General features: G+C 64.5%; 53 protein-coding genes, 1 tRNA gene and 3 pseudogenes (2 of these 57 running past the window's edge). 21 read left to right on the forward strand and 36 right to left on the reverse strand.

Translation table 11 applies throughout. The features are described 5' to 3' along the window. The 4 genes from P9273_RS17135 to P9273_RS17150 all read left to right on the forward strand — a co-directional run. Positions 1-182, forward strand: partial view of a DUF429 domain-containing protein gene (locus P9273_RS17135; RefSeq protein ID WP_278049969.1) — the final stretch only. Its footprint begins 580 nt before the window's first position; only the last 182 of its 762 coding nucleotides appear in the window; its start codon lies off the left edge, out of view; it ends in the stop codon at positions 180-182. Between the two features lie 145 nt (positions 183-327). Continuing rightward, positions 328-969 carry a carbonic anhydrase gene (locus P9273_RS17140; RefSeq protein WP_040996483.1) on the forward strand — a complete coding sequence of 214 codons (642 nt, stop codon included), beginning with the start codon at positions 328-330 and terminating at the stop codon, positions 967-969. Positions 970-978: 9 nt separating this feature from the next. Continuing rightward, the gene (locus tag P9273_RS17145) at positions 979-1,395 is read left to right on the forward strand and encodes a nuclear transport factor 2 family protein (RefSeq protein WP_278049971.1); all 417 of its coding nucleotides are present in this window, start codon (positions 979-981) and stop codon (positions 1,393-1,395) included. Between the two features lie 85 nt (positions 1,396-1,480). Then, positions 1,481-3,529: a M3 family metallopeptidase gene (locus P9273_RS17150; RefSeq protein ID WP_040996485.1), complete on the forward strand. Its 2,049-nt coding sequence runs from the start codon at positions 1,481-1,483 to the stop codon at positions 3,527-3,529. A gap of 117 nt (positions 3,530-3,646) precedes the next feature. Here P9273_RS17150 and P9273_RS17155 read toward each other — a convergent pair whose 3' ends face one another. From P9273_RS17155 to P9273_RS17170, 4 genes are all read right to left on the reverse strand, one after another. Further along, on the reverse strand, positions 3,647-5,161 hold the full coding sequence (locus P9273_RS17155; protein WP_278049973.1) for a M81 family metallopeptidase: 1,515 nt from the start codon (positions 5,159-5,161) through the stop codon (positions 3,647-3,649). Positions 5,162-5,180: 19 nt separating this feature from the next. Further along, positions 5,181-6,008, reverse strand: a complete 828-nt coding sequence (locus P9273_RS17160) for a carbohydrate ABC transporter permease (protein ID WP_278049974.1) — start codon at positions 6,006-6,008, stop codon at positions 5,181-5,183. Next, positions 6,005-6,874, reverse strand: coding sequence for a carbohydrate ABC transporter permease (locus P9273_RS17165; protein WP_040996488.1), 870 nt, complete (start codon positions 6,872-6,874; stop codon positions 6,005-6,007). The genes P9273_RS17160 and P9273_RS17165 overlap by 4 nt, the downstream gene beginning before the upstream one ends. A gap of 105 nt (positions 6,875-6,979) precedes the next feature. Then, positions 6,980-8,212 carry an ABC transporter substrate-binding protein gene (locus P9273_RS17170; protein ID WP_040996489.1) on the reverse strand — a complete coding sequence of 411 codons (1,233 nt, stop codon included), beginning with the start codon at positions 8,210-8,212 and terminating at the stop codon, positions 6,980-6,982. A 173-nt stretch (positions 8,213-8,385) separates the two neighbouring features. Here P9273_RS17170 and P9273_RS17175 point away from each other — a divergent pair, with 173 nt between their 5' ends. Genes P9273_RS17175 through P9273_RS17185 form a run of 3 tightly spaced genes read left to right on the forward strand, consistent with a single transcriptional unit; the run spans position 8,386 to position 11,115 of the window. Continuing rightward, on the forward strand, positions 8,386-9,156 hold the full coding sequence (locus tag P9273_RS17175) for an SDR family NAD(P)-dependent oxidoreductase (RefSeq protein ID WP_278049976.1): 771 nt from the start codon (positions 8,386-8,388) through the stop codon (positions 9,154-9,156). A gap of 2 nt (positions 9,157-9,158) precedes the next feature. Continuing rightward, entirely contained in the window at positions 9,159-10,226 is a 1,068-nt protein-coding gene (locus tag P9273_RS17180) for an ABC transporter ATP-binding protein (protein ID WP_278049977.1), read from the forward strand. Between the two features lie 7 nt (positions 10,227-10,233). Next, entirely contained in the window at positions 10,234-11,115 is an 882-nt protein-coding gene (locus P9273_RS17185) for a MurR/RpiR family transcriptional regulator (RefSeq protein ID WP_040996492.1), read from the forward strand. A gap of 3 nt (positions 11,116-11,118) precedes the next feature. Here P9273_RS17185 and P9273_RS17190 read toward each other — a convergent pair whose 3' ends face one another. Together P9273_RS17190 and P9273_RS17195 are read right to left on the reverse strand one after the other, a co-directional pair. Beyond that, positions 11,119-11,430, reverse strand: coding sequence for a DUF167 family protein (locus tag P9273_RS17190; protein ID WP_278049978.1), 312 nt, complete (start codon positions 11,428-11,430; stop codon positions 11,119-11,121). Beyond that, positions 11,430-11,729, reverse strand: coding sequence for a YggT family protein (locus tag P9273_RS17195; protein ID WP_040996558.1), 300 nt, complete (start codon positions 11,727-11,729; stop codon positions 11,430-11,432). The genes P9273_RS17190 and P9273_RS17195 overlap by 1 nt, the downstream gene beginning before the upstream one ends. 225 nt (positions 11,730-11,954) lie before the next feature. Here P9273_RS17195 and P9273_RS17200 point away from each other — a divergent pair. Further along, a tRNA-Ala gene (locus P9273_RS17200) sits at positions 11,955-12,030 on the forward strand. A gap of 177 nt (positions 12,031-12,207) precedes the next feature. Then, positions 12,208-12,651: a hypothetical protein gene (locus P9273_RS17205; RefSeq protein ID WP_278049979.1), complete on the forward strand. Its 444-nt coding sequence runs from the start codon at positions 12,208-12,210 to the stop codon at positions 12,649-12,651. 131 nt (positions 12,652-12,782) lie between these two features. Here the strand turns inward: P9273_RS17205 and P9273_RS17210 are convergent, their stop codons facing one another. After that, on the reverse strand, positions 12,783-13,118 hold the full coding sequence (locus tag P9273_RS17210) for a hypothetical protein (RefSeq protein ID WP_278049980.1): 336 nt from the start codon (positions 13,116-13,118) through the stop codon (positions 12,783-12,785). Positions 13,119-13,694: 576 nt separating this feature from the next. Then, complete coding sequence (locus tag P9273_RS17215) at positions 13,695-16,727, reverse strand: AsmA family protein (RefSeq protein ID WP_278049981.1); 3,033 nt, start codon at positions 16,725-16,727, stop codon at positions 13,695-13,697. A 252-nt stretch (positions 16,728-16,979) separates the two neighbouring features. Here P9273_RS17215 and P9273_RS17220 point away from each other — a divergent pair, with 252 nt between their 5' ends. Both P9273_RS17220 and P9273_RS17225 read left to right on the forward strand, forming a co-directional pair. Continuing rightward, the gene (locus tag P9273_RS17220; protein ID WP_278049982.1) at positions 16,980-17,156 is read left to right on the forward strand and encodes a hypothetical protein; all 177 of its coding nucleotides are present in this window, start codon (positions 16,980-16,982) and stop codon (positions 17,154-17,156) included. A 75-nt stretch (positions 17,157-17,231) separates the two neighbouring features. Then, positions 17,232-17,441: a hypothetical protein gene (locus tag P9273_RS17225; RefSeq protein ID WP_278049983.1), complete on the forward strand. Its 210-nt coding sequence runs from the start codon at positions 17,232-17,234 to the stop codon at positions 17,439-17,441. A 22-nt stretch (positions 17,442-17,463) separates the two neighbouring features. On the opposite strand, the gene P9273_RS17230 is transcribed toward P9273_RS17225, so the two are convergent. From P9273_RS17230 to P9273_RS17290, 13 genes and pseudogenes are all read right to left on the reverse strand, one after another. Continuing rightward, entirely contained in the window at positions 17,464-17,958 is a 495-nt protein-coding gene (locus P9273_RS17230) for a hypothetical protein (RefSeq protein WP_278049984.1), read from the reverse strand. A gap of 217 nt (positions 17,959-18,175) precedes the next feature. Continuing rightward, positions 18,176-19,570 (reverse strand): multicopper oxidase family protein, encoded by a 1,395-nt coding sequence (locus P9273_RS17235; protein ID WP_278049985.1) that lies wholly within the window; start codon positions 19,568-19,570, stop codon positions 18,176-18,178. A 90-nt stretch (positions 19,571-19,660) separates the two neighbouring features. Further along, complete coding sequence (locus P9273_RS17240) at positions 19,661-21,481, reverse strand: ABC transporter ATP-binding protein (protein ID WP_278049986.1); 1,821 nt, start codon at positions 21,479-21,481, stop codon at positions 19,661-19,663. Continuing rightward, positions 21,478-22,422, reverse strand: a complete 945-nt coding sequence (locus P9273_RS17245; RefSeq protein WP_040996504.1) for an acetamidase/formamidase family protein — start codon at positions 22,420-22,422, stop codon at positions 21,478-21,480. The genes P9273_RS17240 and P9273_RS17245 overlap by 4 nt, the downstream gene beginning before the upstream one ends. Then, positions 22,412-24,055, reverse strand: coding sequence for an ABC transporter substrate-binding protein (locus P9273_RS17250; protein WP_278049987.1), 1,644 nt, complete (start codon positions 24,053-24,055; stop codon positions 22,412-22,414). The genes P9273_RS17245 and P9273_RS17250 overlap by 11 nt, the downstream gene beginning before the upstream one ends. A gap of 33 nt (positions 24,056-24,088) precedes the next feature. Beyond that, the gene (locus tag P9273_RS17255; protein ID WP_278049988.1) at positions 24,089-25,009 is read right to left on the reverse strand and encodes an ABC transporter permease; all 921 of its coding nucleotides are present in this window, start codon (positions 25,007-25,009) and stop codon (positions 24,089-24,091) included. Positions 25,010-25,022: 13 nt separating this feature from the next. Continuing rightward, positions 25,023-25,889: an ABC transporter permease gene (locus tag P9273_RS17260; RefSeq protein ID WP_278050022.1), complete on the reverse strand. Its 867-nt coding sequence runs from the start codon at positions 25,887-25,889 to the stop codon at positions 25,023-25,025. A 19-nt stretch (positions 25,890-25,908) separates the two neighbouring features. Then, positions 25,909-26,511 (reverse strand): ANTAR domain-containing response regulator, encoded by a 603-nt coding sequence (locus P9273_RS17265; protein WP_278049989.1) that lies wholly within the window; start codon positions 26,509-26,511, stop codon positions 25,909-25,911. Beyond that, positions 26,508-27,602, reverse strand: coding sequence for a transporter substrate-binding protein (locus P9273_RS17270; protein ID WP_278049990.1), 1,095 nt, complete (start codon positions 27,600-27,602; stop codon positions 26,508-26,510). Before P9273_RS17270 ends, P9273_RS17265 begins: the two co-directional genes overlap by 4 nt. Positions 27,603-27,803: 201 nt before the next feature. Further along, a complete protein-coding gene (locus P9273_RS17275; protein ID WP_278049991.1) occupies positions 27,804-28,781 on the reverse strand; it encodes a TonB family protein in 978 nt (325 codons plus the stop codon). Then, positions 28,778-29,272, reverse strand: coding sequence for a TonB system transport protein ExbD (exbD, locus tag P9273_RS17280; RefSeq protein ID WP_278049992.1), 495 nt, complete (start codon positions 29,270-29,272; stop codon positions 28,778-28,780). The genes P9273_RS17275 and exbD overlap by 4 nt, the downstream gene beginning before the upstream one ends. Positions 29,273-29,277: 5 nt before the next feature. Next, entirely contained in the window at positions 29,278-30,255 is a 978-nt protein-coding gene (gene exbB, locus P9273_RS17285; protein WP_278049993.1) for a tonB-system energizer ExbB, read from the reverse strand. Positions 30,256-30,272: 17 nt separating this feature from the next. After that, positions 30,273-31,056, reverse strand: a pseudogene (locus tag P9273_RS17290) (ATP-binding cassette domain-containing protein). Between the two features lie 334 nt (positions 31,057-31,390). On the opposite strand from P9273_RS17290, the gene P9273_RS17295 reads away from it, so the two are divergent. Continuing rightward, positions 31,391-31,999 (forward strand): cysteine hydrolase family protein, encoded by a 609-nt coding sequence (locus tag P9273_RS17295; RefSeq protein ID WP_442920234.1) that lies wholly within the window; start codon positions 31,391-31,393, stop codon positions 31,997-31,999. A gap of 144 nt (positions 32,000-32,143) precedes the next feature. Here P9273_RS17295 and P9273_RS17300 read toward each other — a convergent pair. Further along, positions 32,144-32,624, reverse strand: a pseudogene (locus tag P9273_RS17300) (RidA family protein). Between the two features lie 177 nt (positions 32,625-32,801). Here P9273_RS17300 and P9273_RS17305 point away from each other — a divergent pair. Next, a complete protein-coding gene (locus P9273_RS17305) occupies positions 32,802-33,500 on the forward strand; it encodes a TetR/AcrR family transcriptional regulator (RefSeq protein ID WP_278049995.1) in 699 nt (232 codons plus the stop codon). A 122-nt stretch (positions 33,501-33,622) separates the two neighbouring features. On the opposite strand, the gene P9273_RS17310 is transcribed toward P9273_RS17305, so the two are convergent. After that, a complete protein-coding gene (locus P9273_RS17310; protein ID WP_278049996.1) occupies positions 33,623-33,802 on the reverse strand; it encodes a hypothetical protein in 180 nt (59 codons plus the stop codon). A 272-nt stretch (positions 33,803-34,074) separates the two neighbouring features. On the opposite strand from P9273_RS17310, the gene P9273_RS17315 reads away from it, so the two are divergent. Then, positions 34,075-34,401, forward strand: a complete 327-nt coding sequence (locus P9273_RS17315; protein ID WP_278049997.1) for an antibiotic biosynthesis monooxygenase family protein — start codon at positions 34,075-34,077, stop codon at positions 34,399-34,401. Next, a complete protein-coding gene (locus P9273_RS17320; protein WP_278049998.1) occupies positions 34,398-35,312 on the forward strand; it encodes a sigma-70 family RNA polymerase sigma factor in 915 nt (304 codons plus the stop codon). Before P9273_RS17315 ends, P9273_RS17320 begins: the two co-directional genes overlap by 4 nt. Positions 35,313-35,324: 12 nt before the next feature. Here the strand turns inward: P9273_RS17320 and P9273_RS17325 are convergent, their stop codons facing one another. After that, a complete protein-coding gene (locus P9273_RS17325) occupies positions 35,325-36,263 on the reverse strand; it encodes an LLM class flavin-dependent oxidoreductase (RefSeq protein ID WP_278049999.1) in 939 nt (312 codons plus the stop codon). A gap of 151 nt (positions 36,264-36,414) precedes the next feature. Next, entirely contained in the window at positions 36,415-36,564 is a 150-nt protein-coding gene (locus P9273_RS17330; RefSeq protein ID WP_140544253.1) for a hypothetical protein, read from the reverse strand. 297 nt (positions 36,565-36,861) lie between these two features. Between P9273_RS17330 and P9273_RS17335 the strand changes: the two genes are divergently transcribed. Beyond that, entirely contained in the window at positions 36,862-37,629 is a 768-nt protein-coding gene (locus P9273_RS17335) for an SDR family NAD(P)-dependent oxidoreductase (RefSeq protein WP_278050000.1), read from the forward strand. A 212-nt stretch (positions 37,630-37,841) separates the two neighbouring features. On the opposite strand, the gene P9273_RS17340 is transcribed toward P9273_RS17335, so the two are convergent. From P9273_RS17340 to P9273_RS17370, 7 genes are all read right to left on the reverse strand, one after another. Then, positions 37,842-38,786 (reverse strand): ABC transporter permease, encoded by a 945-nt coding sequence (locus P9273_RS17340; RefSeq protein ID WP_278050001.1) that lies wholly within the window; start codon positions 38,784-38,786, stop codon positions 37,842-37,844. Further along, positions 38,783-39,838, reverse strand: a complete 1,056-nt coding sequence (locus P9273_RS17345) for an ABC transporter permease (protein WP_278050002.1) — start codon at positions 39,836-39,838, stop codon at positions 38,783-38,785. Before P9273_RS17345 ends, P9273_RS17340 begins: the two co-directional genes overlap by 4 nt. Further along, on the reverse strand, positions 39,838-41,358 hold the full coding sequence (locus P9273_RS17350; protein ID WP_278050003.1) for an ABC transporter ATP-binding protein: 1,521 nt from the start codon (positions 41,356-41,358) through the stop codon (positions 39,838-39,840). Before P9273_RS17350 ends, P9273_RS17345 begins: the two co-directional genes overlap by 1 nt. Positions 41,359-41,526: 168 nt before the next feature. Continuing rightward, positions 41,527-42,552, reverse strand: a complete 1,026-nt coding sequence (locus tag P9273_RS17355) for a BMP family protein (protein WP_278050004.1) — start codon at positions 42,550-42,552, stop codon at positions 41,527-41,529. 331 nt (positions 42,553-42,883) lie between these two features. Next, the gene (locus P9273_RS17360; RefSeq protein ID WP_278050005.1) at positions 42,884-44,956 is read right to left on the reverse strand and encodes a 3-hydroxyacyl-CoA dehydrogenase NAD-binding domain-containing protein; all 2,073 of its coding nucleotides are present in this window, start codon (positions 44,954-44,956) and stop codon (positions 42,884-42,886) included. A gap of 102 nt (positions 44,957-45,058) precedes the next feature. Further along, a complete protein-coding gene (locus P9273_RS17365; RefSeq protein WP_278050006.1) occupies positions 45,059-45,649 on the reverse strand; it encodes a hypothetical protein in 591 nt (196 codons plus the stop codon). Between the two features lie 44 nt (positions 45,650-45,693). After that, a complete protein-coding gene (locus P9273_RS17370; RefSeq protein ID WP_041004426.1) occupies positions 45,694-46,302 on the reverse strand; it encodes a TetR/AcrR family transcriptional regulator in 609 nt (202 codons plus the stop codon). A gap of 78 nt (positions 46,303-46,380) precedes the next feature. On the opposite strand from P9273_RS17370, the pseudogene P9273_RS17375 reads away from it, so the two are divergent. Together P9273_RS17375 and P9273_RS17380 are read left to right on the forward strand one after the other, a co-directional pair. Continuing rightward, a pseudogene (locus P9273_RS17375) lies at positions 46,381-47,663 on the forward strand (MFS transporter). A 278-nt stretch (positions 47,664-47,941) separates the two neighbouring features. Continuing rightward, positions 47,942-49,516, forward strand: a complete 1,575-nt coding sequence (locus tag P9273_RS17380; RefSeq protein WP_278050008.1) for an alkaline phosphatase D family protein — start codon at positions 47,942-47,944, stop codon at positions 49,514-49,516. Positions 49,517-49,734: 218 nt separating this feature from the next. Here P9273_RS17380 and P9273_RS17385 read toward each other — a convergent pair whose 3' ends face one another. After that, entirely contained in the window at positions 49,735-50,004 is a 270-nt protein-coding gene (locus tag P9273_RS17385) for a hypothetical protein (RefSeq protein WP_278050009.1), read from the reverse strand. Between the two features lie 214 nt (positions 50,005-50,218). Here P9273_RS17385 and typA point away from each other — a divergent pair, with 214 nt between their 5' ends. Continuing rightward, positions 50,219-52,048 (forward strand): translational GTPase TypA, encoded by a 1,830-nt coding sequence (gene typA / locus P9273_RS17390; RefSeq protein WP_041004432.1) that lies wholly within the window; start codon positions 50,219-50,221, stop codon positions 52,046-52,048. Positions 52,049-52,100: 52 nt separating this feature from the next. Here the strand turns inward: typA and P9273_RS17395 are convergent, their stop codons facing one another. Continuing rightward, positions 52,101-52,724, reverse strand: coding sequence for a DUF1062 domain-containing protein (locus P9273_RS17395; RefSeq protein WP_278050010.1), 624 nt, complete (start codon positions 52,722-52,724; stop codon positions 52,101-52,103). Between the two features lie 614 nt (positions 52,725-53,338). On the opposite strand from P9273_RS17395, the gene P9273_RS17400 reads away from it, so the two are divergent. Continuing rightward, positions 53,339-53,950, forward strand: a complete 612-nt coding sequence (locus P9273_RS17400; protein ID WP_278050011.1) for a LysE family translocator — start codon at positions 53,339-53,341, stop codon at positions 53,948-53,950. Positions 53,951-53,960: 10 nt separating this feature from the next. Here the strand turns inward: P9273_RS17400 and P9273_RS17405 are convergent, their stop codons facing one another. Together P9273_RS17405 and P9273_RS17410 are read right to left on the reverse strand one after the other, a co-directional pair. Further along, complete coding sequence (locus P9273_RS17405) at positions 53,961-54,284, reverse strand: YciI family protein (RefSeq protein ID WP_041004438.1); 324 nt, start codon at positions 54,282-54,284, stop codon at positions 53,961-53,963. 265 nt (positions 54,285-54,549) lie between these two features. Further along, positions 54,550-55,113 (reverse strand): peroxidase-related enzyme, encoded by a 564-nt coding sequence (locus tag P9273_RS17410; RefSeq protein WP_278050012.1) that lies wholly within the window; start codon positions 55,111-55,113, stop codon positions 54,550-54,552. 128 nt (positions 55,114-55,241) lie between these two features. Between P9273_RS17410 and P9273_RS17415 the strand changes: the two genes are divergently transcribed. Then, positions 55,242-56,732, forward strand: partial view of an NAD-glutamate dehydrogenase gene (locus P9273_RS17415; RefSeq protein WP_278050013.1) — the 5' portion only. 3,279 nt of this gene lie beyond the right edge of the window; the window shows 1,491 of its 4,770 coding nt (coding positions 1-1,491); the start codon lies at positions 55,242-55,244; its stop codon lies off the right edge, out of view.

Raw genomic sequence — 56,732 nt, forward strand, 5'->3', positions numbered from 1 at the left:
GATATGGCTACGAGAAGCGCTTCCTCGATCAGGCGCCGCCACGGGGTGCTGCGAGTGACGACTTCCTCGACGCGGCGGCGATGATGCTGATTGCCGGACGTGTCGTCAGGGGCGAAGCGCTGCCTTCGCCCGATCCGCCGCTGGTGGACCGTTTCGGCATCCCGGTCGCCATCTGGGCCTGACATCGATTCATTGTTTTTGCCGCTTGATGCATAGCTTTGTCGCCAGCGCCGACAATTCTGCATTGCTCGCGGCGGGCTTTTGCCGCTACAGGCATTCCGATCGCCACGACCTTGCCGCCTCAAACCCGGAAAGGCTTCCGCCGCCATGCCGCATCTGCCCGAGCATCTGATCACCGGCTACCGCAACTTCATGAACGGCCGCTACCTCACCGAGAGCGGGCGCTACCGCTCGCTGGCGCGCGAGGGCCAAGCGCCCGAGACGATGATCGTCGCTTGCTGCGATTCGCGCTCGGCGCCGGAAGCGATCTTCGATGCCGGTCCCGGCGAGCTCTTCGTGCTGCGCAATGTCGCCAATCTGGTGCCGCCCTACGAGCCGGACGGTGAATACCACTCGACCTCGGCCGCGCTCGAATTTGCGGTGCAGAGCCTGAAGGTCAAGAACATTGTGGTGATGGGCCACGGCCGCTGCGGCGGCATCCGTGCCGCGCTCGACACCAATTCCTCGCCGCTATCGCCCGGCGATTTCATCGGCAAATGGATGAGTCTGATCGCGCCGGCCGCCGAGACCGTGGCCTCCAGCACCATGATGACGGCAACCGAGCGCCAGACGGCCCTGGAGCGTATTTCCGTCCGCTACTCCATCGCCAATCTCAGGACCTTTCCCTGCGTCTCGATCCTCGAGGGCAAGGGCAAGCTCTCGCTCTACGGCGCGTGGTTCGACATCTCGACCGGGGAGCTGTGGGTGATGAACAAGGAAACCGGCGATTTCGAGCGGCCCGAGCTCTAAGGAGGGGTGATGCACCGGAACCGGTGGAGGAGCTTTCTTGCGGCGGCGTTGCTGCTATCGACAACCGTCCGCGCCAGCTCCGATGATGGCGCCATCATCGACCGCTGGTATTCGGCGCTGCTGGTCGCCGACCGCACCGAATTGTCCGACCTGCTTGCCGATGACGTCCGCATGAAGCTCGACGATATCGGCGTCGTTCAGACCAAAGAGGATTTCATCGCCTCGATCGACGAATGGCAGGGCGCGGTCGCAGGCGCGGCGATACGTCATCGCATCGAAAAGAGCGAGAACGGTGAGACCACGGTGCTCGCCTGCTACGATTTTCCGAGCAACGACACGCTGATGCGCGAGACTTTCACCGTCGCCGGCGGCCGCATTATCGCCAGCACGCAAACGGCGGTGGCGCAGGACTGCAGCGCCTATTGAGGCGAGCCTGAGTTGCGCTGCACGCGGCACCGCCCTACATCGGGGCTGCCCTCCGCCTATCGAAACTCCCCGTTGGATCTGCCCCATGTCAAAAACCGTCGACCTCGCCGCCCATCCGCTCACCGTCTGGCAGGGACCGCTCGGCCTGCCGGATTTCTCGCGCATCGGCGACAATGATTTCGGTCCGGTTTTCGACGCGGCGCTTGCGGCGCATCAGGCCGAGATCGACGCGATCGCCGGCAACAGCGAGACGGCGACCATTGAGAACACTCTGGCCGCATTGGAACTCGCCGGCGAGCCGCTCGACCATGTCTCGTCGATCTTCTGGTGCCGCGCCGGCGCCCACACCAACGACACCATCCAGGCGATGGAGCGTGAGGTTTCGCCGAAGATGTCCAGGCATTTCTCGGCGATCTCGATGAACGAGAAGCTGTTTGCCCGCATCGACGACCTCTACCAGCGGCGTGACAGCCTGAAGCTCGATCCCGAAACGCTGCGCGTCCTGGAGAAGACCTGGAAGGGCTTTGTCCGGTCGGGCGCGAAGCTCGACGGCGAAGGCAAGAAGCGGCTTGCGGCCATCAACGAGGAGCTCTCCTCGCTCGGCACCAAATTCGGCCAGAACGTGCTCGCCGACGAGCGCGACTGGGCGCTGTTCCTCGACGAGGCCGATCTTGCCGGCCTGCCCGACTTCCTGAAGAGCGCCATGGCGGAAGCGGCCGAGATGCGCGGCCAGAAAGGCCGCTATGCGGTGACGCTGTCTCGCTCGATCTACGAGCCGTTCTCGACCTTCTCCGAGCGCCGCGACCTGCGCGAGATCGCGTTCAAAGCCTTCATCATGCGCGGCCAGAATGGCGGCGCCTCCGACAACACCGATGTCGTGCGCGACATGCTGAAGCTGCGCGCCGAGAAGGCGAAGCTCCTGGGCTACGATTCCTTCGCAGCGCTGAAGCTCGACGACACGATGGCGAAGACGCCAAAGGCCGTGCACGACCTGCTCGATCCGGTGTGGGAAAAGGCGCTGGAGAAAGCCGCCGCCGACCAGAAAGAACTGGAGCGGCTGGCGGCGGAAGCCGGCAGCAACGAGAAATTCGCGGCCTGGGACTGGCGCTTCTACCAGGAGAAGCTGCGCGCCGAGAAATTCGCTTTCGACGAAGCTGAGCTGAAGCCATATTTGCAGCTCGAGCGTGTCATCGAGGCCTGCTTCGATGTGGCGACACGCCTGTTCGGCATCAGTTTCGAGGAAAAGAAGGGCATTGCCGCCTGGCATCCCGATGCGCGCGTCTTCGTGGTGAAGAATGCCGATGGCAGCGAACGCGGCCTCTTCCTGGCCGACTATTTCGCGCGGCCCTCAAAACGTTCCGGCGCCTGGATGAGCGCACTCAAGTCCGGCTACAAGCTCGGCCAGGGCGCCAAGCCGGTGATCTACAACATCATGAATTTCGCCAAGCCGCCAGCCGGCGAGGCAGCGCTTCTGTCGGTCGACGAGGCGAAGACGCTGTTCCACGAGTTCGGCCACGCGCTGCACGGCATGCTGACCGACGTCACCTGGCCGTCGGTCTCCGGCACGTCGGTCAGCCGCGATTTCGTCGAACTGCCCTCGCAGCTTTACGAGCATTGGCTGACCGTACCGGCGGTGTTGGAAAAGCATGCGCTGCACGTCAAGACCGGCAAGCCGATGCCGAAGGCGCTGCTCGACAAGATGCTCGCCGCCCGCACCTTCGGCGCCGGCTTCGCCACGGTCGAGTTCACCGCCTCGGCGCTGATCGACATGGCTTATCACGCGCGGCCGGACGCGCCTGCCGAGCCGCTTCGCTACGAGGCCGAGACGCTGGAAAGGCTGCATATGCCGGACACGATCGCGATGCGCCACCGCACTCCGCATTTCGGCCATGTCTTCGCCGGCGACGGGTATTCAGCCGGCTATTATTCCTACATGTGGTCGGAAGTGCTCGACGCCGATGCCTTCTCGGCTTTCGAGGAGACGGGCGATGCCTTCAATCCGGAACTCGCCGAGCGGCTGCGCAAGAACATCTATGCCGCGGGCGGGTCGAAGGATCCGGAGGAGCTTTACACCGCCTTCCGCGGCAAGATGCCTTCGCCTGAGGCGATGATGGTGAAGCGGGGGCTGGTTTAGCGCAGCTTCCCCCCTTCTCCCCTGTGGGAGAAGGCGTCGCCGAAGGCGACGGATAAGGGGTGCTCCAGGGAACGCCAGCGTCTCACTCCGCTGGAACACCCCTCATCCGTCTCGGCGCTATCGCGCCGATCCACCTTCTCCCACAAGGGTAGAAGGGGAAGTGCTCCAAGGATCCGCCACCCTCGGCCAGATCGGCCGGTTCAGCTTCCTGTAATCCGTCACCGCCGGGTTGCTCGGATAGGAACTCGGCGCCGCCACATAGATGATCTCGGCGGCGATCGGCGCGAAGCCGGCGTAGAAATGGTTGGTCGACTTGATCAGGAGGACGTCCTTCGACAGCGGATCGATGCCGATGTTGGAGAAGACATCCGGCTCGAAAGTCTGGGTGCGGTTGGTGTTCAAGATGACGTCGACCTCGGTGCCTTCGATCCGCACCACCGCCGATGGGCCTAGCGTCACACGGCTCGGCCCGAAGCTTTGCCAGCCTTCGCTGACCGCTTTCAGCACCGTGACGCGCGCGTCGATCGGTTCGCCGGCCTGAGGGCCGGCCTTGCCGCCGAAGCGCAGGTCGATGACCGCACCTTCGCCGGCGGCGTGGCAGAAGGTGACCGCGATCGGATCCCAGATCGTCGCCACGCCGACCTTCGTCACGCCACGCGCAAGCAGCTCGCGCAGCACGATGGTGCCGTCGCCCGGCACGCCGCCGCCCGGATTGTCCCAGATGTCGGCGATCACCGCCGGCTTGTCCTTGCGCTCCGCGCGCACGGCCAGCGCCCGCTCGATGCCGGCCGAAGCGGAGAGCATCGTCATCGCGGTCTTCTCGCGCAGCGCATAGAGCTCGCGTCCCAGCGTTTCGGCGAGTTGGTCGCCCTTTTCCTTGTCGTTGTCGGTGACGACCAGGATACGGGTGCCCATCTCCGGCACATCGGCGGCCATGAAGCCGTGGATGACCGACACCGACAGCACGCCGTCGTTGCCATGCAGCGCCTTGATCCTGTCGACGAACGAACGCATCGGCTCGCGGCTGGTCGGCAGCACCTGGATCATGCGGCAGTCGAAGGTCGAGATCACCGGTTTGATCTCGCCGCGCGCCGCGGCGAGGCCGAGCTCGACGACATGCTCGCCGCGCTCGTAGAAATCAGTGTGCGGGAATTCGAGGAAATAGGCCATGACATTGCAGGCCGCGACGCGCTTCGGCGTCAGGTGGCTGTGCGGATCGAATTCCGAGGCGATCACGACGTTCGGGCCGACGATGGCGCGGACACGCTCCAGCAGATCGCCTTCGCAGTCGTCATAGCCCTGCGCCACCATGGCGCCATGCAGACCAAGGATCACCGCATCGACCGGCAAGGCGGCCTTGAGCTGGTCGAGAATCTCGTCGCGCAACGCCTCGTAGGTCTGCCGCTGTACCAGGCCGCCGGGCTCCGCCCAGGTGGCGGTGCCTTCGATGACGGTCAGCCCTTCCTTCGCGGCGCGCTTGCGCAGCGCCACGATCGGCGAGGAGCACAGCGTCGGCGTCTCCGGATGTTTTCCCGGACCGGCGTAAAACGCCATCTCGAAGGAAGCCCGGTCGGTCGGGACCGGCGAGAAGGTGTTGGTTTCCGTCGCCAGCGAGGCGGTGAAGATGCGCATGAACTTTTCCTAGGTGATGCTATTTGACGGCCCCGAGCGCCAATCCGCGGACGAGGTAGCGCTGCAGCCAGATGAAGAGGATCGCTACCGGCAGCGTCGCCAGGAGCGTGGCCGCCATGACATGGTGCCATTCGATCGTATAGCGGCCGGCTACCAGTGAGAAAACCTGGATCGGCAGCGTGTAGCTTTCCTGGCTGCGCAGCATGGTGAGCGCGACCACGAACTCATTCCAGGCGTTGATGAAGGTGAAGATCGCCGTCACGGCGATCGCCGGCAGGCAGAGGGGCAGGAAGACCTTGCGCAGCGTCAGCCAGCGGCCGGCGCCCTCCATCCAAGCGGCTTCCTCGAGGTCGCGCGGGATGGTGTCGAAATAGCTCTGCAGCATCCAGACGGTGAAGGCAACGTTGAAGGCCATGTAGATGAAGCCGAGGGCCGTCGTGCTTTCGACCAGCCCCCAGGCGGCCATCAGCCGGAACAGGCCGAGCACCAGCACGATCGGCGAGATCATCTGCGAAATCAGAAGGAACTGGCGGAACGCGCCATAGCCGGCAAAGCGGAAGCGCGACATGGCATAGGCTGCCGGCACCGAAATCAGGATGGCGCCGATCGTCGCCAGCGCCGAGACATAGAGCGAATTGGCAAGCGCCCGGCCGAAACCGGTCGCCACCCACATGTCGGCGAAGTTCGACCAGTGGAACTCGCTCGGCCACCAGGTCGGTGAGAGCACCTCCGGCCGCGGCTTGACCGCGGTGAGGAACATCACCGCGAAGGGAAAGATCGTCACCATGATCAGCGGCAGAAGCAGCAGCCAGGCAATGATTGTGCGTTTCATCTTGCCGTTTCTCATGCGCGCTGCTCTCGCATGGCCAGGCGCACATAAATCATCGTGAAGACGAGCAGGATGGCGAACATCACCAGCGACACGCCGGAAGCCTCGCCCAGTTTGCCGATGCGGAAGGCGAGCTTGTAGAGATGTGTGACCAGAATGTCGGTCGAGTTTGCCGGCCCGCCTTGAGTCATCACCCAGATGATCGGGAAGGAGTTGAAGACATAGATGGTGTTGAGCACGATGGCGATGTTGATGAACGGCTTCAGCAACGGAAAAGTGATCTCGCGGAACTGTTGTAAGAGCGTCGCACCCTCGAGCGCGGCCGCCTCATAGAGATCGTCGGGGATCGAGGACAAGCCGCCGAGGAAGATCGTGGTGGTGAAGGGTACCGTCACCAGGATGCCGATCAGCACCTGCATCGGGAAGGCGGTCTCGGCGCTCGCCAGCCATTGGATGTTCTGGCTGATAAGCCCAAGTTTCATCAGCGCCGAATTCAGCATGCCACTTTCGCCGTTGAGCGCCCAGCGCCAGACCACCGCGGTCATGGTCAGCGACACCGCCCAGGGCAACATGATGATGACGCGGGCGAGGCCGCGTCCGTAGAAATCCATGTTGAGGATCATCGCCACCGGGATAGACAGAAGCAGCGCGCCGCCGACGACCAGCACCGTCCACAGCCCGGTGCGCCAGAGAGCAGCGACGAAATCCGGGTCGGCGGCAAGCGCCGAGAAATTAGCCAGGCCGCTGAATTCGCGAAGCTGGCCAAAGCGATTCACATCATGCGTCGATATCTGGACAAGGTCCCAGACCGGCCAGAAGATCACCACCGCCGCCAGGAGCAGGCTGGGCAGCGTCAGCAGGTAGGGCAGGATCCGGCTTTGCATCGGCTGGATGGCACCGTGTTGCAGTGAAGCTGGCTTTGCACCGGCCGGAAGATGTGGCGCGCCCCGACGAAGTGGAGCGCGCCACGGGCGCAGGGAGATACGCCCTTATTTCTTCTTGAGCACCGCGTTCGCCTTGTCGGCCGCATCCTTCAGGGCCGCTTCCGGCGTGGCGCTGCCGAGATAGATTTTCTGCATGGCGTCCGACGTGATCTGGGCGATCTCTTCCCAGCCCGGGATGACCGGCGCGAAGCGGGCGTTGGGCAACAACGCGGTGAAGGCGGCGAGGTCGGCGTTGTTGACGTAATAGTCCATCTTCGCCTCTTCCTTGTTCACCGGCAGGAAGCCTTCGCCCTGCGTGAACTTGGCGCGCTGCTCCTTGGTGAACAGGAAGTCGAGCAGCTTCCAGGCCTCGTCCTTGTTCTTGGAGTTCTTGAACATAATGATGCTATCGGTCACGCCATAAGTGCCGCGCGCGCCGGTCGGGCCAGCCGGAATGGCGGCGACGCCATATTTCAGCTTCGGCGCTTCTTCCTTGATCTGGTTGGACAGGAAGGGCGCAGTGATCATCATGCCGACCTTGCCTTGCTTGAACAGGTTCTGCACGTCCTCGCGGTTATTGGAGGTGACGCCGGGTTCCGTCAGGCCCTCGTCAATCATCGATTTGTAGAGCTTGGCTGCCTCGAGCGCGCCGGGCGTGCCCAAACCGGACGTGCCATCCTTGTTGAGGATCTCGGTACCGAACGACCACATCGCGTAGTAGTAATAGACGTCGGTCTCGATCTCCTTGCCCTGCAGGCCATAGCCGAAGGCGCCGACCGCCTTTATCTTGCGCGCGTCCTCCTGCAGCTCGGTCCAGGTGGCCGGCGGCTTGGCGATGCCGGCCTTCTCGAATAGCTCCTTGTTGTAATACATGGCGCGCGCCGAGGCGGCGATCGGCAAGCCGTAAGTGTGGCCGTCCATGATCGAGGGCTGCAGGAAGGTGTCGATGAAGCGGTCCTTGAACTCGGGCGTGATATAGCTGTCGAGCGGCTCGGCGACATCCTGCTGCACGAAGTCGATCAGCCAGCGCGTGCCGATGATCGAGAGGTCCGCATTGGTGCCGGCGGTGATGTCGGTGGTGAGTTTCTGCAAGAGCACGTCCCACGGCACCACTTCATATTTGATGGTGATGCCGGGATTGGCCGCTTCGAATTCCTTCTTCACCTCTTCGAAATAGGGGCCGGTCTTGGCGCTGTATTCGGCAACGGTGACGCGCACCTCGCCGGCATCGGCTGGTGCTGCAAAAGCCAGCATGCTCATTCCGGCCAACAGGCCGACAGTCCATTTCGCAAGGCTCATCTGATCTCTCCCATTGATGCCCCGTGGGCGCCTGACTCTTATGTGCGCAGGATTTATGTTACTTTCCTACATTATCCATGATTCCGCGCCATGCAAGCGGATAATTATGTTGCTTAATTACATTTGCTTGGCTAGCTTAGTGGCACAAAATGAGGGGTGGAGGAGCGCGCAGCTTGGGTTCGACAGCCGAGTTCGAGGGCAAGACCGTGGTCGTCACCGGCGCCGGCGGCGGCCTCGGTTCGGCGATCATCGAGCTCATGGCCGGGCGCGGCGCGCGCGTCGTCGGCTGCGACCAGTCGACGGAGGCATTGGCCAGCCCGCATATTGCCTCGCGCCATGTCTTCGACCTGCTCGACCGCGCCTCGATCGAAGCGGCGATCCCGGCCCTGCTCGACAAGGACGGCGTTCCCGACATTCTGATCAACAATGCCGGCTGGACGCGCGCCGAAACCTTGAAGGCGCTGACGGCGGACAGAATAGAGCAGGAGCTCGACCTCAATCTGACCGGCGTGATGACTTTCGCCGATCCGCTGATCAAGGCGATGTCCAAGCGCGGTTCGGGCAGCGTCGTCTTCATCTCCTCGGTCAATGCCATCGCCCATTTCGGCAACCCGGCCTATGCCGCGGCCAAGGCCGGCATCAACGCCTATGCGAAATCGATCGCCGTCGAACTCGGCCGCAGCGGCGTGCGCGCCAATGTCGTCTGCCCGGGCTCGATCCGCACGGCCGCCTGGGATCATCGTCTGGCCAAGGACCCCGGAATCCTCGGCCGGCTGAAGCGACTCTATCCGCTCGGCCGCATCGTCAATGCTTCGGAAGTGGCGGAAGCGGTGGCCTTCCTTGCCTCCGACCGCGCTTCCGGCATAACAGGTGCCGTGGTGCCCGTAGATGCGGGACTGACGGCAGGCTACCTGCCTTTCATCGACGACATATTGGGAGCGTGACCATGACCGACGTCCAGTTCCGCGACCTGTCGAAATCCTTCGGCCAGCACAAAATTCTCGAGGACGTCAACCTGGAAATCAAAAGCGGTGAGTTCGTCGTGCTGGTCGGCCCGTCCGGCTGCGGCAAGTCCACGCTTTTGCGCATGCTGGCGGGGCTGGAGACGATCACCTCCGGCGACCTCGTCATCGGCGGTACGCGCGCCAACGACCTGCCGCCGCAAAAGCGCAACATCGCCATGGTGTTCCAGTCCTATGCGCTGTTCCCGCATTTGAAGGCTTCGGAAAATATCGGCTTCGGCCCGAAGATCCGCGGCGAGACCCGCGACGCCATCGACGACAAGGTGAAGAAGGCTTCGGGCGTGCTCAACCTCTTCTCCTATCTCGACCGCTATCCAGGGCAGTTGTCGGGCGGCCAGCGCCAGCGTGTCGCCATGGGCCGCGCCATCGTGCGCGAGCCGTCGGTGTTCCTGTTCGACGAGCCGCTCTCCAATCTCGACGCGCAATTGCGCGTGCAGATGCGCACCGAGATCAAGGCGCTGCACCAGCGGCTGAAATCGACCATCGTCTATGTCACCCACGATCAGATCGAGGCCATGACCATGGCCGACCGCATCGTGGTGATGGACCGCGGCCGCATTCAGCAGGTCGGGCAGCCGCTGGAGCTCTACGACAGGCCGGCCAACAAGTTCGTCGCCGGCTTCATCGGCTCGCCTTCTATGAGCTTTGTCTCCGGCGCGCTGAAGACCGCCGGAGCCAAGTCCTGGTTCGAGACCAGCGGCGGCGGCCGCTTGGCGCTTTCCGGCACGTCTACTTCCGGCAGCGAGACGGTCGAGGCCGGCATCCGGCCCGAGCATTTCGTCGTCGGCGCCGGCGACGATGCCCTCGCCATCAAGGTCGATGTCGTGGAGCCGACCGGTTCGGAAACCCATGTCTACGGCTCCGTCGGCGACGACACGGTGCGCGCCGTGTTCCGCGATCGGCTGCAGGTGAAGCCGGGCGACCGGCTGCCGGTGAGCGTCGACCCGCGCAACATCCATCTCTTCGACAAGGCGACCGGCCTGCCGCTGTGAGACGACGATGAAGAGCCCGGCCGACATCATCACCCGCCTGCAACTGATGTCGCAGGACGGCACCAAGTCGGACCGCCGGCTGGCCGGATTGGTGCTTTCGGACCTCGATTTCGCCTCCAAGGCGGCGATCTCGGAGATCGCCGCGCGCGTCGGCGTCAGCGAGCCGACGGTCACCCGCTTCTGCCGCAATCTGGGCTGCGAGGGCCTGCGCGATTTCAAGTTCTATTTGGCGCAGGCGATCGCCATCGGCGGGCAATATTTGTCGCCGGAGCCGCTCAGCCGCGACGCGCGCGAGCAGCGCATCGCCTCGGCCATCACTGAAGCGGCGATCGCCGCCATCCAGCGCGCCAGCGAAAACCTCGACATGACGACGCTGATGGATGTCGCCGCGCGCATCGCCGCTTCCGGCAATGTGCTCTGCATTGGCTCCGGCGGCATTTCCTCGATGATGGCGACCGAGATGCAGAACCGGCTCTTCCGGCTGGGTCTCTCGGCGCTCGCCCAGACCGACGGCCAGCTGCAGCGCATGTATGCCGCCGTCGCGACGCCTGAGACGACGCTGCTTGCCTTTTCCGTCTCGGGCTATGCGCGCTCGGTGATCGAAGCCGTCGAGGTCGCCCAGCAATATGGCGCCGCCACCGTCGCCATCACGGCGCCGGACTCGGCCCTGGCCAAGGTCGCCGACACGGTGATCTTTTTGCAGCCGGTCGAGGACGGCAACATCTACAAGCCGACATCGTCGCGCTACGCGCTTCTGGCCATCGTCGACATGATCGCCACCACGGTCGCGGAATCGCGAGGGCCGAAGGTGCTGGAGAACCTGCGCCGCATCAAGCAGAGCGTGAACACGCTGAAGGTGGACGACCCGAAGCTGCCGCTGGGGGATTGAAGGCTACTTGGAAACTGCCTCGACGCTTTTCACCAGCGCGGCCGGCTCACCTATGACCTGGAGCGTTTTCAGCCGCGAGGTGCCGCCGGCGGCCACCGAAACGGCCGACGCGGGCACACCCAGTGCCTTGGCCAGTATTCGCTCCAACGCCGTATTGGCGGCGCCGTTCTCCGGCACGGCGCGCACGTGCGCTTTTAGATGGCTGCGTCCGTCGGCGGCGGTCTCGACGCCGTCGATCCGGTCGACCGCGGCTTTCGGTGTCAGCCGCACGAAGAGGTCGATGCCGTTCTCGCGCAGCCGAAACGGCGAGCCCATCAGCCGCCAGCCACCACCCAGGACCAGACGGTGGTGATCAGGAACTGCCGGATGAAGAAGATGATCAGAAGCAGGATGATCGGTGAAATGTCGATGCCGCCAAGATCGGGCATGAAGCGGCGGATCGGGCGCAGCGCCGGTTCGGTCAGCCGATAGAGCATGTTGCCGACGCTGCCGACGAATTGGTTGCGCGAATTGACGACATTGAAGGCGTAGAGCCAGGAAAAGATCGCCGAGGCGATGATGATCCACCAATAGATATCAAGCGCCATGACGATGGTCTGAATGAGGGCGATCATGCCGGTCTCCAAATTGTCGCCGACATGTAGCCATTGCTTGGCGTGCGGGCAAGGCCCGCAGGGCTTGGCGTGCAGGCAACGCCCGTGGTGTGCGGGCAGGCCCGCGGACGCGGCGAGCAGGCAAGGCCCGTCCGGCCACGGCGCTTGTGGCCGGCCCGGTCTTTCGCCCGGTCTTTCGCCTTGACATGAAACGGCCGCGACCGATACAAGCCCATCCGCTGGAACGGGGCTGTAGCTCAGCTGGGAGAGCGCATCGTTCGCAATGATGAGGTCAGGGGTTCGATCCCCCTCAGCTCCACCAGCCAGCACGAGCATGTGCTCATTGGGTTTTGGCCTCCCCCGCTCGCCATTTCGTGACCGCAGGATTTCGGGCCGCGGGCTTGGAACCAATGGCGGGGCAAGACGGTTCAGCTATAGTTTTGAAGCTGATTTGCCCCGGCCGGCTGGGTAAGCGGCGATGCCCGAGGAGGTTTCGATCATGCAGATTTCATCCAAATTCCGTTCCGGCGCGATCGCGGCAATCGCGGCCGCGGGCGTGAGCATTGCCAGCGCGGCGCATGCCGACAGCGGCACAATCCGCTTTTCCGTCTACAAGGCGGCCTTCTTCATCGGCGGCTCCGGCGGCGAGGGCACGCTGACCTTCCATGGCAAACGCTATCCGATCTCCATCGGCGGCATCTCGGGTGGCCTCGCCTTCGGCGCGTCCAAGACCTATTTCCAGGGCAGGGTGCGGCACATCCGCCGCGCCAGCGATGTGACAGGCGTCTACGGCGCGGCCGGCGGCGGCGGCGCGCTGGGCAGAGGCGCCCAGGTGATCGTCATGACCAACGACAAGGGCGCCCAGCTCGAGCTCACCGGCAGGCAGGTCGGCCTGCAGGTCAATGCCGATCTCAGCGGAATGAGCATTGCGCTGAAGCGGTAGAAGGCGCATCGCCCGCTTAGGATGAGCCGGCAAAAACGCGCTGCCTTTGCGCCGGATGCCGGCCACGTGAGGCAAGAGGCGCGCAAGCAGCCGGCTTGGCACACGAAGGGGCCGGTCTCGGCCTTAGGGGCTCAATCGTCCCAATCATCCCAATTGTCTTCGTCCCGCGGCGGGTAGTCGGGAACGACCCGGATAATCGGCCGCGGACGCTGATAGCGCCGGTAATACTCGTCCGGCGGCTGCGGCTCATAGGTGCGGTAAACGGGCCGGTAGTAGTGGTGGCGCTTCCAGTATTTGTGCTTCTTGTGCGGCCGCACGCAATAGCCATCCTCGGTCAGATAAGCGCATGTGACATGCGCCTCTTGCACCAGGCTATTTCTGGCCGGCACGCCGATCATCGGCGCCGCCTGGACCGCAGGCACTACCGCCAGCATGGTCCCGGCAAGGGCAACAACGGACAATTTCATCGGCCTCTCCTATCTGTGCAGATTAAGGCCGGAAGAACGTCCTGATTGGGGGCGATTTGCGGCGGCCGAGATCACTTTGATTTTCGGCCGCACATATGAGCGTTAGATGGAGTATCGCGCCGGGTCAGCCTGAGGTCACGAGAGCGACCGCTATCTTTCGCACCATCCCGCAAGTGGAGGCCATCCTATAGCGCTAGCGGCACTGCACAGGGATTTTGACCGGTGGCTCTGTTTGCGTTGGCAGGTGGCATGCGTTGGAGATTGGCCGCAACGCCCATCGCGATCGTCATTCTAGGGCGGAGCAGGAGCGAAGCTCCGTCGCGAAGGTCCTAGATTCCATGCCGTTACCTTTGCCAGGGCGTGCAACGGAGCAGAATTCTGCACCGTGGCGGCGCTTCCAAGTCACGGCATGGATTCTATGGTCTGCGCCGCGTCGCTTCGCTCTTTGCTCCCATAGAATGACGAGGTTGGGGCGGCTTCAACCAATCTCCGGCGTTTGCGCTGATTTCACGGAAATCAACGGAAAATCTTGCATCAAGACAAACGGCAACCTTTCAAAATCCCCGTGTCGCGGAACTAATTAGCCAGCTGATCGAGCAGTGTGTCTATTTCCCCCTTCTTGGCCGCTGTGGGCGAAGCAGGAGCGGCTTGCGCGTCGGCGGGAGCGGGTTCGGCCGCCGGCGTGGCGGCCTCGGCTTCGGTCTCGCCGCTGGTGTCCGAACTTGTTGGCGGCGACGCAGCGTTTTCCGCATTGCCATTGTCGGGCGCCACGGCGGGTTCCGGAGCTGCGGGCGGCGCTTTGGGCCGGGGCGCGGCGTTGCGCAGAAGATCGCCGATCAGATCCGCCGCTCCCTTGCCGGAACCGTCGCCGTTCGAGCCGGTTTGGCCCGGGATCAGCTTGTCGAGATTAAGCTTTCCGGTCGGCAGCCCAAAGCGGTTCAACATGTCAAGCGCGCTCTGCGGGTCTTTAGCCAATGCGCTCAGGTCCGGATAGGCGCGTGGCGCGAACAGCGGGCCTTGAACCACGATCGGCACCCCGATGCCCTTCACGGAGACGTCGCCTCCCTGCCCGGCAAGCGAGGCAACGACGCGCGGGTTGAGGCGGATGTCGAGCGTCTGGTCGGCGAAGTCTATCTTGCCCGAGCCGTCCATTCGCACCAGCGGGCCCAGCAGGCTGATGTCCGTCGTCTGCGCGACGCCGTTCGCGATGCCGAATGAGGCGCCGAGCTCGGTGAAGGTCGTCTTCTTGGCCTGATCCTGCTTGAAGCCGCTGGCAAGCAGCCCGACCAGGTTGTTGTAGACCTCCGCTATGTCGATGCCGCGGAAGGCGCCGTCGCTGAATTTTGCCGCCGCCTTGCCGCCGAGGGAACGGGCGAGCGATTTCGTGGTCTTTCCCGAACCTGAAACCGTGACCGTCGCATTGAGCGTTCCTTCGATGCGGTCGAAATCCGCCGCATCATGAAGCAAGGGAGCCGCGACCGCGCCGGCTATCGCCGTGTGCAGTTCCAGGGAAGCGGCGTCGCCGGAGCCGTCGGCTGTCATTTCCGCGGCAATCGTGCCGCCGTAGAAGGGGCTTTGCGGCACCCCGAGGTGAGCCTTCCCATCCGCCACCGTCAGGGCGGTCGCCACCGGCCCGGCGAAGACTTTTCCATAGCCGAGCTTGTCGGCCTGGATATCCACCTTGGCATCAATTCCCTTGAGGAAGGAGAGATCGACCGGCGCGTCGGTGGCGCCGTTCGGCTTCTGCTCACCGCCCGCCCCGGCCTCGCCGCCGCCGGCGAACGCCGCGAAGTCAAGCTTCGCGAATTTGAGCGACGTCCGGATGTTGAGCGGCTCCCCAAGTTTCATCGAGCCCTGGCCCGATGCCTTGACGCCGTTCAAGGCAACAGCGGCTTTCTGAAAGGAAAGCTGCCCTGGCCCGACGTCCACATCGCCTTTGAAGGCAAAATCTTGCAGACCGCGGGAAGCGCCTTGTCCCAGCCATTGCATGAGCTTGTCGACCGAGGCCGATGTGACTGAAATCTGACCCTTGAACGTGCCGCTGCCCCCGGCAACGCCGCTTGCGCTGCCCTCGAGGTATTTGGAGGAAACCGAAAGGCTGATCGGGCCGGATGCGTCGGCAACGGAGCCGCCGGCCAGAAAGGATGCAGGCGCGACCTGGGACTTGAACGTCACGGCCTGTCCCCGCCAGGCGAGCTTGCCCGTCACATCGACCGGTTTGCCGATATCGTGAACCGTCGCGTCAAGATTGACCCCGGTGATGTCGTCGGCCGTTCGGGCATCGGCAAGTGCTGCAAGCGGAAGCTTGCCTTGCCTGATCCCGACCGTTCCCTGCAGATTGACGCTGCTGCGGATGCGCTGCGCCGTGAGTCCGCGAAAAGCGAACCCCATATCGGCGGTCAGCTTGCCGGACAACGGCGCGGATTGTCCGGCCAGCTTCGCTATCGAGCCGATGTCCAGCCCTGAACTCGCAATATTGCCCCGGATGGTCGGAGGTGTTTCACTGACAGTCATCGAGGCTTTCGCTGTGAGGTTTCCAGCGTCGAGGCCAAAGTGCTCCAGCCTTGCCTCGAGATGCCCGTCCCGCAGCGTTGCGGCGAGTTGGACCTCGGAAGCCCTTATCTTGCCGCTGATCAGTTCGTCGATGGCAACGCTGATGTCGGCGTCGAAAGCAGACAGCATGGCAAGATCGGGCTCGCCGGAGCCGGCCGAATCCTTGCCCGCGCTGGAACCACCCTTTCCCATATCGCTCAAGGCGTCGATATCGACGCGCTTCGCCACAAGGTCGGCGAAGAAGCGATGCCGCGCGCCGGGCTGAAAGAGCGCGTCCATCTGGAAGCTCTGGTCGCCGATATCGAACTTTCCGCCCCTGATCTGATAACTGCCGTTCCCGTTGAGCTGGATCTCTCCGCTCGCATGCAGTGAAGAGAATTTGGCAACCGGCGCTGGGTCGAGCCGCGCCTCGATGGCGATCCGGGCCGGCAGCCGTTTCAGGATAGGCCGCAGGGCGGAAAGGCTTCCGCTCATTTCAATGCGACGGCCGTCGCTGGTGCCGGCCAGCGAAAACGAGACCTCCCGGTCGAGGTCCGGAACCCTCAGATCGGCGTCGATCGCCGTCGCTGTGGCGTTGCCGGTCGACGCGCCTGAGGTAAGGGTGCCGTTCGTTATCGTCACTTGGTTGATCGCCAACCGCTCGAGCGTATCGACAATCGCCGCGAAGGGATCAGCCTGAACATCCGTCGGTTCCGCAGGCGCCGCGTTTGCCGAAGCCTTGAGCGCGATTGTCGGATCCGCCAGCGCGACGGACTGTATCTCAAGCTTTTTCGACCATAGCGACGACAGTGTTATCGACGTCGAGAACCGCGGAGCGGATATCGCGATTTCGCCCGTGCCGGTCGAGAGTGAGATATCGTCCGCGACCACCGCCAGCTTGGGCAGCAACGCCAGTTTCACAGGTCCGTCCAGCCGAATTGTCATTCCGGTCGCGGATGACAGTTGCCGGCTCAATTCGGCACGAACCCAGTCGATTGAAACAAGAGCGGGCAGAAGGAAGAGCAGCCCGACGACAAGAACAACAGCTACGGTGAGTGCAGCGACGATTTTTCTCACATCGACCAGCCAAGGGATCTGAAGAATCAGTATTGTTGAACATACATGCTTCCGGCGCCCGACTGAATCCTGCCGAATGACGGGCTTCGCCGCGGGCCCTCATAGCCAAGCCATTCGGATGCAAATGTTTCGAAGCTCCGCGCGTTTGGAAACGATCGGCTCTCCTCCACGCCATTGCCGCGAAACGGACCGGGCGCATTCATTCCGCATTCGACGGCGCAGACGCCGTCTCAACGAACAGGGGAATGCGAAATGTCCATGCTTGGAAACCTCGGCCGCTCAATCATGCGCCAGCATAACGACGCCAAAACCAGAAGCCTTATGAACAGCCTGTCGCCCGAGCTGCAGAAGGATATCGGCTGGGAGGCGGCGCCGGGCACGCGCGAAAAGGCGCGGCTCGCGCAGGTCGTCTTCGCCGGCACGCGTTGAGCGAGCCATGCCCTTCGTTCCAATGCGGCGAGGGGCTTTTGCTGATCCAGATCCGCCACGCAATACGACAGCGACATGTCAGCCATCTCAATGGAGGAAATGCCAATGTCAGTGCTTGGAATCCTACTCCATTTCAGCCGCGCGGTTATCTACGCGCACAACAATGCCAAGGTCAGAAACCTGATGGATGCGCCGCCGCCCGAAACCCGCGGAGATATGGGGCGGTGTGTTTCGCCCGACACCTCCGAAAAGGAACCCGGCGCCATTCACCCCGGAGGACGCTGACACGACCGGAGTCCTGTCCCACTTACCTGGGGACCGCCGTCGCTCTGTGATTGCGTTGGCGCGCATAGGCTACACAGGCGTCCACCGTGCTGACGCAGAGCGCATCGATGCTGTTTGGCAGATTGTTGTCGCCGGCATAGGCAACCTCGGCGACGCGGTCGCCAACCATGCGGATCTGCGTGTTGCAGTAGCCGCCAGGAGCAACGTTGACGGAACCGCCGACAGCGGGGATCGCGCCCACGGCCATTGTCGGCACCGCGACACTGAGGTTGCCGCGCTGCACGGTGCGCTGATAGGTCCAGATCTGGCCGGACGATCCCATATCGGCCGTCGCACTCGGAAAGCCGGCGCACATGCGGACATCGGCCTCGCTGAGACCGACCATCTCCTTGCGGGCGGCGGCGGTGGTAGCGTCGATCTTGGCGATGCTCGACGTGTCGTCGGGGATGACGCAGGACGACAGGATGGAGATGCTTGCCGCGACAAGGGCAAGTTTTCGAATACGCAAGGATGTCATGCCGTCGGTCGGAGTTGTACGCCGCCCCAGCGCCCTCCTGCCTACCTAGGCAATCGTCCAAATGCGTCAACCCGAGATAGACATGGGAATGCCGCGCGTTAACGCGGTTCACCGTTTCACGAAAACGGTGAACCGCTCTATCTCTTTGTTTTTACGCAAATTCCGGACGGAAAACCGCTCACACTTTTCCTGGAATTGCTCTCGTGCGCCAATGCACTCACACCACCCGAAAATAGCTCGTCATGCCGGTCTTCTGGTGCTCGATGATGTGGCAATGCAGCAGCCAGTCGCCGGGATTGTCGGCGACGAAGCCGAGCTGCACCTTCTCGTCGGGCTGGATCAGATAGGTGTCGGAGACGAGCGGCTGCACCGTTCGCGTTGATGACGAGAGCACCTTGAAGCTCATGCCGTGCAAGTGGATCGGGTGCGCGTGCGGGGTCAGGTTCTCCATGTCGATGATGTAGCTCAGGCCGAGCTTCAACTCCGCCAGCGGCGCCGTCGGGTCCGGAGTGTCGCCGGGCCACGGCACCTTGTTGATCGCCCAGAAACTGTAGCCGAGCGAGCCGCAAATGCTGTCGGCCGCGACGTTTTCCGCCGTGGCGCTCAGCGCCAGCGGAATGCGTTTGGCGCTGGCAAGGTCCACCTCCGCCACGGGATTGGCCTCGAGCGGGCCGAGATCGCGCAGATCGTGCTTCAGCGATTTGCCGACCGAACGCAGCGTCGCCAGGATTTTCGGCTTGGTGCCCCAGACATCGCGCAGGCTGACGATCGCGCCCTCCTCGTCGGGCATGCGGATAGCAAGCTCCAGCCGCTGGCCGGGTCCAAGCTGCAAGGCGTCCGGCGCAAATCGCTGTGGCACCGGGTTGCCGTCGAGCGCGATGACCGCCGCCTCGGCGCCGTCGACGCGAAAGGCATAGATGCGGGTTACGTCGGTGATGGCGGCGCGCAGCCGAACCAGCCCGCCGGCCGGCGCGTCATATTGCGGCTGGCTTTGCCAATTGGCGGTGCGCACCGTGCCGAAAGTGCCGGCCTTGGCCGCGTCGCGCGGCTTGAACGGCTCGATGAACTGGCCGTCGTCGCCGAGCCGCCAATCGCGCAGGTTGACGACCATCTCGCCGTCGAAGGCCGGATCGCTCGGGTTCTCGACCACGATCACGCCGGTCAGGCCATGACCCATCTGGATCAGCGTGTTGCAATGCGGATGGTACCAGAAGGTGCCGGCGTCGGGCGGCGTGAAAGCATAGTCGAAATGGTCGCCCTGATAGACATAGGGCTGTACCATGAACGGCACGCCGTCCATCTTGTTGGGAACGCGGATGCCATGCCAGTGGATGGTCGTCGCATCGTCGATGCCGTTGATCAAACGTGCGGCAAACGGCTCGCCCTTCCTCATCCTGACGACCGGCGGCGGACCTGCTTCACCATAGGTCAGCACATTCTTCGTCGGCGCGCCCTCCATCAGTTGCGCCTCGATGCTCGCGGTCTTCAGAATTAGCGATTCGGGCTTCGGCGCCGCCCAGCCGGCAAATTTGCCGGCGGCGGAGAGGCCGATGCCGGCCGCGCCGGCCGCCGCGGCGCCTTGCAGGAGTTTGCGGCGTGTGAGGGCCGGCATTGGATTTCCGAAATAGATGAGTGGCTGCGTCAGGCTTTATCACCATTCGCGCCGTTCCCGAAACGGACAGATCGCCGCTCCGGGTCCCCGTCAATCTGCGACGGCGGCGAGATGTCCGCCGCCGAAATCCTTGAGCAGCAGCTTCGGCACGGTTTCGCCAATCCGCCGGGTCGCGCTCGGAATTTCGCGATCGAGACGGGCAAAGCGGGTGCGGCGCCGTGACGGATCGGGAACCGGCACTGCCTCGATGAGCCGCCGCGTGTAGGGATGGCGGGGGTTGGAAAAGACCTGGTCGCGACTGCCGATCTCCACGATCTGGCCGAGATACATGACGGCGACGCGGTCGGAGATGTTCTCGACCACAGCCATGTCGTGCGAGATGAAGAGATAGGCGACGCCGAACTCGCGCTGCAATTCCTTCAACAGATCGAGCACGCGCGCCTGCACCGACACGTCGAGCGCCGACACGCTCTCGTCGGCGATGATCAGCTTCGGCCTGAGCGCCAGCGCCCGGGCGATGCAGATGCGCTGGCGCTGGCCGCCCGAGAATTCATGCGGATAAAGCTCCATCTGTCCCGGCGACAGGCCGACCCGCTCAAACAAGGCGGCCACGCGCTCGCGGCGTTCCCGCTTCGATCCGATGCCGTGGATGAGCAGCGGCTCGGCCACCAGATCGCCGACGCGCATGCGCGGGTCGAGCGAGGCGTAAGGGTCCTGGAACACCATCTGCACGTCGCGCCGCACCGCTCTGCGCGCGTCGCCGCCAAGCCCGGAAAGCTCGCGGCCGCCGATCGTCACGCCGCCGGTATAGGGCACGAGGCCGGCTAGCGCCTTGGCGGTGGTGGACTTGCCGCAGCCGGATTCGCCGACCAGCGCCAGCGTCTCGTTGGGCGCGATCGAGAAGCTGACGCCCTCGACGGCGTGCACCCGCCGGTTGACGCGGCCGAAGAAGCCGCCGTGCAGGTCGAAGCGGACGTGGAGATCATTCACCACCGCCACCTTTTCCTGCCCGGCCGCGCGCTCGGCCTCGGCCGTGTTTCGCCGCCCCGCGCCCGCGCCGATGCGCGGGACCGCCGCGAGGAGCTCTTGCGTGTAGGCCGCCCGCGGCCTCGCGAAAATATCGGCGGTGGCGCCTTCCTCGACCATGCGGCCATTGCGCATGACGATGACGCGATCGGCCATTTCGGCAACGACGCCCATGTCGTGGGTGATCAGGATGACGCTGGTACCGTGCTGGCGCTGCAGGTCGCGCAGCAGCTCCAGCACCTCGCCCTGCACGGTGACGTCCAGCGCCGTCGTGGGCTCGTCGGCAATCAGCACGTCGGGCTCGAGCGCCAGCGCCATGGCGATCATCACCCGCTGGCGCATGCCGCCCGACAATTCGTGCGGAAATTGTTTCAGCCGGCTTTCGGCTTCGGAAATGCGAACCGCCTTCAGCGCCTCGACCGCGCGCCGTTGCGCCTCGGCATGGGAAAGACCGGTATGCGCCTCGATCGATTCGGTGAGCTGCCGGCCGATCGACAGCACCGGATTGAGGGAGGTCATAGGTTCCTGGAAGATCATGGCGATGCGATCGCCGCGGATGTCGCGCATGCGGCGCTCGTCGAGAGCCGTCAGTTCGACGGCGCCGCGATCTTTGTCAAAGAGCCGGATCGTCCCGGAAACGATGCGGCCGGCCGGCTGCGGCAGCAATTGCATGATCGCCAGCGCCGTCATCGACTTGCCGGAACCGGACTCGCCGGCGATGCACAGCGTCTCGCCGCGTTTGAGCGACAGCGACAGGCCGGACACCACCTCGCGCTCGCCATCCTCGCCGCGCACGCCGACGGAGAGGCCGGTGATTTCGAGCACCGGCCTCAAGGCCACCTCTGCAGCGGCATATGCGGGTTCGTCGACCACGCCTGCACTCATTCAAACACGCAGCGCGGAAAGTAGAACGACACCACCCAGTTCGGCATGTCGACGATCTCGCTGATCCGGAGATCGCCGCAGACCGAGACCAGCATATAGGCATCGACGGGGTCGAGTTTGTAGCGGCCGGCAAGCAGGTCGATCATCTGGCTGACGGCCTCCTTGGCCCCGGTCATCAGGTCGGGTCCGATGCCCGTCGTCACTTCATAGCCCTTGGCATCGAGATGGCGCGTCACCGGGCCGGGCGTGATGAAACGCGGCGTCTTCAGCCGCGCGTCCTTCACCAGGTCGAGTTTCATAACCACGTCCATCGGGCTTTCGATCGCTGTGCCGCACACCTCACCGTCACCCTGCGCGGCATGGGTGTCGCCGACCGAGAACAGCGCTCCCGCCACTTCCACCGGCAGATAGAGCGTGGTGCCGGCGGCGAGGTCGCGGATGTCGAGATTGCCGCCTACGCGTCGTGGCGGCACCACCGAATGGTGTCCCATCTCAGCCGGCGCGTTGCCGATCGTGCCGGCGAACGGCTTCAGCGGCACGCGCCCGTTCTTGCCGAAGAGCGCGGGCTCGAGCGAGGCGGCATCGTATTTCCAGATGTTGAGCGCCGGTTCCTTGAAGTCGTCGGCGAGCAGGCCGAAGCCCGGAATGTTCGCCGTCCAGCCGAAGCCGGACGGTTTGAACATCTCGATCGTCACCTTCAGCGCGTCACCGGGCTCGGCACCTTCGACGAAGATCGGCCCGGTCACCGGGTTGACGGTGGCGAAGTCGAGTTCGGCGACGTTGGCGACCGTGCTGTCGGCTTTCAACTGCCCGCCGGACGAGTCCAGGCACTGGAACTCGATCGTCGAGCCGGGCGCCACCCGTTCGGCCGGGGCGAAGGAATTGTCCCAGCCGAAATGGTGATGGCGCCCGTGGATGGTGTAGTCGCAGTTACTGCACATCTTTCACATACACATTGTCGTAGTTGATCGGGATATGGACCGGGTCGACATAGAGATTGTCGGCGCCGCCCATGCGGGCTGACTTCAGCGTGAAGCGCTGCTCGTTGAAGACCGGCGCCCAGGGCGCGTCCTCCATGATCTTGTCGTAGATCGCGCTCCACATCTTCTCGCGCTCCGCGGACTTGGCCGGATCGACGACGGAGTCGGCCTCGGCCGCCTTGGCGTCGAGGTCCTTGTTGCAATACCACGACCAGTTCCAGCCGCCCGGCACCGCGCCGGCGCAGCCGAGGATCGGACCGTAGAAGTTGGACGGATCCGGGAAGTCGGCGATCCAGGCCATGCCGCCCGACCAGATCATCGGCGCGCCGGCCTTGTCGCCACCGGCGGCAATCACATTGGCCTGGGCGAGCGACTGGATGCTGGCCTTGATGCCGATGGCCGCCAGGTCCTGCTGGATCGCCTGGGCGATGCGCGGATTGGGATCGGTATTCATGGCGAAGAGCTGCGTCTCGAAGCCGTTGGGATGGCCGGCCTCGGCCAGCAGCGCCTTGGCCTTGGCGACGTCATAGGCATAGCCCTTGAACGCCTTGTCATAGCCGGGCATCGAGGGCGGCAGCGGCTGGTTGGCCGGCACCGCGCGGTTGTTGATCATCTGGACGATGCGCTCCTTGTTGATCGCCATGTTGACGGCCTGGCGCACCTTGACGTTGTCGAAGGGCGCCATTGTGGTGTTCATGGTGATGTAGCCGGTGTGCAGCTGCCCGCCCACCACGACGCGCGCCTTCTGTTTCGGGTCGTTCATCACCTCCTGGAACTTGGCCGGGGGAATGCCGTCGCCGGGCACGTCGATCTCGCCCTTCTGCAGGCGCAGCAGGGCCACGATCGGCTCCTGGCCGATCTCGAAGGTGATCTTGTCTAGATGTGGCAGGCCCTTGTGCCAATAGTCGGGATTGCGCTCGAAAACGATGCGCTGGCCGAGTGTCCATTCGGCGAGCTTGAAGGCGCCGGTGCCAACCGGATGCTTGCCGAAGTCGGCGCCGTATTTTTCGACCTCCTCCTTCGGCACGACATGCGAGAAGTTGATCGCCATGACATGCAGGAAGGTGGCATCCGGCCGGGTCAGCTCGAACTTCACCGTATAGGGATCGACCACGGTGACGCCGGAGAGGCTGTCGGCCTTGCCGGCGGCGACATCGTCATAGCCCTTGATCGAGCCGAAGAAGCCGGCGCCCGGGCTCTGCGTCTTCGGATTGGTGACGCGATCGAGCGAGTATTTGACGTCGTCGGCGGTCATCTCGCGGCCATTGTGGAATTTGACGCCGTGGCGCAGCTTGAAGGTGAAGGTCTTGCCGTCCGGCGAGATCTCGTAGCTTTCGGCGAGGTCGGGCTTGAGCTTGGTGGTGCCCGGCTCATAGTCCATCAGCCCGTCGAACAGGCTCTTGATCATCGACCAGTTCTGCCAGTCATAGCCGATCGCCGGATCGAGCGTAGCGACATCGTCCTTGTAGGTGATGGTGATGGCGCCGCCCTGCTTGATGTTCGGGTCGACGGCGTCGTCGGCGCGCGCGCCGGCCATGCCGAGCATCAGCGCAAGCGCCGACGCGGCCACCGTGGATGCAAGAAATCGTCTCATGTCACTGTTCCCTTTCTCTGCTTGTTGTCGTTTTCATCTCAGTTTGATGCGGGGATCGATGAAGGGCGCGATGATGTCGGCCAGAAGGTTACCGAGCACGATGGCGAAGGCCGAGACCAGCGTGACGCCCATGATGATGGGGATGTCGACGCGCTGGATGGCCTGCCAGGCGAGCTGGCCTATGCCGGGCCAGCCGAACACGCTTTCGACCACCACGATGCCGCCCATGAAGACGCCGATGTCGATGCCGATCATGGCGACGACCGGCAGGATGGCGTTGGGCAGCGCGTGGCGAAACAGGATGGCGCCGCGCGCCAGGCCCTTGGCGCGGGCGGTGCGCATATAATCCTGGCGCAGCACGTCGATCATCGACGAGCGCATCATGCGCGCGTACCAGCCGGCCCCGAGTATGCCCATGGTGAGCGAAGGCAGCACGAGGTGGCGCCAACTGCCGTAGCCGCCGATCGGGAACCAGCCGAGCCTGACGGCGAAGACGTAGAGCAGGAGCAGGCCGACGACGAATTGCGGCGCCGAGACGCCGACGAAGGAGGCGACCATCAAGGTCTGGTCGGTGGCGCTGCCACGCCTGACGGCAGCGATCAGTCCCATGGTGAGGCCGATCGTGAGCTCGCACAGGATGGCGCCGACCATCAGAAGCAGGCTCGCCGGCAGCCGCGAGACGATCAGCTCGGTGACTTCCGAGCGCTGGATGTAGGAGCGGCCGAGATCGCCGCCGAGCAGCCTTGTGAGATAATGCCAGTACTGGACGATGAAGGGCTGGTCGAGGCCGAGCTGGCGGCGGATGTTCTCCACCGTTTCGGGCGTGGCGCTGCGCCCGGCGATCTGGCGCACCGGATCGGCCGGCAAAAGATAGAGCAGCGCGAAGGTGATCAGCGAGACGCCGAGCAGGATGAGCAGCGACTGGATGAGCCGGCGGCCGAGATAGGCGATCATGACCGGCCTCCCATTATTCCCGCCCTCTCTGCGTCGGGTCGAGGATGTCGCGCAGCGCGTCGCCGATCAGGTTGAAGGCCAGCGCCAGCGCCAGGATCGCAGCGCCGGGGAAGAACACCAGCCAGGGCGCTGCCTGGAAATAGGTTTGGTTCTCGAAAATGATGTTGCCCCACGAGGCCGTCGGCGGCTGCACACCGATGCCGAGATAGCTGAGCGTGGCTTCGAGCAGCACCGTGGTCGAGATGCCGAGCGTGCCCCAGACGATGATGGTCGGCAGGAGATGCGGCAGGATGTGGCGGATCAGAATCCGCGGCGCGCTCGCGCCTATGGTGCGCTCGGCGTCGATGAACTCGCGCTCGGACAGCGAGGAGGTTTCGGTGTAGATGACGCGCGCGGTCTGCACCCAATTGACCAGCGCGATCACCATGGCGACGATCCAGAGGCTCGGCTCGAACACCGCGGCCAGGCAGATGGCTAGAAGCAGCGCCGGGAAGGCCATCATCAGGTCGGTGAAGCGCATCAGCGCGCTCCCAATCCAGCCGCGGAAATAACCCGCCGTGACGCCGACCAGCGTGCCGATCAGAAGCGCCACGCCATTGGCGACGATGCCGATGATCAGCGAGGTGCGGGCCCCGAACAGGATGCGGGTCAAGAGGTCGCGGCCGAGCAGGTCGGTGCCCAACCAGAATTTGGCGTTCGGCGGCAGGGGCGAGCCTTCGAGCGTCAGGCCGTCGAACATCTGCTCGTTGGGATCGTAGCCGGTCAGCCATGGCGCGAGGATGGCGCCGGCGACGACGATGGCGACGATGAGGAATCCGAGCAGCGCCAGCGGCCGCTTGACCAGCCGGCGCCAGACGCCGGCGCGCGGCTTTGCCGGCATCCGGCCGGCCGCCGGAAGGTCAGGCGCGATGGGATTGGTCATCGCCGTCCTCCGCTTCACTCATCGCCACGATGCGCCGCGCCGCTTCCTCGACGCTGATCTGCCAGCTCATCGCCAGCGACCTGAGCTGCGCGTAGGCGCGGTCGTCGTCGCTGCCTTTCGAGAGGGCCGCGACGGCGCGCACGATGGTCTGGCGCTCGCCGACGCGCTGGCGCAGCGACGCGATCTCGCCGGCGAGCCGCTTTCGCGCCTCGAAACTTTGCCGCGCGATGAGCAGCGCGCTATAGACGCCGGCGGTGCCCACCGGTTTCAGCAATTGCGCGTCGGCGTTGTGCGACAGCGCCCATTCGATGCGGCCCGGCGCTTCCGAGCCGATCAGCGCCACCAGCGGCATCGGTGCCTCGCCGGACTTCCACGGGAACTGCTCGTCGAAGCCGAGATCGGCGTCGAAGAAGACGAAATCCGCCGCCAGCGCCTCCGCCGGCAGATGCGGCCAGCACTCGACCGCCTCGAGGCCGATCGCCGACAATTGCCGAGTGATTGCCTGCACCGTCGTGTGTGGACGATGCAGCACGAAGGCTTTTGCGCCGCCGAGATTGGGGATGCGCGCGGCGCGGCTCACGACACCACCCTGAGGCGCGGATGGCCGAAGGTCTTGGCCGGATCGTAGCGCGAGAGATAAGGATCGGGCGCCACCTCTTCCTCGCGGCTCACCACCTCGAAGAAGCCGTCGGCAATGCGCCCAATGAGCACCGGTAGCGTCGCATGCTGGGTGTTTGGGTCGATGGCGATCGGCCCCAGCCGCGTCGCGAAGCGGCGTTCGGCGAAGGCTTTCGAGAATTCCGCGGGACCGGCATCGGGATCGCCGGAAAGCACATCCGCCATCACTTGCACGGACGCATAGGCAGAGGCCTCGAAGGACGAGGCGAAAGCGGCGGGGCGCGGCGCGAAATAAGGCCCGGCCGACAAATGGCCCTTGCCCGTTTCGCCGATCGCCGGCAGCTCGCCTTCGGTGAGATTGCACGAGATCACCGGGCAGGCGTCAGGCTTGAAGGCCGCATCCTCGCGGCCCAGCTCGCGATATGCGGCCAGGAAGGCATAGGACGAGGTGCCGATCAGGTTGTTGAGGATGAAATTCGGCCGCGTGACGCGGATTTCGTCGATCAGGCGCGACACGTCGGTCTCGCCGATGCGCAGATAGCGTTCGCCGAGCACCTTGCCCCCGGCGTCGGCGATCAGGTCGCGCGCGACGCGGTTCATCTCCCAGCCCCATATGTAGTTCGAGCCGAGCAGGAAGCCGTTGGCGCCGAAGCGGGGCGCGACATGGGCCATCAACGGCACCAGATGCTGGTTCGGACAGGCATGCATGTAGACGACATGCTCGTTGGCCTCGAACCCTTCATACGGGCAGGCATACCAGAGCATGCCGCCCGCCTTCTCCAGCACGGGAATCGTCTCCTTGCGACTCCAGGAGGTGACGCAGCCGATCACATGACGGGCGCTGCTGGTCCGGAAGATGTCCTCGCAGAGCGTCGCATATCGGTCGGCGTTGCTTTGCGGGTCGCGCTCGACCGGAACGAGCTCGATGTCGTATTGGCGGTCGGCATTGATGTCGGCGATCGCCCGCGCGGCGCCCGCGCGGCAGGCATCGGAGATGAGCTGGTAGCTCCCCGACCGCGAATAGAGGACACCGATCTCGATACGCCGTTTCAAACGAAGTCCCAAAACGAAAAAACCCCGCAGCCAGCGCCGGCAGGCGTGGCATACGAGGCATTGTTGCCGCCCGGCAACCAAAGCCGGTATTTTCGCTGGCTACCCTATTCCCTACCGTCCATCAGTCAAGCCCGAAAGTTTGAGCGGTCGTACGCGCCATCTAGGAGCGTTTCGCCGTTCCGCACTCTTCCTGGAACTGCTCTAGTCGTGCAGGCTGAACACGAACGGCGCCGTGCGTGTGACGCGCGCGCCGAGTTCGGCCGGCGGCGCCGGCACCGAAGCGCCCTGCAACGCGCCGAGCGCCGCGCGGTCGAGATCGCTGTCGCCCGAGGAGCGCGCCAGCCTGGCCGAGACCACCCGGCCGGAGGTGTCGACCGTGAAGGTCACGCTCGGCGTGCCCTCGGCCCGCCTGGAGCGCGCCACGCTCGGATAGCGGGTGTGCCGCCTGATCCACGCCGCCAGGCTGGAGTTCCAGCGTGACGGGCTGACGCTCGAACGGGGGGCCGCGTTCGAGGACAGTGGCGCCGCGGCCTTCGCCGCCGCCTTGGCGTCGATGCTAGCGGTGATCGTCGTCTTCGGCAGCGGTGCCTTTTCCTTCTTGATGCGTTCTTTCGGCTTCTCGACCGGTTTCCTCCCGGCCTTTTTCCTGGGTTCGAGGGGCTTTTGGGCCTTCATCGTCGGGTCCACGGGTTTCGGCTGCGGCAGCGGAATGACGACATCGGGCGCGATCGCCTCAACAGGGTCGGGCACGACCTCGTCCAGCGGCGGCTGCTCGCTCAGCGCCGCAACCGCTGCCGGAGGAGCCTCCTCAGCCTCTTGCGTATCGTCGGCATCGGACGGCCGTTCGGTGACGGGCTCTGCCTGCTCCGCCACCGGCGCCGGATCAGTCACCGGTTTTACGTCGACAGGATTTACCGTCTCCTCCGCTGCATCGGGCGGCTCCGGCGTCACCGTGTCCAGCATCGCCGTCTCTTCCGGCACGGCGGGCGCGACGACCAGCGGCGCCATCTCGATCGCCAGCGCCGGCGGCGGACCGCCATCCTGCATGTCGGAGAAACTCAAATTCTGCACCGCATAGGCAACGGCCACATGCGCGGCCAGGATGATCGCGGCCGCGCTCGTCCACAGACCGGCCTCACGCGCGCCGAACCGCGGCTGGGAAAGAGCGGTGACGGTCATGGCGCCGGGCTTCCACCCGGCGCCGGGGCGGTGTTCGCGCCGGTCGCAGCGGTTCCTGGCGTAGCCTGCCCGCCGGCGGTCTCGAGGCCGACCAGCGCGACCTTGAGATAGCCGGCGGCGCGCAAAAGATTCATCACCTCCATCAGCTCGCCATAGCCCACGGTCTTGTCGGCTCGCAGGAAGATGCGCGTCTGCTTGTCCCCCTTGGTGCGGCTGTCAAGCACCCCCGCAAAGGCCGGCCGCGGCACGCTGTCATTGCCGATCGCCAGCGTGAGATCGCCTTTCAGCGTCAGGAACAAAGGTGTCTCGGGGCGCGGCGCCGGCGTCGCCGTCGATCCGGGCAGGTCGACATCGACATCGACGGTGGCGAGCGGCGCGGCGACCATGAAGATGATCAGAAGCACCAGGATGACGTCGATGAACGGCGTGACATTGATGTCGTGGCTTTCCTCGAGATCGTCGCCGGAGGTCTCTCGAATGCGCGCCGCCATCGCCGCTACTCCGCCGCGATCGCCGCTGCCGGCGGCACGGTACGGAAATCGAGGTCGCGGCTCACCAGCCGCTCGACGCCGGCGGAGGCGTCGGCGAGGATCTGCCTGTAGCCGGCTATCGAGCGGGCGAAGACGTTGTAGATGACGACCGCCGGAATGGCCGCGACAAGGCCCATGGCTGTCGCAAGCAGCGCCTCGGCGATGCCCGGCGCCACCACCGCCAGATTGGTGGTCTGCGCCTGCGAGATGCCGATGAAGGCGTTCATAATGCCCCAAACGGTGCCGAACAGGCCGACAAAGGGCGCCGTCGAGCTGATGGTGGCGAGCAGGCCGGTGCCGCGCGACATGCGCCTGGACGCCGCCGCCTCGATCCGCGAAAGCCTGGATGCGACGCGCTCCTTCAGGCCGTCGCCTGAGGCATGGTCGAGCGCGCCGGCCGAAAGCGCCCGTTCTTCCTCCGCTGCCCGCACCAGAAGCGCGCCCGGACCGCCCCTGTGGCCAAGTTCCCGGCCGGCCTGCATCAGCGTCGCGGCATTGCCGATGACATCTGCGGCGCGGCGGGCTCTCAGCTTGCCACCGAAGACCTCCAGCGACTTGGCGAGCCAGATCGTCCAGGTGACCAGGGACGCGAAGGCCAGCCCGACCATGACCGCCTTCACGACGATGTCGGCATTCATGAACATGCCCCAGGGCGACAGGTCATGCGGCAGGGTCAGCGAGATCGAAGGCCCTTCGCTTGTGGCGCCGTTCGGAGCCGGCTGGACGCCTGGCTCCGCCGGCGTGGGAGCGGGCGCCTGCGCCGCCGATGTTTGCGGAACTGGAGCAGCCGGTGCCTGCGCTGCCGGAGCCGGCTCGACCGGGGCCTGCACGGCGGGTGCGGCCGACTGCTGCGCCTGCGTCGCAGGCTGTTCTTGTGCCTTGGCGATGCCGGTGGAAAGAATGAGGAACGCGGCCAGCGCCGCGAAAAGACCGTTCCGGGACAAGGCTCGTCCTCGCTTCATCATTGCACATATCCGATCGGCTGGCCGGTGACGGGATGCTTGAGCACGCCCATCTCGACGCCGAAAATCTCCTTGAGCACCGGCCCTCGCATGATCTCGCCCGGTGTCCCGTGCCTGAGCAGCCGGCCTTGCTTCAGCGCGATCAGCTCGTCGCAATGGCGCGCCGCCATGTTGGGATCGTGCAACACTATGACGACGCACAGGTCGCGCTTGCGGCTGAGTTCCTTCACCAGCGCCAGCACCTCGACCTGATGCGATGTCCAGCGCCGAGATCGGCTCGTCGAGCAGCATGACGCCGGCATCCTGCGCCACCAGCATGGCAAGCCAAGCGCGCTGCCGCTCGCCGCCTGAAAGCTCGTCGACGAGGCGGTCGGCGAAGGCGCTCATGTCGGTCAGCGCCAGAGCCTCCTCGACACGGCTTTTGTCTTGCGCGCCGAAACGGCCGAGCGCGCCGTGCCAGGGATAGCGCCCGAGCGCCGCCAGCTCGCGTACGGTGAGCCCCGTGGCCGCGGGTATCGCCTGCGGCAGATAGGCCAGCGCCCGCGTCAGCTCGCGCGCGCCCCAGCCGGCGAGCGGCCGGTCGGCGAAGCGGATGCCGCCCGAGCTTGCCGGCTGCTGGCGGGCCAAGGGCTTGACCAGGGTGGACTTGCCCGAGCCGTTGTGGCCGACAAGCCCGTAGACGCGGGAACGGCGCAGTTCGAGCGAGACCGGACCGAGCAGCGTGCGCCCGCCGACGGCGAAGCGCACGGCGTCGACATGAAAGGCTGTCACAGCTTCGGCCAACATCCGCCTCCAATGCAGCGGCCGCCATCCGGGCAGGCCAGGCGGCCAATGCCGGTTGACTATGAAACATGATTTTCCGAGTCAACTATAAAGTTGACCGTCACTATCAACAATTTGCAACTGCGTGCCGATGCCCGCTCGGGCAGGGTCTGGACGCCAAGGCCGTTGCTGGGCACGATGCGCCGACAACGACCAAGGTTCTTTTTGCGCAATTCCGGACGGAAAACCGCTAGACACTTTTCCTGGAATTGCTCCATGGCAGGGCGCCCGATGATCAAGGCAATCCTTCGACTTTCCCTATGACGGCAGGCTGGAACCGCAGCGCACGGCGCTGCTGGTGATCGACCTGCAGGAGGATTTCCTGTCGCCGACCGGCTACTTCGCTAGGAAGGGTTACGATCCTTCGCCGCTGCGAGCCATCCTGCCGGCGGTCAACCGGCTGATTGGCGCGGCACGCGCCGCTGGACTCACCATCATCCACACAAGGCAAGGCTACCGCGCCGACATGGCCGACATGACGCCTTATGAAAAATGGCGCCGCAAGCGGGCCGGCCTCGACGGCACCGATATCCTGCTGCGCTCCGGCCCGGGTTTCCAGATCGTTTCGGATATCGAGGTGAAGCCTGAAGACATCATCGTCGACAAGACCTGCAACAGCGCCTTCACCTATACCGATCTGGAGCTCGTCTTGCGGGCGCGCGGCATCACGCATCTGATGTTCACCGGCTGCACGACGGATGTGTGCGTGCACACCACATTGCGCGAGGCATGCGACCGCAACTTCCAGTGCCTGACGATTTCGGACGCCTGCGCCAGCGGCGACCAGTATGCGCATGAAGCCGCGCTGCATATGGTGACGGTCGAGGACGGCGTCTTCGGCGCGCTGGCGGATTCGGCGGCCGTCATCGCCGCGTTGCGGCAGCTCGCGGACGCGGCGCGCTGAAGGTTTTGCAGATCGCCGCGCCCGGGGCAAGTTCCGCCAGCCGAGCGCCAATAGGGCATTTCACCGTTTCACGGAAACGGCGACATGCCCTTTCTCTTTGTTTTACGCAATTCCGGACGGAAAACCGCTTTTCCTGGAATTGCTCTACTCCAGGACGGCGACGGCTTCGACCTCAAAGAGCATCTGGTCGATCGCAAGCTTGGGAACGGGAATTAATGTCTGGGCCGGCAGCGTCTCGCCGAACATTTCCTTCACGTTCTGGGTCAGCACGCCGAGCTTGGACATGTCGTGATCGACCACGAAGACCGTGAGCTTGGCGACCTGATCTGGTCTGGCGCCGATCGCATCGAGCGCGCTGCGCAGATTTGCGTAGCTTTGCCGCACCTGGACGGCGAAATCAGGTGAAAGGCCGCCCGTGCTGTCCTGGCCGCCCTGTCCGGAGATGTACGCCACCCGGGCTCCGGGCGGCGTGATCACGGCCGTGCTGTAGCCGTTGGGGGACGGGTCATAGAGGCTTTTTGGATTGACGATACTGACTGAGATCGCTCGCGCTCGCCGCAGTGGAAAATGCCGTGGTCATGATGATTAGCCCTCTGATGAGCAGATGGTTGATTGCACGCGACATGATTTGGCTCAGCGCTCTGCGAGATCCTCTGGTGATTGAACGCCGCGCCATCGCCCAGCGATCGATTCGTACGATATACGAGTCAGTCGCATGGTACGTCGTACGAGTCAATCGTCGAAGGATCGACATTCCTCGCATTGCCGGCCAAGATCGGTTTGTGAGTTGTGAGGAAGGCGAATGGCAGCCAAAGAGAACGGCGCCCGCAGCAGACGGCCAAAGCGGACGAGGGTGGACTCCCGATCCACCGTTGAGCCGCGCGGCGAGCCGACCCTCACGCTGGAACGCATTGTGGCGGCGGCGGTAGAATTGCTCGACGCCCAGGGGATCGATGGACTGTCGATGCGTCGGCTTGCCGATCGTCTCGGTTCGGGCGTGATGAGCCTATATTGGCACGTCGACAACAAAGAGGGCGTCTTTGATCTGGCGCTCGATTCCGTGCTCGAATATCGCGGCCCGTCGCAAACCGCCGAAGCTCACGACTGGCGTGCAGACATCGCGCATATTCTTGAAGACTGGCGAACCATCATGCTGCGCCATCCCTGGTCGGTGTCTCTGTTGTCGAGCCGGGCGCTTGGCCCGAACATCCTCGGCCGGCTCGAAGCGCTGAGCAGTATTCTTTCCAGGGCCGGCGTGGCGGACGCGGATTTGAACGTCGCGATATGGTCGCTGTGGAACTACGTGATGGGCGCCACCATCACTCGCGCGAGTTTCGACCTGTCGGACACCGACAGGGCTGCCGCACGGCAGCGCCTGACGCATTTGAGCGAACGCTATCCCACGATCGAACGGTCTCGGCTGCTGTTTGACGACGATTGGATCGGCACCTTCAGGAAAGGCCTCGATTTGCTGCTTGTCGGCCTCGCTCGTAAGCAGTGACCTGGAGCGTTTCACCGTTTCACGGAGAACCGCTCCATCTCGTTGTTTTTGCTGGAAATCCTGACGAAAGGCTACGGCGAAGTCACCGAGCCTAACCGCGTCACACCTTTCCTGGAATTGCTCTAGCTGCGCGGACGCGGCGCGCTGAAGGTTTCGGCGTCACCCGGATCGCCGACCTCCGGCCAGCCGATATCCTTGCGGATGTCGAGCGGCAGCAGATAAAGCGTCCGCGCTGCCCGGTAGCGGACACGGGTTGCTGCATATTCGGTCGCGATGCGCCCGATGGATGACAGGATCGACATTTGCTTTCCCCTTGGTTGATGCCGGCGTCGCAAGCCCGGCGCACTCACCAAGACGAAACAGGGATGGCTGTTGGAATGGTGAGGAGAAATTTTTTCTGAATGCACGGGCCGCCCGATAGGTCCATGGCAGCTTCCGGTCGCGACATTTGATCGATTGCCGAAAATTCTTTTTGCATGCACCGTTCCGTTTTCGGTTCCGGCCTCGTCTTGAGGGTCGTAACGGGTGCGAGAGCCGCGACGGCCTCCGCCATCAGGACAAACGGAGCCAAGCCATGTCGACCACAGTGACCTTGATCAACGTCTTCACCGCCAAGCCGGGCAAGCAGCAGGCACTCGCCGAGACGCTCGCCGAGGGAACGAGGAACTTCTTCAGCAAGCAGCCGGGCTCGCTGTCGTCGTCGGTGATCGTCGGCGGCGACGGCAGCAAGGTCGCCAACATCTCGCAATGGCGTTCGGCGGAGGATATCGCGGCCTTCCGCAGCGATCCCCGCTTCGCCGATTACATGAAGAGCGTCGTCGAGCTGGCCGCCGGCGAGAGCATGATGGGCCACACCACCTATTCCCATACGGGCGGCGTAGAGAGCCAGGGGGACGCGTGACCGGTTCGCAGGATCAGTCGATTGCGGCGACCGAAACCAGGCTTCGCGCCTTCGAGCGCGAAGCTGCCGGCCTGAGGGCCAAGCTGCACCGATATGCATCGCGCATGGTCGGATCGGTCATCGATGGCGAAGACATCGTCCAGGAGGCTTTGGCCAAAGGCTTCGTGGCGATCAGGAATGGCGACATGCCCGACAAGACCGAGCCCTGGCTGTTTCGCATCGCGCACAATGCGGCGCTCGATTTCCTGCGCAAGCGCGCCCGTTCGCGGGGGCGCGAAAGCGAGGTCGAGCTCGACACGATCGCCGACGAGAATTCGGCGGTGGATGCGCGCATCGCCGCCGAGGCGAGCCTGGCCGAGCTGATGCAGCTGCCACCGGCGCAACGATGCGCGGTCGTGCTGAAGGATGTGCTCGGAAACAGCCTGGAGGAGATCGGCGAAATCCTCGAAACCTCCGACACAGCGATCAAGGGCGCGCTGCAGCGGGGCCGCGAGAGCCTGCGCAAGCTGGCGGCCGCGCCGCGCATGGCGTCGCCCCGCCCGGCGCTCGACCGGCAGGACATGCGCCGTCTCGGCGACTATGTGGCCGCCTTCAACGCCAGGGACTTCGATGCCTTGCGCGGCCTGTTGGCCGAGGACGTCAAGCTGGAGCTGGTCAACCGCCTGCGCGCCGACGGCAAGGAATATGTCGGCAATTATTTCGGCCGCTATGCCGACGAAACGCATTGGCATTTCACGACCGGACTTGTCGAAGGCCGGCCCGCCATCCTGGTCACCAGGCCCGAACGTCCTGACGGACCGCCGCGCTATTTCATCCTCATCGATTGGGAGAACGGCCGGGTCGCCGGCATCCGCGACTTCCTGTTCGCCGATTACGTGATGGACGGCCTGGATTACTCGTCTCAGCCGTAGGGCTAACCGGGGTCAGCGAAGGTGGATATCGGAGAAGGGCCGGGACGAAAGCATTCCCGGTCGCGGAATCTCGGCCTCGCGGCGCGCCAGCGAATTCGCGACCAGCGCAATCGTCTCGCGCCCGATACGGGCGATCTCGCCCGGGCGGTCGATGCCTCCGATCATGAATTCCTCGATGCCGAGCGCCGCATAGGGCAAAAGCGTCAGAGCGAGCCGCGCCGGCGACCCGGCGATCTCGACCGCCTTGTGATCCGGGGCGCCGGCCCAGCCGTCCGGATGGATGCGAACCGGCAGCGCGAAGCGCAGCCTGCCGGCGCGGCCATGCTCGGCGGCGGCGCGGCGCGCGCGCTCCATCAGTTGCCTCACCTCGCCGGGTGAGCCGGCGGCCAGCTCGAAGACATCGGCGTGTCGGCCGGCGACCTTCAGCGCGGTGCCCGACTGGCCGCCGAGCCGAATGGCCAGATCGGCGCCATGCGGGCCCTTGCGCGGCACGAAGCCGCCCCGGACGCTGTAGAAGGCGCCTTCATGGTCGAAGGGCGTGTCGTTCGACCACAAGCGCTTCAACAGCACCAGATATTCGTCGATGCGCTCCCAGACCACGCCGTGGGCGACCGGCCGCGCCTCGCCATCGCTGTCCTCCAGCGGTTCGCTCAGCATGCGAAGCGAGAGGCGGCCGCCGCCTCGACGGTCGAGCGCCGCGAGCTGCCTTGCCGCTTCGATCGGCTCTATCACGCCGGCCCAATGCGTCAGCACCACCTCGAGCGAGCCCGTGCGGTCGAGCGTCTGCGCGGCGATGTCCATATTGGTGAGCAGGCCGGCCGGATCGTCCACCACCAGCTTGCGGAAACCGGCGTCCTCGATCAGCGACAATTTGGTCGCGGTTTCGGCAAAATCATAGAAGAAGCTGCCATTGGCAGGCTTGCCTGGAACATGCGTGAACTCGATCGGCATTGCCATCTCCTCCATCACGTTGGGCGCCCCTCTCCGAGCCCGAATAGATCCATCTCGCCGGCGCGCGACAGCGCGCCGACCCGTGGCCGGTCTTCAGCTCCAATTACTCAACTCGGATTTTTGGACGGCGGGACCCCTGGCCCCGATCCGGTCAGGGGATGATCCCGAAAACGACGGCACCCGTGAATACGAAGGCAAGCGCAAAGACGAGGTAGGCGAACGTGCCGCCATAGGCGGGCCTCCAGCTCTGGTCGGCGGCAAGCCTCTGACCTTTGCGTTGGGCGTTCTGAATGTAGGACATGGTCGATCCTCCGTCGCAGCCATTAATCTATAAAGATAATAGACTTTGTCGAGTGCTATTTTTCGGTGATTTGTAGAACGGCATTTTCGGAGTTGTGCGAATCGGGGTTTTTCATGCTTGCGATCTGCCGGGCGTCATCGAATCCGAATACACGTGATCTGGAGAAAAGCCGGCGAAATCGTTCATTTTGGCCGTTCACCGACATGAGATCCAATCGCTCGAACGGTCTTGGCCACCTCGCGCATGACGGATAGCATCGCTTGAACCGATATCGGCGGTGCTGGAGGAGAGAAAAGAATGGGTGGAAGACTGGCGGGCAAGGTCGCCATCATCTCGGGCGGCGCCACGGGCATGGGTGGAGCGGCTTCCGAGCTGTTTGCCGCCGAAGGCGCCAAGGTTGCGATCATCGACCGCAATGGCGAAGCGGCCGGCAAGACCGCCGAGGCGATCCGGGCGCGGGGCCATATAGCGGAGCATTTCGTGGCCGACGTCTCGGACGAGGCGCAGGTCGAGGCGGCGGTGAAGGCGGCCACCGCAAAGCTCGGCCCGGTCACGGTGCTGTTCAACCATGCCGGCACGATCGTCATCAAGCCGTTCCTGGAGACGACCTTGCAGGAGTGGGACTGGCTGCATGCCGTCAACGTCCGTTCGATGTTCCTGATGACGCGCGCGGTGCTGCCCGGCATGATTGCCGCCGGCGGCGGCTCGATCGTCTGCACCTCGTCGATCTCGGCCGTGGCGGCGACGCCGAACGAAGTGCTCTACGACACGACCAAGGGCGCCTGCCACATGTTCGCGCGCGCCATTGCGGTGGAGTTCCGCGACCGCAACATCCGCTGCAATGCCGTCTGCCCCGGCTTCATCCGCACGCCGCACGGACTGCGCGAGGTGGCCGATCTCGGCAAGCTCGGCGTGGACGTCTCGGACGCTGCGATGGCCGCGCAGCAGGGCCGCATCGGCGAGCCGGAGGAAGTGGCGAAGGCCGCGCTGTTCCTGGCCAGCGACGAATCGAGCTTCGTCAACGGCGCGCATCTGTTCGTGGACAACGCGTTCACGGCGATCTGAGGCCTGGCATCCTTTCCTCTCCCCCGTCGATCGGGGGAGAGGTGTCGAGCGCAGCTCGACGGAGTGGGGGTCGACCCTTGGCGCGGCGCAGGGAGATTCTCGCGCCGCGGCCCCTTTCGATGTCCGTCGGCGGCGGTTGCCAGGTGGTTCCCCCACTCCGTCGCTGCTTCGCAGCGCCACCTCTCCCCCCTCCGGAGGGAGAGGAAAGAGCACTACCGCTCTTCCCTCCGAAACGGCTTCAGCAGCGCCGAGGGCGCGACCGCGTTGCGCGACATGAAGGCCATGGCGACGATGGTGAAGATGAAGGGCAGCATCAGGAAGGCTTCGTAGGGGATGTGGCCGAGGCCGCTGGCCTGCATCCTGAGCTGCAGCGCGTCGACGAAGGCGAAGAGCAGCGCGGCGCCCGCCGAACGCCAAGGGTCCCAGCGGCCGAACACGACCAGCGCGATCGCCACCCAGCCGCGCCCGGAGACGACGCCGAAGGTGAAGGCGTTGAACTGCGCCATGGTGAGGAAGGCGCCGGCGAGCCCCATCAGCGCACCGCCGAGGATCACCGCCTGGAAGCGCGTGGCGATGACACTGACGCCGGCGGAATCGGCAGCGCGCGGGTTCTCGCCGACCATGCGCACCGAGAGCCCCCAGGGCGTGCGGTAGAGCACGAAGGCGGCGAGCGGGACGGCGATGATGGCCAGATAGACCAGCGTGAACTGGTTGAACACGGCCGGCCCCAGGATCGGAATGTCGGCGAGCAGCGGGATCGGCACGGGCTTGAAGCCGCCGATGCTCGGCGGCACCGATTGCTGGCCGAAGATCAGCCGGTAGAGGAAATAAGCGAGACCCGAGCAGAACAAGGTCACGCCGATGCCGCAGACATGCTGGCTGAGGCCCAGCGCCACGGTGAACAGCGCATGCAGCGCGCCCATGAGGGCGCCGACCAGCACCGCCACCAGCACGCCCAGCCACAGGCTGCCGCTAAGGCTCGCGGCGGTGAACCCGGCCATCGCCGACAACAGCATGATCCCTTCGATGCCGAGATTGAGCACGCCGGCCCGCTCGGAAAACATTTCCCCCAGCGTGGCGAAGGCGAGCGGTGTGGCAATGCGGATGATGGCGGCGAGGAAGCCGACCTGAAAGATCTGTTCGAACACCGCGCTCATGCAGAGGCTCCCACGCGGCGGATGCGGTAGGCTGTGAAGAGCAGCGCCACCAGCATGGCAAGCAGCGCCGTGCCCTGGATGACGTCGCTCAGGAAAGCGGGCACGCCGGTGGCGCGCGACATCGCTTCGGCACCGGTCATGACGGTGGCCAGGAAGATCGCCGCCGGCACCACACCGAGCGGGTTGAGCCTGGCAAGCATCGCGACGACGATGCCGGAATAGCCGTAGCCCGGCGAGATGTCGCTCATCACCTGGAAGTGTACGCCGCCGACCTCGCCGACGCCGGCCAAGCCCGCCAGCGCGCCGGAGAGCAGCGCCGTGGAGATGAGCACGCGCTGCACGTTGATGCCACCATAGCGGGCGGCTTCCGGATTCTCGCCGGTGACGCGGATGCGGAAGCCGAGCGTGGTGCGCGCGATCAGGAACCAGCAGAGCGGCGCCGCGATCAGCGCCACGACGACGCCGAGATGCAGCCTTGTGCCTTCGATCAGCACCGGGAAATTGGCGGAATCCTCGATCGGCGGCGAGATCGGGTAGCCGGAAAAGGTGTCCTTCCACGGCCCTTCGATCAGCGCCATCAGCGCGTAATAGATGACCGAGTTGAGCAGCAGCGAGCTGACCACATCGTCGACCTTGAACTTGACGCGCAATGTCGCCGGAACCAGCGCGACCAGAGCGCCCGCGGCGGCGCCCACCAGCGCCATCAACAGCATGGCGAGGTAGCCCGGCATCGGGATCGCGCCGACGAAGCAGCTCGCCACCGCGCCGGCGAGCAGCTGGCCCTCGGCCCCGATGTTCCAGAACTTGGCGCGGAAGGCGATCGCCACCGCCAGGCCGGTGAAGATCATCGGGGCGGCACGCACCAGCGTCTCGGTGATGGCGTAGCTGTCGCCGAGCGAGGCGGATAGCATGACGCCATAGGCTTCGACGACGCCGGCGCCGGCTACGGCGATCAGTCCACTGCAGAGCACCAGCGTCACCGCGATCGCGATGAGCGGGAGGGCCAGGTTGAACCAGGCGGGCGTCGAGGTGCGGGCTTCGAGGCGAAACATCAGGCCGCCTCCCCGGTGTGCCCGGCGCCGGTCATCATCAGGCCGAGCCTTGCGACGGTGGCGTGGGCGCTGGGAAGCGTGCCGGCGATGCGGCCCTCATACATCACCGCAATGCGATCCGAGAGCATCAGCAATTCCTCAAGGTCCTCGCCTATGACGATGATGCCGCAACCCTTGGCGCGCATGGCCAGGAATTTTTCGTGGATGAAGCGGGCGGCGCCGATGTCGAGACCGCGCGTCGGCTGCGAGACTATCAGCACCTTGGGATCGAAGGCGAGCTCGCGCGCCAGCAGCGCCTTCTGCAGATTGCCGCCGGAGAGCGCGCCGGCGCGCACCATCGGGCCGGGGCAGCGAATGTCATAGGCTTCGATCTGCGCTTCGGCGAAAGCGCGGATCGCTGCCGGGTTGAGCAAGCCCTTGCGGCTGAAGGCCTCGGTGCCGATGCGCGGCAGCACCATGGAATCGGCCAAAGGCAGGTTGGTCACCAGGCCGGTCGTCATCCGGTCTTCCGGGATGCGGCCGAGGCCCAGCGCCTGCAGCTCGCCCGGCGAGAATTGCGCAACCTTTTTGCCGGCTATCGTCATCGTGCCGGTCTTGGGCGCCAGCATGCCGGAAATCACATCGGCCAGCGCCCGCTGGCCGTTGCCGGACACGCCGGCGATGCCGAGGATCTCGCTCGCGCGGACGAAAAGCGAGACGTCGCGCAGCGGCGTGCCGGCGTGACCGGAGGTGGAGATGCCGTCGAGCGTCAGCACGGAAGCGCCGGGCGTCGAAGCTTCCTTGACCGGCGGCACGATCTCGTGGCCGCACATCAGCATGGCCATCTCGGCCGAGGTGGTGCCTGCCGGATGATCGACGCGGCCGGCGACCTTGCCGTGGCGCAAGACGACGCAGCGATGGGTGAGGGCCCTGACTTCGTTCAGCTTATGCGAGATGAAGATGATGCCGAGCCCCTGGGCGGCCATCGAGCGCAGGGCGGCGAACAGGCCGTCGACTTCCGAGGGCGCCAGCACCGCCGTCGGCTCGTCGAGGATCAAAAGCTTCGCGCCGCGAAACAGCGCCTTGATGATCTCCAGCCGCTGCTGTTCGCCGACCGACAGGGCCGACACTGGCAGGTTCGGATCGAGGCTCAACCCGTACTGCCGGCTGATTTCGGTGAGCCGGGCAAGCCCGCGCGCACGGTCGATGCGGCCGGATTTGCCGGGAATGCCGATCAAAAGGTTCTCCAGCACCGTGAGGCGCGGGGCGAGATGAAAATGCTGATGCACCATGCCGATGCCGGCGGCGAGCGCGTCGGCCGAATTGTGGATGGCGACCGGCCTGCCCTCGACCAGGATCTCGCCGGCATCCGGCGCGTAGGCGCCGAACAGCACGTTCATCAGCGTCGTCTTGCCGGCGCCGTTCTCGCCGAGCAGGCCGAGGATTTCGCCGGGGGCCACGCTGAGATCGACAGCCTCGTTCGCCTTGACGGCGCCGAAGCTCTTGGTGATGCCGCGCATTTCGATGAGTGGGGCGGACAAGCGTGAATCCCAGTGAAAATGGCGCGATTCTTTACCCTCTCCCTTGTGGGGAGGGTCGGCTCACGATCGCAGCGAAGCGGAGATTGTGAGACGGGGCGGGGCGGCGTCGAAGGCCTCCACCCCACTCCGCTTCGCGGATCGACCCTCCCCATAAAGGGGAGGGTAAGGTCAATCCGAAACCGGCGTGTTCTCGTCGACGTCGACGCGGAAATTGCCTTCCAGGATCTCGGCCTTCTTCTTCTCGACCAGGTCCTTGACGTCCGCCGGCAGCGTCTTGTCGAATTTATGGTAGGGCGCGAGATAGGAGCCGCCCTTGGCCATGCGCGAGAAATCGCCATAGTCCTGCGCGGTGAAGACGCCGGCCTTGACCAGCTTGATCGCCTGCTCGACCGTCGGATACATGTCCCACACCGGGCCTGTGATGACCGTGTCAGGGCCGAGGCTCGACTGGTCGGACATGTTGGAGATCGCGTAGATCTTCTTCTCGACCGCCGCCTCGATGACGCCGAAGCGCTCGGCATAGATGACGTCGACGCCGGCATCGATCTGCGCCACGGCCGCTTCCTTGGCCTTGGGCGGATCGAAGAAGGAGCCGATGAAGGCGACCTTCTTCTTGACGTTCGGGTTGACCTCCTTGGCGCCGGCAAAGAAAGCGTTGACCAGCCGGTTCACTTCCGGGATGCCCATTGCCGCGACGGCGCCGATCGTGCCGGACTTCGACATCTTGCCGGCGATCATCCCGGAGAGATAGGCGGGCTCGTGGATCCAGTTGTCGAAGACGCCGAAATTGGGTTCGGCCGGGCCGGCGCCAGAGCCGAACAGCCACGCCGTCTTCGGGAACTGCTTGGCCGTGCGGCGCGATTCGCGCTCGGCGGCGAAGGCGTCGCCCAGCACCAGCTGATAGCCCCCTTGAGCATATTCGCGCATCACGCGGCTGAAGTCGGCGGTCTGCACCTTTTCCGACCATTTGTATTCGATGCCCAGTTCCTTCTCGGCCTTCTGCAGGGCGACATGGATCTGGTTGTCCCACGGCTCCTCGATCGGCGTGGCGAAGATCGCCGCCACCTTCAGCTTCTTGTCGTTGGCGAAGGCCGCGCCAGGCAGCACGGTGGCCGCGAGGCCAAGCGCGCCGAGTTCCAGCACGTTGCGCCGCGACAGGCCGGCGCGTTGTGTTTTGCTATGTTGGTTTTCCATTGAAGTGCCCCTCTGTTCGGCAGCCGTGTCGAGCCGGCCGTTCCAAATGTCAGACGCCCAGAACTATGGAACGGCGCCTGAGATTTGTCCACATGGTCAAATTTGGTGGCGACGACGGATGGGCGATCCTTATCTTCGTCATTCTATGGCGGAGCAAGGAGCGAAGCGACGCGCGCAGACCACAGAATCCATGCCGTGACGTCCGAGAGCCGCGACGGTGCAGAACGAGCAGCGGCCACGCCGTCCCTTGTTTCGGACCGTGGCATTCCTTGTCTGATGGAACGGCATGGATTCCAGGGTCTCCGCTTCGCTTCGCCCTGGAATGACGAAATTACCGGGCGCCGGCACCCTCCCATGCCCTCGTCTCAGCAACCCGCCTCAACGCCGGCGCCGGCTCGAAGATCGGCCGTCCCGTTTGCCGGTGCCAATGCTCCAGCCGCTCGACGATCCTGGGCCCGCCCTCAAGCGCTGCCCAGAACATCGGCCCGCCCTTGCCGATCGGGAAGCCGTAGCCGTTGACCCAGACGACATCGATGTCGGACGCGCGCGCGGCGATGCCTTCCTCGAGGATCTTCGCGCCTTCGTTGACCAGGGGATAGAGCGTGCGCTCGATGATCTCGTCGGCGCCGACCTCGCGCTGCCCAATTCCAAGCTCCGCCGCCTTCGCCCGGATCAGCGCTTCGACTTCGGAATCCGTGACCGGCTCACGCGAGCCGCTCTCGTAACGGTACCAGCCGCGCCCGGTCTTCTGGCCGAAATGGCCCTGCTCGCACAGCGTATCGGCGATCACCGCCGTCTGGCCGCGCGCCTTGCGGTTGCGCCAGCCGATGTCGAGCCCGGCGAGGTCGCCCATCTGGAACGGTCCCATCGGCCAGCCGAAATCGACTAATGCCTTGTCCACCTGGCTCGGCGTCGCGCCTTCCAGCAGCAGGAACTCGTTTTCTGAACCTCGCGCGGCCAGCATGCGGTTGCCGACGAAGCCGTGGCAGACGCCGACGACGACCGCCACCTTGCCGATGCGCCGGGCGAGATCGGCGACCGTCGCCAGCACCTCGGGCGCGGTCCTTTCGGCACGCACGATCTCCAGCAGCTTCATGACGTTTGCCGGCGAAAAGAAATGCATGCCGAGCACGTCCTCTGGACGCGAGGTCGAGGCGGCTATTTCGTTCACGTCGAGATAGGAGGTGTTGGTGGCGAGGATGGCGCCGGGCTTGGCGATTGCATCGAGCTTGCCGAACACCTCCTTCTTCACCGTCATGTCCTCGAACACGGCCTCGACGATCAAATCGCAACCGGCGAGGTCGGCATAGTCGGTGCTGCCCTTGAACAGGCCGAGCCGCTGCTGCTTCGCCTCTTCCGTCAACGAGCCCCGGCTGACCGAGACGGCATAGTTCTTCTCGATGGTCGCCAGGCCGCGCCGCAGCGCCTCCTCGCTGGTCTCGAGCAAAGTCACCGGGAGGCTGCCATTGGCGAAGGCCATGGCGATGCCGCCGCCCATCGTGCCGGCGCCGATGATGCCGACGCGTTCGATCCGGCGCTTCTGCAGGTCCTTGCCGGGCACCTTCGCCGCCTCGCGCTCGGCGAAGAACAGGTGCCGCTGCGCGCGCGACTGGTCGCCGGAAACGAGTTTCTGGAAGAGTAGCCGCTCGGCGGCAAGCGCCTCGTCGAAAGGCAGGGTGATCGCGTTGCGCACGGCTTCGGCGCAGGCAAGCGGCGCTTCCAGCCCGCGGGCTTTTTTGGCCAGACCGGCGGCCTGGGCGTCGAAAGCGGCAAGATCGGTCTCGGCCAGCCGGTCATCGCGGTCACGCACCGGCACGAACGGGCCACCCCGATCAGCCATTTCGCGGGCGAAACGAATGGCCTCCGCCAATAGATTACTGTCAACAACCGCGTCGGCAAGACCGGCGGCTATGGCCTCACCGGCCGAAATGGGCGTGCCCGAGACGATCATGCCGAGCGCCTTCAGGGCGCCGACCAAGCGCGGCAAACGCACCGTGCCGCCGCCGCCCGGCAAAAGGCCTAGCTTCACTTCCGGCAGGCCGAGTTTTGCGCCGGCATCCGCGACGCGAAAATGGCAGCCGAGCGCCAGCTCCAGCCCGCCACCGAGCGCCGTGCCGTGGATGGCGGCGACGGTCGGCTTGGCGATGGTTTCTAGTAAAGCGACGATGGCGCGCAGTTCCGGCTGCTCGATCGGCTTGCCGAATTCGGTGATGTCGGCGCCGGCGACAAAGGTGCGCCCGGCGCAGACGATGACGATCGCTCTCGCGGCAGGGTCGTCCCGCAGCGCGGCGAGCGCGTCATAAAGCGGCTTGCGGACATGAAAGCTCAGCGCATTGACCGGCGGGTTGTCGATGGTGACCACCGCGACGCCATTCTCGTTTGCGACGCTGACTGAACTGGACAAGCGGAACCTCCCGAGACCGGCTGCAATCGCTGAAGGGTTTACTAAGCCCGCCGGCCAATGGGAACCCGATCCGGCCCTGGCCCAATGGTTGACCGGGAGCGGTCAGTTGTCCACGCGACCGAAGGGCGGAACGTCGCCGATCACTTCGCGCTTGTCCTTGCCGCAGGCGAAGGTTTTCGCCTTCTCGTCGGCAAGCTTGCGCGCCAGGTCGTTGGCCTGCGCGTTGCCGGTGGCTAAAACCAGGCCGATCGTGCAGCCTTGGTGCTCTTCCGGCTGCGCCACCTTGGCGACGACCAGCACCTCGATCGATTTCTTCTCGTCTTCCGGGTTGCTGACCGAGCGGCGATGGATGGCGGCGAACGGAATGGCGGCATCGCCATTGGTCTCGATGCGCCATTCCACCTTCGGGCCGGAGCCGTTGAAGGCGGTGAAGCTCTCCCAGACTGCGGTCATGTCGTCGGACGGAAAGCCATAATAGACGGATTCGCGTGCGTCGTCGTAGCCGATCAGCACCGGGTAGCCGCGATAGCCGGAGCAGACGAGACTCGCCCAGTCGCCGTCGCCTTCCGCGGCCTGCGCATAGGTCACGCAATCCTTCTTCCAGTCGAGATCGGTGTAGGCGCTGGAGATGTCGCCGGCCTGGGCCGCCTGGCAGAAACCGGCGAGGGCAAGCGGGATGACGAGAGCACGCATCGCTGGCAACTCCGTTCGGGTTGCCGGAAGCGTAGCTTCAATTGCTATTTCTTCAAGCTGGCTTCGATCAAGAGGTCGGCGTTGCGGGCAACCGCCGCCGCCGGGCCGCCCAGACCGAAAAGCTGGCCGCTGATATACGCGCCCTCGATGAGAAGCAGCAGGCCGTCGCCCAGCGTGTCGGAATCGGCGGCGCCCATCGCCGCCGCCATGGCGCGCAGGCGCCGGCGCAATTCTTGCTTGTTGTTTTCGCTCACCACCCGTGCGGGATGGCCGCGCTCGGGATATTCCACCGCAGCGTTGGTCATGCCGCAGCCGCGATAGTCGGGCTTTTGCGTGCGTTTGCCGACGCGGGTCAGGAAAGCGATGATCTGCGCGCGCGGATCGCCGGGATGCGAATCGACGGCCTCGTCGAAGCGTTCCCAGAATTCGCGGTCGTATTTGCGCAGATAGGAGGCGGCAAGCTCGTCCTTGGACGGGAAGCTGCGGTAGAGACTCGGCTTGGTGACGCCGGCGCGCTTGACGATCTCGTCGACGCCGATCGCCCGGATGCCCTCGCGATAAAAAAGGTCGCGCGCCACGTCCAGGATCTTGTCCGCCGCCTTGGGGGCGGGCGCGGCGCTCAACGACGCTTCAATTTTATTGTCCGATGACATGCAAACAACTCGCTTGACAATGTTACTGACCGGTACGTATGTATGGTGCTATCGCATTGCAACGTACCGGTCAGTAACATGATAGCCCAGTCCCGTCCGTTTGGCCAGCGCTACGCCTTCGTGGTGGTTGCCGTCATCTTTCTTTGTCTTTTGATGGCGGCAGGGCTTCGCTCGGCCCCCTCGGTGATGATGGTTCCGCTGGAGGAAAGCTTCGGCTGGCGGCGCGACGTGACCTCCTGGGCGGCCAGCATCGGCATCCTGCTCTATGGCCTCACCGGTCCGTTCGCCGCGGCGCTGATGGAACGCATCGGGCTGCGCCGCACGCTGCTCGGCGCGCTGGCGGTGATGTCAGGATCGACGGCGCTCAGCCTGTCGATGACGCAACCCTGGCATCTCTTCATCACCTGGGGCGTGTTTTCCGGCATCGGTTCGGGCGCGGTGGCGAGCGTGCTTGGCGCAACAATCGTCAACCGCTGGTTCAAGACCAATCGCGGCCTGATGATGGGCCTGATGTCGGCCTCCAGCGCCACCGGCATGCTGGTGTTCCTGCCGGTGATCGCCTCGCTGGCCCAAAGCGGCGGCTGGAAGCCGGTGGCGATCGCCGTGGCGCTTGCCACTGCCGCGCTGATCCCGCTTGTTCTGCTGCTCGTGCCGGAACGCCCTTCCTCGATCGGCCAGGTGCGCTACGGCGCCGATGCCGACGACGTTCCGCCGGTGTCGCCGGCATCGCAGGGCAATTTCCTGGCGCATACGCTGACCACGCTGCGCCGCGCCGCTGGCACACGGGTGTTCTGGTATCTGTTCGCGACCTTTTTCGTCTGCGGCTTCACCACCAACGGCCTCGTCGGCACCCATCTCATCGCCTTTTGCGGCGACATCGGCATCGGCGAGGTGCAGGCTGCCGGACTGTTGTCGATGATGGGCATTTTCGACCTGATCGGCACGACGCTGTCCGGCTGGCTCACCGACCGTTTCGACCCGCGTAAGCTGCTCGGCGTCTATTACGCCGTGCGCGGCCTGTCGTTGATCTACCTGCCTTATTCCGGCTTCTCTGCGACCAGCCTGATCATCTTCGCCGTGCTCTACGGGCTCGACTGGATCGCCACCGTGCCGCCGACGCTCAGACTCGCCAACGAGGCGTTCGGCGACCGCAGCGGGCCGATCGTGTTCGGCTGGATCGTCGCCGGCCACCAGGTGGGCGCGGCGGCGGCCGCCGCCTTCGGCGGCACGATGCGCGAGCTGCAGGGCAATTACGAACTGGCCTTCCTGATCGCCGGCATGACGGGCATCGCGGCGGCCTGTATCTCTCTGCTGATCAACACCGACAGCCGGCATTCGAGCCGGAGCCGCAGGCGGCTTAAGGCGTGTCGAGATTCGGGTGAGGCCGGCCTGCAAACGGCAGTCTCCTGCGCTTCCGGTGCTCACGTACTTTAAGTACGCTCCGCTGCGGTTCTCGGAGACCGCCGTTTTCGGCTCGTCCGACCCGAATCTCGACACGCCTTTTAGCGTCGCCTTCCCCTTCCCAAAGGGGAGAAGGGAAGAGCTGTTCACTGTTATCAAAACTTCATGGTTCCGATATGCGCCTGAAACATTGAGGCGAGAGCTTGGCGTTCCCGTTCAAAGCCATCCGGAGACCGCCATGAACAAGCTTTCCCTTACCCGCCGCGCTTTCGTCACTTCGGCCAGCGCCTTCGGCCTTGTCGGCGCCTCCGGACTGGCATTGCCCTACTATTCCCGCGCCAATCAGCGCCCGGCCTTCACGCACGGCGTGCAGTCCGGCGACGTTGACGCCACGTCGGGCATGGTCTGGACCCGCACCGATCGCCCGGCGCGCGTAATGTATGAAGTGTCGACCACCGAAAGCTTCGCCAATGCCACGCGACTGGCTGCACTCGATACGTCGCCCGCCAGCGACTACACGGCGAAGCGGCTGCTCACCGACCTCGCCTCCGACCAGGACATCTTCTACCGCATGACCGCCGCCGATCTTTCCGACATCAATGTCGTTTCCGAGCCGATCGTCGGCCGCTTCCGCACCGCGCCGTCGTCGAAGCGCGACGTGCGCTTCGCCTGGTCGGGCGACACTGCCGGCCAAGGCTGGGGCATCGACGAGACCGGCATGAAGACCTATTCGACCATCGCCAAGCACACGCCGGACTTCTTCCTGCATTCGGGCGACACGATCTATGCCGACGGCGCGCTGAAGGACGAGGTCGACCTGCCCGGCGGCGGCAAGTGGAAGAACGTCGTCATGATCGACGGCAAGCGCAAGGTCGCCGAGACGCTGGACGAGTATCGCGACCAGTGGAAGTACAACATGATGGACAAGCATGTGCTTGCCCTCTCCGCCATCTGCCCGACCTTCTACCAGTGGGACGACCACGAGGTGCTGAACAACTGGTCGGACTCGAAGGACCTGACCGCCGACAACCGCTACAAGGAGAAGTCGATCCATGTGCTGGCGGCCCGCGCGGCGCGCGCCTTCCATGAGATGACCACCATCCGCTACGAGCCGTCGGAGCCGGGCCGCGTCTACCGCAAGATCTCGCATGGGCCGCTGCTCGACGTGTTCTTCCTGGACATGCGCTCCTATCGCGGCCCCAACGGTGCTAATCTGGACGAAACACTGACGCCGAAGTCGCGCATGATCGGCGAGGAGCAGTCCAAATGGCTGAAGCGCGAGCTGGCCAATTCCAGGGCGACCTGGAAGATCATTGCCGCCGACATGCCGCTCAGCCTGGTCGTCTGGGACGACGCGGCGAAGAAGGTCGGTTTCGAGGCCGTCAGCAACAACGACAATGGCGCGCCGAAGGGCCGCGAGCTCGAATTCGCCGATGTGCTGCGCTTCATCAAGAATGCCGGCATCACCAACACGGTGTGGCTGACCGCCGATGTGCACTACACCGCGGCGCATTACTACAACCCCGACAAGGCGCAGTTCCAGGATTTCAACCCGTTCTGGGAATTCGTCTCCGGCCCGATCCATGCCGGCACGTTCGGCCCCAACGATCTCGACATGACGTTCGGGCCGGAGCTGAAATTCATCAAGGCGCCGACCGCCGAGCAGGGCCAGAACCTGCCGCCGTCGGCCGGGCTGCAGTTTTTCGGGCTGGTCGATATTTCCGGCGCCACGGAGCAGCTGACGGTGCGCTTGATGGATCGCGATGACAACGAGCTTTACAAGGTGACGCTCGACCCGGTGCGGTCGGCTTAGGCTGCGTTGTATTCAAGTGATGCTGGCCTGCGAACGATGGTTTCCTGCGCTTCCGGTGCTCACGTACTTAACGTACGCTCCGCTCCGGTTCTCGGAAGCCATCGTCCTCGGCTCGGCCTGACCTGAATCTCAACACACCCGAAGGCCCAGAGTTACAAGGTCTGCGCCGTGAGGCGAAAGCATCGCGGCGGCTCAGAAGTCAAAGGCGATGAAGGGCGTTAGTCCGGATAACAAGCCCGGGGAACGTTCGGCCAGACCGCGGTGTCGCAGTTGGCGTCCTTCTGCCGCTGCTTGAAGGCGGCGCTGACCGGGCCAGTGACGATCGGGTCGACGCCGTCAGGGGCGTCGGCGAACATCTGCTGCGCGGTCCTGGCGTCGGGCGGCTGGATGGAACTGCTCTCTCGCAGAGCCGTCGCCGACTGCGCAACGCCGGCCGCAAGCAGCACGCCAAGCGCTGCCCACGCGAAAACCGGACGCAATCTGGACATCTGATCGGTCATGAACATGAAATTGCCCGGCCCCTCAAAGGTTCCGCCTTGGTTAACAGAATCATTTCACACCAAGACGTTTAAGAATCAGTGACCATTTATTTGGGGGCGGGCCTCCCCTTTCGCAATTGCGAAAAACCCTGTATGAGCCGCGCAACCGAAAAAGGCGGCGCTTTTTAAGCCTGCCGCCTGCAACGTTCCCGAGACCAAACACATGAACCTCCGCAATATCGCGATCATCGCGCATGTCGACCATGGCAAAACCACCCTGGTCGACCAGCTCCTGAAACAGTCCGGCGCCTTCCGCGACAACCAGCGCGTCGCAGAGCGCGCCATGGATTCCAACGACCTCGAAAAAGAGCGCGGCATCACCATCCTGGCCAAGGCGACCTCGGTCGACTGGAAGGGCACCCGCATCAACATCGTCGACACGCCCGGACACGCCGATTTCGGCGGCGAGGTCGAGCGCATCCTGTCGATGGTGGATTCGGCGATCGTGCTCGTCGACGCCGCCGAAGGCCCGATGCCTCAGACCAAGTTCGTCGTCGGCAAGGCGCTGAAAGTCGGCCTGCGTCCCATCGTCGTCATCAACAAGATCGACCGTCCGGACGCCCGCCATGTCGAAGTGGTCAACGAGGTGTTCGACCTCTTCGCCGCGCTCGACGCCACCGACGAGCAGCTCGACTTCCCGATCCTCTACGGTTCGGGTCGCGACGGCTGGGTCTCGGAAAATCCGGAAGGCCCGAAGGATCAGGGCCTCGCGCCGCTGTTCGACCTCGTCGTCAAGCATGTGCCGGCGCCGACCGTCCATCCCGGCCCGTTCCGCATGATCGGCACCATCCTGGAGGCCAATCCCTTCCTCGGCCGCATCATCACCGGCCGCATCGAGTCCGGCACGCTGAAGCCCAATCAGGCAGTCAAGGTGCTGCATCACGACGGCACGCAGATCGAGGCCGGCCGCATCTCGAAAATCCTCGCCTTCCGCGGTCTCGAGCGCCAGCCGATCGAGGAAGCGCAAGCGGGCGACATCGTGGCCATCGCCGGCCTGTCGAAGGGCACCGTCGCCGACACATTCTGCGACCCAGCAGTCAGCGAGCCGCTGCATGCGCAGCCGATCGACCCGCCGACCGTGACCATGTCGTTCCTCGTCAATGACAGCCCGCTTGCCGGCACCGAGGGCGACAAGGTGACGAGCCGCGTGATCCGCGACCGCCTGCTGCGCGAGGCCGAAGGCAATGTCGCGCTCAAGATCGAGGAATCGGCCGAAAAGGATTCCTTCTTCGTCTCCGGCCGCGGCGAATTGCAACTCGCGGTGCTGATCGAAACGATGCGCCGCGAGGGTTTCGAGCTCGCCGTGTCGCGGCCCCGCGTCGTCATGCAGAAGGGCGATGACGGCCAACTGCTGGAGCCTGTCGAAGAGGTCGTCATCGACGTCGACGAGGAGCATGCCGGCGTCGTCGTGCAGAAGATGTCGGAGCGCAAGGCCGAGATGGTCGAGCTGCGCCCGTCCGGCGGCAACCGCCAGCGCCTCGTCTTCCACGCGCCGACGCGCGGCCTGATCGGCTACCAGTCGGAGCTTTTGACCGACACCCGCGGCACCGCGGTGATGAACCGGCTGTTCTTCGCCTATGAGCCCTATAAGGGCGAACTGCCCGGCCGCACCAACGGCGTGTTGATCTCCAACGAGCAGGGCGAGTCCGTCGCCTACGCCATGTGGAACCTGGAAGACCGCGGCCCGATGATCATCGATCCGGGCGTCAAGGTCTATCAGGGCATGATCATCGGCATCCACTCCAGGGACAACGACCTCGAAGTGAACGTGCTCAAGGGCAAGAAGCTCACCAACATCCGCGCCGCCGGCAAGGACGAGGCGGTGAAGCTGACCCCGCCGATCCGGATGACTCTGGAGCGGGCGCTGGCCTGGATCCAGGACGACGAGCTGGTCGAGGTGACGCCGAAGACCATTCGTCTGCGCAAGCTCTATCTTGACCCGAACGAGCGCAAGCGCTTTGAAAAGGCCGCCAAGGTGATGGGCGCGGCGTAGGTTTTTCAGAGAAGGATTCAAAAAGAGGGAGCGTCCGCTCCCTCTTTTTCTTTCAGCGGCACGCGGCCGACAGGATAGCGCGGCGATCCGCCTCCCCGGCCAGATCGATATGGATCGCCACGCCGTCGCGCACCGGCTTGCGCAAGGTCCTGGCGCCATCCGGTTCGACGGTCAGCCGCCTTCGGTCCTCCAGGGCTCGAAGCCTCGACCGCGAAAGGCCGAGCTCGCCGGCAAGCAAGCGGTCCAGCCGCAAAGCCGTCGCGCCCTCGAGCCGAAGCTCGAGCCGGAGCGCGGTCGCGTGTCCGGGTTCGCCGTCCAGCAGCGCCTTATCGACCGTGACGTCGGCAAATTCCTCGACCCGCCCTGCTCTGTTGCGCAGCGCGGCGGCATCGAAGGCAAAGCGGCGCGCGAGCGCCGGATCGTTGCATTCGAGCGCCGTAAACAGCGCCGGCTCGATGTCTCGGCGGGCTTGCCGTTCCAGGATGGCGAAATTCCAGGAATTGTCGCAGTCGACACAGCGGTAGATCAGCCACACGTCGATGCGTTTGCCATTGGCGTTGACGCGGAATTTCTCGCTGCATCGGTATGACCTGACGCCGCCGCAGCGGTTGCAGTTGATGAGAGGTCGAGGCGCGATTGCGGGTGCGATCGTCCAGTGGACACGCAAGGTAGACATGCCGGCAGGCCCTTCCCGTCGGGAAGTCCGTCAGGCCGGCGATATCCGAGATGCCCCAAAGGCACGGCGTGGCGAAGACTGTGTTGGTGGTGCCAGGCGGTCGGCGCGGAACTGCGCACGACAGCGGCTCAGCAATGCCAAACCGGTCTCGAACCGCCGCCTGAAGAACACGTGAAATAGAGCAGACGCGCCAATGGCTGCGCCTGCGGTGCATTCAGAGGAGTTGGCGAGACCGGCGGTTACTGTGGCAAAGCGATGCTCGAAAATGGGTAAGGGACGGGTCTTCTAGCGAAGGCTCAAGGGGACGGCAAGAGCAGGAATTGTCGGCGTCGGCGCTGCCCCTCATCCGCCTGCCGGCACCTTCTCCCCGCGAGCGGGGAGAAGAGAGCTGGCCGCGACGCCGGCGCTTTTCCCGCAACGCTGGCGATTGGCGAAAGCAGCCATGAAAGCGTGCCTTCGCCCCGTTTACGGGGAGAAGTTGCCCGAAGGGCGGATGAGGGGGCAGCGCCGGCGTTGGCAGTTACTGGCGCCTTGAACAACGATCGCGCCTGCTGGGCGTGTCAAATCTAATCCGATCGGCTATCTTTTCTTCTCTGTCTTGTAGGAAACGCCCCATGCATCTCGCCTCATTGCTGATCTTCGCAGCCGCCCTCTTCGTCGCCGCCGGCTCGCCCGGTCCGTCGATCGCGGCACTCGTGGCGCGGGTGATCTCGAAGGGGTTCCGCGACGTCTTCCCCTTCCTGCTGGCCATGTGGATCGGCGAGGCCGTCTGGCTGTCGCTGGCGGTGTTCGGGCTGGCCGTCGTGGCGCAGACCTTCCACTACGCCTTCGTCGCCGTGAAATGGGTAGGCGTCGCCTACCTCGCTTATCTGGCGTTCAAGATGTGGACGGCGCCGGTCGAGGCCAAGGAAGGCGAGATGCCGCGCGAGGATTCAGCCCTGAAACTGTTCTTCGCCGGCATGGCGGTGACGCTCGGCAACCCGAAGATCATGATGTTTTATCTGGCGCTGCTGCCGACCATCATCGACCTTGCCTCGGTCAGCGTCATTGGCTGGGTCGAGCTGACGCTGACCATGGCTATTGTGCTGATCGTCATCGACCTCGCCTGGGTGCTGGCTGCTTCGCAGGCGCGCCGGCTGCTCAAGAGCAAGCGCGCCATGAAGATCGCCAACCGCGTCAGCGCCACGACGATGGCGGGCGCGGCCGCGGCGATCGCCGCGCGATAAGCGGCCGGCCTCACATCATTTCGATGATCGGCGCGATCTCGACGCTGAAGGCGGGGTCCATCAGGATCGGGCAATCCTTTGCCTTGGCGACCGCGTCGTCGATGTCCCTGGCTTCGACAATGGTATAGCCGGCGGTCGGGTTGCTGCCGCCATTGTTCTCGATCCTGCCGCCCGGCAGCACAGTCTTCGACATGCCGACCGGATTGCCGCCGTCGACCACGGCCGAGCCGAGCTTGTCGTACCAGCCGGTCCAGGCATCCATTGCCGCTTTGCGTTCCGCGTCATCGGTCGGCATCTTGCCGGAGCCGTGATAGACATAGAGAAATTTCGCCATGTTCTCCTCCCTTGGCGGCGTTGAACCGGCATGCGGCCACGCCGCTTGCAATGTGCAGCGATGCTGCGATCCGATATGCGGCTCCGCCGCAATCTTGGATATGCAGCTACGCCGCAATCTTGGATATGCGGCTGCGCCGAAATCTTGGATATGCGGCTGCGCCGAAATCCCGGATATGCGGCTCGTGCCGCAGTCCTGATCATCGGACCAAACGGTGCGGCGGGCAATGAAAAATTCGTTAGTGCTAATGTAAGGGCAGGAGCCTCTACCGCGCCATGGCGTGATATTCAGGGTTCGGCCGCATATCCACGGCGGCGGCTACCCGGTTCGACATGTTGAAGAAGGCGGCGGTCGAGGCGATGTCCCAGATATCGCGGTCGGAGAAACCGGCCTGGCGCAAGGCGGCGCGGTCGGCTTCCACGATCCTGGCCGGCTCCTCGGTCAGCTTGACCGCGAATTCGAGCATGGCGCGCTGGCGGTCCGACAGGTCGGCGGCGCGGAAGTTCATCACCATCATCTCGCCCAGCGCCGGCTCGCCCGACAGCTGGCGTACCGCCGCGCCATGCGCCGTCAGGCAATAGAAGCAGTGGTTGATCGAGGAAACAACCACCGCGATCATCTCGCGCTCCAGCTTCGACAGGCCGGACTCGCCCAGCATCAGGTCGTTGTACATATCCGTGAAGGCGCGCAGCTTCTTCTCGTCGAAGGCGTAGGCGAGAAGCACGTTTGGCACGAGGCCGAGCTTCTCCCGGCATCTGTCGAAATAGGCCTTGGTCGCATCGCTGAGCTCCGCTTGGACAAGGTCAAGAGCGGTTATTTTGCCGGTCATATGGTTTCTCCTCGCAGGCCGATGGCGTCGGTTCGAATTTTTTAAAGCGTCGTCAAACCTTTGTCGCCAAACAGCGCTCATCTGGCTACCATAGTCGCAAAAGCATACGACGGGAGGGACTAAGCGTCATGGCCAGCGTTAAATCCAAGCCGAAGAAAGCCGCCGCGAAAGCGGAGGAAAAACCCGCAAGGCTTGTCGACTATCTGCTGGCCCGGGCACCCGCCGAGGACATCGCGGCCTATGACGTGGCCGACCTCGAGCGCGCCGGCGAGCTCGCCGCCCAAGCAGTCGCCGAGCACAGGAAGGGCGAAAGCGTCGTGGCCGTCGAGGCGGATTCCGGCGTTGTCTGCGGCGGCCGGCCGGTCACGGTCATCACCGTCGTCAACGACAACATGCCGTTCCTGTTCGATTCTATCCTTGGCGAAATCACCGAAACCAGCGGCGAGCCGACGCTGGTCACCCATCCGATCGTTACCGTCCGCCACGGCAAAGCCGGCGTCGTCGAGATTCTCGGCGATGGCGGCAAGGAGGATGTCAGCCACGACCGGCTGAGCGTCGTCCATGTGCATATCCCGCGACTGACCGCCGAGCAGGCGAAGAGCCTCACCGAGCGGCTGCGCAAGACGCTTTCGCAGGTCCGCGCCGCCGTCGTCGACTGGAAGCGCATGCTCGCGCGCCTTGACCAGGCGATTTCCGAATTCCGCTATTCGGCCGTGCCGCTCGACAAGAAAAGCGTCGCCGAGGCGATCGCCTTCCTCGAATGGCTGCGTGACGACAATTTCACCTTCCTCGGCATGCGCGAGTTCAAATATATCGGCGGCGAGGAAAGCGGCAATCTGGAGCGCGCGGACAAACCGGGCATGGGCATCCTGTCGGACCCCGATGTGCTGGTGCTGAGGCGCGGCACCGAAGCGGTGACGACGACGCCGGAGATCCGCGCCTTCCTGCACGGGCCAGAGCCGCTGATCGTCACCAAGGCCAATGCCAAGTCGTCGGTGCATCGGCGCATTTATCTCGATTACATCGGCGTCAAGACCTACACGTCGAAAGGCGCGCTGGCGGGCGAGCTGCGCATCGTCGGCCTGTTCACCTCGACCGCCTACACGCGCTCGGTGATGAAGATCCCCTATCTGCGCTCGAAGGCGGAGACGATCATCGCCAAGTCCGGCTTCAGTCCGAACGACCATTCGGGCAAGGCGCTGATCAACGTGCTGGAAAGCTATCCACGCGACGAGCTGTTCCAGGTTTCCGTTCCCATCCTGCGCAAGCATGCCAGCGCCATTCTGGGGCTGATCGAGCGGCCGCGTGTCAGGGCACTGGTGCGCGTCGATCAGTTCGACCGCTTCGTCTCGATCCTCGTCTTCGTGCCGCGCGACCGCTATGACAGCGTCGTGCGCGAGAAGGTCGGCACCTATCTCAAGACCGTGTTCGAGGGCCGGCTGTCGGCCTATTACCCGGCCTTCCCGGAAGGCGGGCTGGCGCGCGTGCACTTCATCATCGGCCGTTCCGGCGGCAAGACGCCGAAGGTCGAGCAGTCGACGATCGAAGCGGCAATCCGCGACATCGTGCGGACCTGGGAGGACGCGCTCTCCGAAGCCGCGGAGGCGGCCGGGAGCGAT

The sequence above is a fragment of the Mesorhizobium sp. WSM4935 genome (assembly GCF_029625735.1).
Classification (GTDB): Bacteria; Pseudomonadota; Alphaproteobacteria; order Rhizobiales; family Rhizobiaceae; genus Mesorhizobium.

Excerpts from the sequence above, each read along its gene's own strand:
- P9273_RS17235 (WP_278049985.1), bottom strand. The coding sequence starts at position 19,570 with ATGCCGGCCCTCACACGCCGCAAACTCCTGCAAGGCGCCGCGGCGGCC.
- typA (WP_041004432.1), top strand. The coding sequence starts at position 50,219 with ATGAACCTCCGCAATATCGCGATCATCGCGCATGTCGACCATGGCAAA.
- exbD (WP_278049992.1), bottom strand. The coding sequence starts at position 29,272 with ATGGCGGCGCGCATTCGAGAGACCTCCGGCGACGATCTCGAGGAAAGC.
- P9273_RS17245 (WP_040996504.1), bottom strand. The coding sequence starts at position 22,422 with ATGTGCAGTAACTGCGACTACACCATCCACGGGCGCCATCACCATTTC.
- P9273_RS17355 (WP_278050004.1), bottom strand. The coding sequence starts at position 42,552 with ATGGAAAACCAACATAGCAAAACACAACGCGCCGGCCTGTCGCGGCGC.
- P9273_RS17335 (WP_278050000.1), top strand. The coding sequence starts at position 36,862 with ATGGGTGGAAGACTGGCGGGCAAGGTCGCCATCATCTCGGGCGGCGCC.
- P9273_RS17240 (WP_278049986.1), bottom strand. The coding sequence starts at position 21,481 with ATGAGTGCAGGCGTGGTCGACGAACCCGCATATGCCGCTGCAGAGGTG.
- P9273_RS17180 (WP_278049977.1), top strand. The coding sequence starts at position 9,159 with ATGACCGACGTCCAGTTCCGCGACCTGTCGAAATCCTTCGGCCAGCAC.
- P9273_RS17410 (WP_278050012.1), bottom strand. The coding sequence starts at position 55,113 with ATGACCGGCAAAATAACCGCTCTTGACCTTGTCCAAGCGGAGCTCAGC.
- P9273_RS17170 (WP_040996489.1), bottom strand. The coding sequence starts at position 8,212 with ATGAGCCTTGCGAAATGGACTGTCGGCCTGTTGGCCGGAATGAGCATG.
- P9273_RS17155 (WP_278049973.1), bottom strand. The coding sequence starts at position 5,161 with ATGCGCATCTTCACCGCCTCGCTGGCGACGGAAACCAACACCTTCTCG.
- P9273_RS17380 (WP_278050008.1), top strand. The coding sequence starts at position 47,942 with ATGAACAAGCTTTCCCTTACCCGCCGCGCTTTCGTCACTTCGGCCAGC.
- P9273_RS17225 (WP_278049983.1), top strand. The coding sequence starts at position 17,232 with ATGTCAGCCATCTCAATGGAGGAAATGCCAATGTCAGTGCTTGGAATC.
- P9273_RS17190 (WP_278049978.1), bottom strand. The coding sequence starts at position 11,430 with ATGGGCTCGCCGTTTCGGCTGCGCGAGAACGGCATCGACCTCTTCGTG.
- P9273_RS17275 (WP_278049991.1), bottom strand. The coding sequence starts at position 28,781 with ATGACCGTCACCGCTCTTTCCCAGCCGCGGTTCGGCGCGCGTGAGGCC.
- P9273_RS17385 (WP_278050009.1), bottom strand. The coding sequence starts at position 50,004 with ATGTCCAGATTGCGTCCGGTTTTCGCGTGGGCAGCGCTTGGCGTGCTG.
- P9273_RS17165 (WP_040996488.1), bottom strand. The coding sequence starts at position 6,874 with ATGCAAAGCCGGATCCTGCCCTACCTGCTGACGCTGCCCAGCCTGCTC.
- P9273_RS17315 (WP_278049997.1), top strand. The coding sequence starts at position 34,075 with ATGTCGACCACAGTGACCTTGATCAACGTCTTCACCGCCAAGCCGGGC.
- P9273_RS17325 (WP_278049999.1), bottom strand. The coding sequence starts at position 36,263 with ATGCCGATCGAGTTCACGCATGTTCCAGGCAAGCCTGCCAATGGCAGC.
- P9273_RS17160 (WP_278049974.1), bottom strand. The coding sequence starts at position 6,008 with ATGAGAAACGGCAAGATGAAACGCACAATCATTGCCTGGCTGCTGCTT.
- P9273_RS17340 (WP_278050001.1), bottom strand. The coding sequence starts at position 38,786 with ATGAGCGCGGTGTTCGAACAGATCTTTCAGGTCGGCTTCCTCGCCGCC.
- P9273_RS17345 (WP_278050002.1), bottom strand. The coding sequence starts at position 39,838 with ATGTTTCGCCTCGAAGCCCGCACCTCGACGCCCGCCTGGTTCAACCTG.
- P9273_RS17150 (WP_040996485.1), top strand. The coding sequence starts at position 1,481 with ATGTCAAAAACCGTCGACCTCGCCGCCCATCCGCTCACCGTCTGGCAG.
- P9273_RS17255 (WP_278049988.1), bottom strand. The coding sequence starts at position 25,009 with ATGATCGCCTATCTCGGCCGCCGGCTCATCCAGTCGCTGCTCATCCTG.
- P9273_RS17140 (WP_040996483.1), top strand. The coding sequence starts at position 328 with ATGCCGCATCTGCCCGAGCATCTGATCACCGGCTACCGCAACTTCATG.
- P9273_RS17400 (WP_278050011.1), top strand. The coding sequence starts at position 53,339 with ATGCATCTCGCCTCATTGCTGATCTTCGCAGCCGCCCTCTTCGTCGCC.
- P9273_RS17205 (WP_278049979.1), top strand. The coding sequence starts at position 12,208 with ATGCAGATTTCATCCAAATTCCGTTCCGGCGCGATCGCGGCAATCGCG.
- P9273_RS17145 (WP_278049971.1), top strand. The coding sequence starts at position 979 with ATGCACCGGAACCGGTGGAGGAGCTTTCTTGCGGCGGCGTTGCTGCTA.
- P9273_RS17370 (WP_041004426.1), bottom strand. The coding sequence starts at position 46,302 with ATGTCATCGGACAATAAAATTGAAGCGTCGTTGAGCGCCGCGCCCGCC.
- P9273_RS17220 (WP_278049982.1), top strand. The coding sequence starts at position 16,980 with ATGTCCATGCTTGGAAACCTCGGCCGCTCAATCATGCGCCAGCATAAC.
- P9273_RS17305 (WP_278049995.1), top strand. The coding sequence starts at position 32,802 with ATGGCAGCCAAAGAGAACGGCGCCCGCAGCAGACGGCCAAAGCGGACG.
- P9273_RS17210 (WP_278049980.1), bottom strand. The coding sequence starts at position 13,118 with ATGAAATTGTCCGTTGTTGCCCTTGCCGGGACCATGCTGGCGGTAGTG.
- P9273_RS17250 (WP_278049987.1), bottom strand. The coding sequence starts at position 24,055 with ATGAGACGATTTCTTGCATCCACGGTGGCCGCGTCGGCGCTTGCGCTG.
- P9273_RS17260 (WP_278050022.1), bottom strand. The coding sequence starts at position 25,889 with ATGCCGGCAAAGCCGCGCGCCGGCGTCTGGCGCCGGCTGGTCAAGCGG.
- P9273_RS17405 (WP_041004438.1), bottom strand. The coding sequence starts at position 54,284 with ATGGCGAAATTTCTCTATGTCTATCACGGCTCCGGCAAGATGCCGACC.
- P9273_RS17365 (WP_278050006.1), bottom strand. The coding sequence starts at position 45,649 with ATGCGTGCTCTCGTCATCCCGCTTGCCCTCGCCGGTTTCTGCCAGGCG.
- P9273_RS17330 (WP_140544253.1), bottom strand. The coding sequence starts at position 36,564 with ATGTCCTACATTCAGAACGCCCAACGCAAAGGTCAGAGGCTTGCCGCC.
- P9273_RS17230 (WP_278049984.1), bottom strand. The coding sequence starts at position 17,958 with ATGACATCCTTGCGTATTCGAAAACTTGCCCTTGTCGCGGCAAGCATC.
- P9273_RS17310 (WP_278049996.1), bottom strand. The coding sequence starts at position 33,802 with ATGTCGATCCTGTCATCCATCGGGCGCATCGCGACCGAATATGCAGCA.
- P9273_RS17185 (WP_040996492.1), top strand. The coding sequence starts at position 10,234 with ATGAAGAGCCCGGCCGACATCATCACCCGCCTGCAACTGATGTCGCAG.
- P9273_RS17395 (WP_278050010.1), bottom strand. The coding sequence starts at position 52,724 with ATGTCTACCTTGCGTGTCCACTGGACGATCGCACCCGCAATCGCGCCT.
- P9273_RS17195 (WP_040996558.1), bottom strand. The coding sequence starts at position 11,729 with ATGATCGCCCTCATTCAGACCATCGTCATGGCGCTTGATATCTATTGG.